We start from the raw sequence: 55,027 nt of genomic DNA on the forward strand, positions 1-55,027 counted from the left end.
ATTCTGCGCTCGGCTACAAATCGCCGCGCATGTTTAGGAAAGAGCGACGCCGTCAGGCTCTGGAAACTGACGCTAAATAGGCATCGGGCTGTGTCTGGGAAAAGCGGGGCAAGATCACCTGGTCTCTGGCACGGCATAGTTTGCTGGATCGACCGCCATCGATTTGATCGGCCGGAACACATCACCACGTGACTGTTGGGCCTTGCGCTTTTCCTCCGAGGGCGGGCTGATGAAGATGAAAGTGGCCTCATGCGGGTCGCGCAGGTTGACCGCCAGGCTTGGGCCCCCCGCGCGATAACTCCCCATGACGCCGATCGCCATCTCCATGAACAAGGTAGCGGCGCCGGTGTTGCCGAGGCGCCGGTCGATGTTGATGAATTTGTCGAGCTTGCCGCTATCGATCTCGGGGCCGCCCTGAACAGCGTACTGGTGCAGCATGCTCTCGAGCGCGACCAGTTGTTCGGTCTGGTTGTTGGTGGCGGCGATTACGCGCGCTGGCGCCTTGGACCGTTCAGCCTCGGGCAAGGTACGCAGGGCTTCCTGCAAACCTTCGAGGAGCGCTTTCTGGCGCGCGTCGCGCCGGGCTAGCGGCTTGCCGTGTTCGTCGGTGGTCTTTACGAAGACCGGGCGGTGGATGTAGCCGAGCGTGGCCATTTTGTCGAATTGCTCGAGTTGTGTTTTGCTCCAGGGGACGGGGAACCATGGGGTTGGCTTCCAGTCCTGAGGTGGCCGGTGCTTGGCGTTCAATTCACGGTCGAGGAAGCTGATCGCGCCGATGCCGCGGATGTCGGGACGAACGCTGAATTTGGCGGCGAAGTCCAGCCATTCGGCGATGGTTGGGGGGCGAGAGTAAGCGTCCTTATCTGCGCGCGGCAACGACTGCGACAATTCAAGATGGCCGAGGTAGAGGCGCCGCGCGACTCCGTCGCGGTTGAGTACATCCATTGGAACTTCGTAGCCGTCGATGTCGTCGTACACAAACGGTCGGATCGGGTCTACCCGTTCGCGGCGGGCCAGGATGAACAACGCTGCCGAGTCCGGCATTTCTGGGACGTAGTAACCATCCTTGACCAGCGGTGGCGCTCCACGAGGTTGCGAGAGTTCCCGGGTGTATATCCCATCGTCCGAGTTCAACACGATATATGGCAGGTCCGGGTTGGCATCGAAGAAGTCGAACACTTCCTCGAGAATTCGATCAGGCCGCTCTGCGAAGCGGCGCGGGCCGGCGACGAACAGACTGTCCGACATACCCTCTCCTTCGGCGCCGGCAGCCAATCCCATGATTGGCGATAATGGGCTATCCGGAATTTCGCTGAAGTCAGGTGGATTCGCATTGAAGACCGGAGTACCCCAATAGCTCACCGAATAGCCGGCGCCATTGAGCAAAGCATCGTTGACCCGGCCGCCAGTCAAGCCGTGCTTGTCTGTGCTTGTCCAGGGATATTTCTTTGGATCGTGTTCGCGCAGTGAGGTGTACGGATTACCGGACTGGAGCGCCTCCCACAGCTTGCCCTGCCGGTACTTGTCGAGAGTAACCCCCAAACCGATTACCTCGAGGACGTACTCGCGCCGTCCTTGCTCGGTGTTCGCCGCTGCCAGCTGCTCGCGCGCTTTCGACGCCGCCGCCGTGGCCTGCACCTGGCGTGCATCGGCTTCGCGTGCCGCCAGCACCCAGCGCCCTCCGAGGAGCAGTCCGATTCCGAGCAGGACTGCCAAGGGCCACCATAGTTTGCTCATCGTTACCTCCGTTTGGTTGGTTGCCGCGATGACGTTTCCGGACATCATGAAGAGCAATGCCAGCATCAATCGACATGGCATGCCGCGAAATTCCTGTTTTGCTCCCGGATTCCTCGTGTCATTGCAAGTGCTCATGAAGTCACCCGTTCAGCCTTCCCCACTTGTCTGGACATCGATTCCACGACGAGGGCGGGCGGAAGTCCCTCAGGTGGAAGTGGCAGGTCGGCAGGCAGTTTTCCGGTGGAGTAGTATTCTTTAGTTCCTTCGATCAGTGCCCTGCGCCAAGGGCGCTCGTCCGCCCAGTAGGCTGCATACAGCGTCTGGAATGCTTCCCAGGTGAGAATGCCGGGGCGAGGTTTTTCGCCCCAGGTTGGTTTCTTCAACCGCCAGTCCGCCACCGCGCACAGGTATCTGTAGAACAACGGATCGGTCGGCGCCTTCCCGCCGCCGATTGCCACGTCGTAGGCGGTCACATGGCGATGGTTCTTGCGCCCACCGTAAATCGCGCTGTGGAACGAGCGCGATACAGCAGTCTTCTGCCAGCGCAGGCGCGCCTCGTTCGGCGTCTCGGTCCGTTCGATCAACAGCTTTGGCGGATTGAGGAGACGGTCGAACTCCAGGCAGGCATACACATTTTTTACCTGGCACTTGTCCTCGTTTTTCTTCTCGCGGTTGAGCGTTTCCGTCAATGCCGCACGATACTCGCTGCATTTCGCCACCTTGCCCTTGTGCAGGGCGGGACGCGGGCTCGGAACCGGTTGATAGCCGCGCAGGGTCGCCGCGATACCGCCCGGATCCGTGATGCACTCCCAGTGACTTCCGTTAATACCGTAGTCGCTGGTAACGGAAACCGCAGCGTCGATCTGGTCGACGTTCTCGCTGGCGCCGTAGCGCTTCTGGGCATCGGGGAAGGCTCCTTCGCCCATGCTGGCGATAATCGGCTTTGGCAGTGCCTCGCCGGTGATACGGCGCAGCCCGAATCGAGCCCGCTCTTCCGGAGAAGCGTCGCTGGGCGCGTCGTCCTGGGCGGGTAAGCGCTCCCGCAAGAAATGATTGCTTGTAAGCGAGTCGCTGGCGGCTGTGTGCGCGTGATCGTCTTCACCGGGAACCCGTAGCGCGAAGTCGTGAGGTGGTTGCCCGACCATGACAAACTGGCCGCCTCTAGAGTCCGGGCGGCGCTTGAGAGTGAAAACGCGCTGAAAGAAGCCACTGCCCAGCTCCGAAAGCGGTTTGCGTGTTGTCTGCGTCGGCGCTGCTGTCGTTTTGGCGTGCTGTGGTGCGAAATCCTTGAACGATGCACGCGCACTCACCTGGCGAGCTTCCAGCCGGTGGCCGCGCAGGAAGTCGGGCACGCCTTGCCAGCCGATCCCCGCGACACCGGCGAATGCCACCGTCATGTCTTCCGGCGAGAAGTACAGGTAGACCTTGCCTCGATTGTCGCGGTCTTTTGCGGCCGTCCATTTAGGGCCGACTGCGCCGAAATGCTTTTTTGTATCGGTCAGTTCCGCCAGCGCGGGGCTTGGATGCTTTTTGGCCTGGACGCCTTTGACAATGTTCGCCAGCGTGGTCAAACGGGCGTGCAAGGTTTGTCCACCGCTGATGTATTGGTAGCGGTTCTTGTTCCCCGCCGTCATCAAGGCATCTGCGCCCGCATAACCGTCGGCGAGGGCTGCGGTCGTCGGCAGTTCGTCGATCAGGCTGTACGGGGGATTGCACAGGATCAGCGTGTCGGCCGGTCGCGCCCCCGGCTGCTCCTTCTGCATGTTCGGATCGAGAAGGAAAGCCTGGGCAAGCAGGCTGAGAAGGCAACCCTGGCTGTGCGCAACGATCGAGACCGTTTCGTTTTCATCGTAGTCGCGGATCATCGTAATGAGTGCGGCGAGCCGGCGCGCTGCCAGGATCATGTAGAGCCGGCCCGGGTTTTTCAGGAGGGGGTGGGTTGCATCGCGCGCTGCCATGTCGATGGCCCCCATGGCGTTGCCTTTGCCCCGGTTCCACATTTCCGGAAGCGAGGACGTTGCGTTGGCAAACGGGCCGCCTTCCTTGGAAAAATCCCGGTCCAGCCGGTTGCCGTAACGGTCGGTTGCCTGTCCATGCGGTGTCATCTTCCAGTGGCGCACATGCGCCGCTTCTTCCCGGAAGCCCCAGTAGAACGGGATGACCGGGCTGTGGGTTTCATCGGTGACCTGGCGCTTGTAGAAGACGGCGTCCGGATCTTCCTCCAGCTTGTTTCGGTCCGCTGCTTGCGGCATCTGGTAGGTAGCTGGCGTCAAATCACCACACAGGCGTTCGGCCAGGCCTTCGCACAAACCCGATTCGACAGCGTCGTAACTCACTCCTATGTCATTCACGCCATGTACGATGATGATCGAGCCGGGCAGGTTGTGTCTTACCCCGACAATCCTTTTGTTCCCTTTTTTCGGCAGGGTCATGCCTTCCCCAGTGCCTCTGCCGAAGGGCGGTTTTTGTAAAGCCCGGAGCTCTTTTCTTTGCTCATGACTGCCCTTTCTCCTCGAAATGAATACGCGCAGCGTGCATCTGTTCGTGTTCCAAAATTGTGGTTTTGCCCGCAGCGTCCGTTTCACCCTCGCTGCTTCCGGCAGGCGAATCGATCTTGTAAGCCAGTCCGGCCGCGGGTACGCCGCCGTCGAGATGGGGGTAGAGGCGCGGTTCGAAGGCGAGATCGGTTCCGTCCTTCTTGAATGCGGGAAGCTCGGCGTTCATGGTCTCGGGGCCCTCCCAGATAAAATCCGGCGCATGGAACTTGAGCGCTTGTCTGCTCCCCAGGACTGGCGATCCTTCGCCCAGTTTGAGAAATGAGCCGTCTGCCGTCACAAACAGGATGCTTTTGGCTGCGACGGTAATCGCGCCTTCATTGGCAGTTACCTGGATGTCCTTCGCCGAGTTGACAGCGATGTCGTCGTGCTGGCTCTGCAGCAGCAGCGTGCCGGTGTGTGCGATCGCATTGAGCCCGCCACTGCGGGCGAAAAGCGAGACGCCGTTGCCGGCATTGACTGCGAAGCGTTGCCCTGCGGTGAGCTGCAGATGCTGCTGGGCGGCCGTATCGATGTTGGTAGCCGAGTAGCTCACGATGGCTTTGGAACTCGCGAAACCAATCCCGGCGGGTGAGGTCATCGCGATGACCGGTTCCCTTGGTTCAGCAGCTTCGGGCGCGGTGTTGCTGCCATCCTCCCACTGTTTGAACCGTGCAAGCAGAGATTCCTGTTCCTTGGTATCGATCTCCAGGCCTTTGTGTTCGGCGGCGTAGCTGCCGAGGGAAGTGCATAGCTCGCCGCACTCGCGCAGAAGGTTCAGATAATCGTCGCGTGCCAACTGGGGGCCTTTGGTACCGGCGCCGCCGAGCAGCTTCCAGGCGCTGATCAGGATCCCGCGCGCAGCCCGCAACGCGATCGCTTCGTCTGTACGCAACTCGGCGCCTTCGCCGCGGGGGCGGGCGCCATGCTGCCGCCGTGGCTCCGTGAGGTATCCCAGGTTCAGTTCACTCGCGCCGTGGTCGCTTCCCAACTGCGCGCTGATCTGGCCTGAGGTATCATCCAGCCTGAGCTGGTTGCCGCGCTGCCCGCGCACTTCCCGGCTACGCAAACCGGATTGGTAGCGGGTATCGGGCAGTCCGTCCTCCCGTACAAATGCCGGGGGTGGCGCTGCGCCGTTGTACACCTGGGCCACGATGACGGGCTTATCAGGATCTCCCCCGGCGAAGGCGATTAGTACCTCCGTGCCGACGGGCGGCAACAGGCGCGCGCCGCACTGGCCACTGTTGCCTGGTCCGTCGCCAGCCCAGTTCGAGGCTACCCGTACCCAGGCCGAGTCGCGATCCGAATCCGAACTGCCGGCGCCAGCTGCGTGTGCATGGTCCTCTGGCCGTGTAGCGAGAAAACGGACCTTGACTCGGCCGAGATGATCGCACCAGACTACTTCGTTTTCCGGGCCAACAACGATTGCACTCTGCAGTTGGGGAGGTGGCACGACCGGGCGTGGCGGGACGATCCGGACCGTGCGCCGGACGCACTCGAAACGGGTCTTGAAGCGCAGCGGTTCATCGTCGCCGCCAGCGATGGACGTCGTTGCGTCACGGGGCCATCCACTACGCTCGAACAGCCGCTTTACCCGTGCGCCGATCTCCACCGGCAGGTTGTTCTCGGCGACGATATGCTGCGACGTGACGATAAACTCGCGTTCGCTGGCGGGATGTGTGTCGATTTCCGGATGGCCTTTTAAGCTGAACCACTCGCCAGCGGCAAGGTCGCGCACCCCGCCTTCGCCTTTGAAGCATTTGCTTGCGTACTCGTGGTACGCGACCTGCGTATAGGTCAGCTCCGTGAGGTCGCGCGGGCTGTCACCAACATGGGGGGCGCCAACCAGATATTGATCCAGTCCGGCGGCTAACTGGTTGCCGTGTTCTCCCTGGTCCGCTTGCGATGCCACGTGGGTCGTCATGAACATCGTGCTGCGCGGCTGTAGGTAATCCCAGCTGTGCAGCGAGCCAGAGCCCGGCTGGAGCTTGCGTACTGCGCTCCAGCCGGTAATGGCGTCTCGCTGCTCGGTGGCGGCGTCGCGGTGAAAGCGCACCTCACCGGCCTCGTTTCGATCGAGTTTGCTGGAATCGTCGAACAGGACCAGCGTGTGGCCGATACCGGATGTTCGCTCGCGGCTGGAGGAGTTACCTGTATTCGTTAGTCCCGAACGAAAAAACCAGGCGATACCACGTCGCTGCATCAAACGCCGGATGAACTCGGCGTCTGACTCGTTATGCTGCATGATGAACGTACGCCGCGGGTGTTGCCGGCTGGTGAGCAGAGGATCGATGTGCAGGTCGAAAGTACGGGCCAGGACCGGCATACTTCTTTGCCACTCCTTGACAAGTATCTGGATAATGTCCAGTTCGTTCTTGTCCCGGAAAACGCGTGTGTTGAACCTGTCTTCCAGCACCGATAGCGCGTCACGGATGATCAGCTGATAGGTAGCGAGGCCGCCATCGCTCTGGCCGGATGCCGTTTCCGTAACGATGCCGCAAATGCGGCGCAGTTGCCCACGGTCGGTGACGATTTGCAGCTCGCAAGGCGCGCCGATGAAGTTCTTGAGCTGCAGTGTCGCGCTTTCGGCCACGCAGAGAATCTGGAACTCGAAGCCATCGCAGATCGCTTCACTGCCAACAACCCTTTGAGGAAGTAGTGACTCGGCGCCGCCGCCATCATCGCTCTCCAGGATCAGGCGAAGCGGGCGGTTGCAGGTTGCGAGTTTGTACTGAGTAAGGCCGAATGCGGTCGCTATGTCGTTAGCTGTCATGTGTCGTTATTCCCCATCAGGTTGGATGTGCTGCTTCGCGGATTCCCCCCGCTCGTCAGGGGCGTGCGCGACCTGTTGTAAGCTCGTATGCTTTTGGTGGCAGCGCCTGGCCGCCCAGTTGGTCGGCATGGATGAGGATGGGAGCGACGAAGATCAACTTGCGTGAACTGCGGGCGGGGCCGCACGGCTGGGCTCGGAAATGGCCGCGCCGCCAGTGCGGCGCCCTGATGCCGGCCGCGCCAGGCGCCGGCAGGATCGCCGGTGTGCTCGCAGGGCCGACCGTGATGCGGTCATACAGGGAATCGATACGGCGCTGCAGTTTGGCCTGCTTTTTCGGGCCGACGCCTGCCAATCGCTTCAGTGCGGCGCTGTGTTCCGTGTTGACCTCTTTGCGCGCGTCCTTCAGGCCGAGGTACAGGAACACTTTCACCATGTTGTTGATCAGCTTTATCAGCACATCGTCGTCGGTCGCGCGCTGGCCATTTTCAGGCGTCAAGATCTCCTCGGCCCATTCCATGACGGCCTCCTCCGGCGAAAGCAAAGGGCCGCGCAGCAGTCGCGCACTGATGCCCCTGTCGTTCGAGGCGTAGACGATCATTAGTTGGGTATCTGCCATGGTCGACCATCTGCGTTTGAGATAGCTGCTATCTGCTGCAATGAAACCTTTTAATTATTCAAGGTTATGCAACGGTGAAACTTGAGCAAACGCAACAGTCGTCAGTCATGTATTTTTGGACTAAAGCCGATGTGCTCAGAACAAGATGCCGGTTCCCATCAGCTTCGCATCTAGGTGGCGCATTACGCCAATGAAAATCAACATTCCGGCACTCGTAGCGAACGCGAGAATGGACAATTGGACTACCACCGGTCCGGTAGACAAATCCCGACCTCACATCGAGGCGCGTTCAAAGGATGGGCTGCTGCGCGTCACAAGCACGGCACAGTGGGTAGAGAGGGGACTGCCGCAGATACAAAAAAAGACGTCACGATCACTCGTAACGCCTTCATTTGATACTGCAAATTCGTGGTAGGCCGTGCGGGATTCGAACCTGCGACCAACGGATTAAAAGTCCGCTGCTCTACCAGCTGAGCTAACGACCCGAAAGAGGCAGCATTATAGCCGGGCATTGCGGTTTGCGCTAGTGCTACCTGAACAAGCTACTGTCACGCCAGCGCCGCAGTGACCTTCAACACCTCGTCCGCCGTGGTGACCCCCTCGACCACCTTCATCGCCCCCGCAATGCGCAGCGGCTTCATGCCATCGAGCACACTCTGCTGTCGCAGTTTCTGGATGTCGCCCGATTCCCGGATCACGCGCGCAAATCCATCGCTCACCGTCAGCAGTTCGTAGATGCCCGTCCGTCCACGATAACCAGTCTGCCGGCATTCCGGACAGCCGATCGGCCGATACACGGTCGACGGCTTCGGAATATTCCATGTCCCGCCAATTCCCTGCCATACCTCGTCGCTTAACTCGCCCCCAGGCGCCTTGCAGTCGGGGCAGAGCGTGCGCACCAGCCGCTGCGCCATCACGCCGATCAGGGTCGCTTCCAGCAAATAATCCGGCACCCCCAATTCGAGCAAACGCACCACGGCCGCCGGCGCGTCGTTCGTGTGCAGTGTCGAGAACACCAGGTGCCCCGTCAGCGCCGCCTGGATCGCCATCTCGGCCGTCTGCAAATCGCGGATCTCACCCACCATGATGATGTCCGGGTCCTGCCGCATCAGCGCGCGCACGCCGTCGGCGAACGACAGGTCGATCCCCGGCTGCACCTGCATCTGGTTGAACGAGGCCTCGACCATCTCGATCGGATCCTCCACCGTGCACACGTTCACCTCGCTGGTGGCCAGCGCCTTCAGCGTCGTGTACAGCGTGGTGGTCTTGCCCGACCCCGTCGGCCCGGTGACGAGGATGATCCCGTGGGGCCGCGTGGTCAGCGCATCCCAGCGCGCCGCATCGTCCGGCGGGAAGCCCAGTTCCGGCAGGGTCTTGACCACCACCTCGGGGTCGAAGATGCGCATGACGAGCTTTTCGCCAAAGGCCGTCGGCAGCGTCGACAGGCGCAGTTCCACTTCCTGCCCGCCGTTCGTGCGCGTCTTGATGCGGCCGTCCTGCGGGCGCCGCTTCTCGATCACGTCCATGCGGCCCAGCAGCTTGATGCGCGCGGTCATCGCGATCATGACGACCGCGGGCACCTGGTACACCTGGTGCAGCACGCCGTCGATGCGAAAGCGGATCATGGCGAAGTCGCGCTTCGGTTCCAGGTGGATGTCCGAGGCGCGCTGCTCGAAGGCATAGCTCCACAGCCAGTCGACGATGTTGACGATGTGCTGGTCGTTCGCGTCGAACTGCTTGTTCGATTTGCCCAGCTCGACCAGTTGCTCGAAATTGCTGCGCATCGCCACGTCCTGCCCGGTGTGGCGGTTGGCGTCGCGGATGGTCTTGGCCAGGCTGAAGAACTGCGAGATGTACTGGGCGATGTCGAGCGGATTGGCCAGCACCAGCTCGATCTTGCGGCGCGACACCTTGGCGATCTCTGCTTCCCATTCGATATTGGCCGGGTCGGCCGTCGCCACCACCAGGGTCGAGCCGGTCATGTCCACCGGCAGGATGTTGAAGCGCGCCGCGTAGCTGGCCGACATCACATCGGCCACCCTGGTGAAATCGATTCTCAAAGGGTCGATGCGGATGAAGGGCAGGCCGACCTTGGTGGCGCACCATTCGGTCAGCACGTCGAGGGTCAAGAGCCGGTGCGGCGGCAGCGTCGATACCAGCTTGCACTGGGCCACCGCGGTCAGCGGATGCATCGAGCCGGCCGCGTTCTTCAGGATGGCCTGCGCATGCGCGAACTGCGTCTTGACGTGTTCCTTGGTGACGATGCCGTCCGCGAGCAGCCACGAAAAAATCGACTGCAGGTCCAGTGCCCGCAGGCGCGGCGCCTTGTTGGCGGTTGAGGTGGCTTGCGTATTCAGGTCCGGCTCCCGCGAGGTCGTCATGCTGGGCTTCAATCGGCGGCGAGGATGCCCTTGACCCAGGATTTCGCCGGCAACCTGGTGGCCGCCACGATCTGCGCCGCGCGGGCCGCCAGCGCTTCCTCGTCCATCTGGGGACGGTCGCGGAAGCACAGGGCCACCACATTGCCGTCGTGGACTTCGGGCAGGCAGATCACCTGCGCGAAAGCGAATTTCATGGCCTTGATGTTCTTGGCGAAGCTCGGATGGTCGCCGAACAGGTTCACCGTCATGATCCCGCCATCGCGCAGGCAATCGTTGCAGGCCTGGTAGAACTCCGGCGTGTCGAGCACCGGGCCGCGCGCGGTGGCGTCGTACAGGTCGCATTGCAGCACGTCGAAGGCGCCGTGCCTGGCCGGGTCGGTCACGAAATCCATCGCATCCATCTCCAGCACGTTCAGGCGCTCGTCGCCGGGGGGCAGCTTGAACATCGAGGCGCAGATCGTGATCACCGATTCATTGAGTTCGACGGCGGTGACGCTCGCATCAGGGAACTGGCGGTAGCAGAACTTGGTCAAGGTGGCTGCGCCGAGCCCCAGTTGGGCAATCGCACGGGGCGCCTCGATGAACAGCATCCAGGCCATCATCTGCTGGGCGTATTCCAGCTCCGGCCAGTCCGGCTTGCGGATGCGCATGGCGCCCTGCACCCACTCGGTGCCGAAATGGAGATAGCGGACACCATCCTGTTCGGACAGGGTGACGGGGGCGAACCTGGGCTTGCGCGTGGGGCGGCGCGAGGATTCGGCCTGTTCGATGGATTTGCGTTTGATGAGCATAGGGCGACCTGGTTGAATCGCCCTATTATCGGGGGAGGGGTTCTCGCAGCGCAAGCGCGAGAACCCGCGGATGGATCAGTAAGCGTCGAGCGGCTGCACCGACACGCGCAGGCGCACGCGGTTGCCGGGATCGCGGTTCATCAGGGCGGTATGGGTCTGGCCGCGGTATTCGTAGGTGACGTCATAGCCATTGGTGCGGGTCTCGATGGCGTCGACGGTGCGGCACTGGCGCACCGCCTGTTCCTGCACGCCGCCTTGCGGACGGTTGTTGTTTTCCGTACGGTCGCCCACCATGGCGCCGGCGATGGCGCCGGCCGCCGTCGCGGCGACACGGCCGCTGCCGCTGCCGACCTGGTTGCCGAGCAGGCCGCCGACGATGCCGCCGACAATGCCGCCGCCCACGCCACGCTGCTGCTCGACCGGCACCTGCACGTATTCGGTACGGCATTCCTGGCGCGGCATGCGGATCTGTTCCACCCGCGGCTGCACCCGCACCACGCGGCCGAAATCTTCGAAATCCTGGGCCTGGGCCTGGGCCAGCGGCAGGGCGGCGAGGCCCATGGCAGCGATGATCAGTTTGACTTGAATGTTCATGTTCTACCTCGTGTTGGACATGTTTCGGACATATTCGACGGGTCTGGTGGGGCGGGAACCGACCGGACTTCCATGGCTCCTATGGTAATCCGATCCGCGCGGGCCATCGGATCCCCGTGGCAACAAAATGTAACAGCAACGCAATACGCGACACGCTGCCGCCCGAATGGAAGAGGCATTGATGCAAGCGTAAGTCGTGCATATGTCGACATACCAATTTTTACAAATGCAATTCCGTGGATCACATTTGGGTTGCTTCCAATACCACAAAACGTTACCCTTACACAAATCAGGGTTTTATTGGCGCGTGGAAACGACAGCGGGAGAGAACAGGCGGCGGATGCCAACCGTCGCGCAGGGTAGCGCCCAGGGCGCTACGTCACACCGACATGGTCACTGAGGAAAAAATGAGTTTGTTGATGAGAGTGCCGCCTAATCTTGTGCAGTCGATCCGCGCCTTCCGCGTCGTCGAGCTGCAGCAGGAGGCCGCGCGCCTGGGTCATCATTTCCTGTATGCGCATTGCGCCAATACGCTGACCAAGCAGCAGGTGTGCACCCGCATCGGCGAAAACTTTTATTTCCCTAAACCCTGCAGCAAGAATTTCGATGCCTTGCGCAAGTGCCTTACCGAAACCGTGAACGAGGCCGGCCCGCAGCCCGGTTTCCTCGTCGTGCTCGAACAATTGCCGAGTGCGCAGAAATTCGACAAGGAAGCACGCGAGAACCTGCTCGACGTATTCCGCGATGCGGCCGAATTCTGGGCCGAAAAGCGGGTGCCGTTCCGGGTATTCTACTCCTTCGCGATCCCCGCATAAGCGGCCGGCAAGCGCCCGGCGCGGCTCTGCCGCCGGCGCTCATCGGCGACGGTTGGCTGCCTGCGATACGGTACAATGCGGGGTATGAAAAATATCGTGATCCTCATTTCCGGCCGTGGTAGCAACATGGAAGCGCTCGTGCGCGCCCTGGAAAACGAAGGCTGGCCGGCCAGAGTCGCGGCCGTCATCAGCAACAAGCCGGAAGCGAAAGGCCTGGAGTTCGCCCAGGCCCGCGGCATCCCGACGGCCGTCGTGGCCAACAAGGAGTTTGCCACCCGCGCCGAGTTCGACGCGGCGCTGCAGGAAACGATCGACCGCTTCGCGCCCGACCTGGTCGTGCTTGCCGGCTTCATGCGCATCCTGACGGCGCCCTTCGTCGAGCACTACGCAGGCCGCATGCTGAACATCCATCCGTCGCTGCTGCCGCTGTTCCCGGGCCTGGGCACGCACCAGCAGGCGATCGACGCGGGCGAGAAGGAACATGGCGCCACCGTCCATTTCGTGACGGCCGAGCTCGATCACGGCCCGGTCGTGGCGCAGGCGCGCGTGCCGGTGCTTCCTGGCGACACCGAAGCGACGCTGTCGGCCCGCGTGCTGGTCGAGGAACACAAGCTCTACCCCTATGCGGTGCGCCTGTTCGTCGAAGACAGGCTGCGTATCGACAACGGCGATGTGCGCATTCTCGCGCCTGCCGAACCCACAAGTATCTGATTAAGGAACACCATGAGATTGCCTCCAGCGATCATCGGCAATACTGAGGAAGTATTGCGCGATATCCTGCGCTTCACGTCGCCTGCCGACGTCACCCTGTCGCGCTACTTCAAGGACCACCCGCGTTTCGGTGGCCGCGAGCGCGGCGTCATCGCCGAAGCGGTGTATGCCGTCCTGCGCAACAAGTCCTTCTACACCGATTTCGCAGGCTCGGGCAACACGCCGTCGATGCGCAAGCTGGCCCTGCTGGGCCTGGCCGAAACGGCCGGCATCGACGCCCTCGGCGGCCTGAGCGAAGACGAAACCCATCTTCTCACCCGCGCCAGGGAAGTCGACCGCAAGCTGCTGCCCCCGCAGATGCAGGCCAACCTGCCGGCCTGGCTGTACGAGAAGCTGGTGGCGCAGTTCGGCGAAGCCGAGGCGCTCGAGCTGGCCGCCGTGCTGAATACCCCGGCGCCGCTCGACCTGCGCGTCAATTCCATCAAGGCCAACCGCGAGGACGTGATCGCCGAGCTGGCCAAGGCGCCGATCGCCGCCGAGCCGATGCGGTACGCGCCGCTGGGCCTGCGCGTGCTCAAGAAGCCTGCGCTGCAGAACCTGCCGCTGTTCAAGGAGGGCGCGATCGAAGTGCAGGACGAGGGTAGCCAGGTGCTGGCCCAGATCCTGGGCGCGCGCCGCGGCGAGATGGTGGTCGACTTCTGCGCCGGCGCCGGCGGCAAGACGCTGGCGCTGGGCGCCACCATGCGCAATACCGGGCGCCTGTACGCCTTCGACGTGTCGGAAAAGCGCCTGGCAAAGCTGAAGCCGCGCATGGCGCGCAGCGGTCTGTCGAACGTGCATCCGGTGCTCATCGCGCATGAGCGCGACGCCAAGATCAAGCGCCTGGCCGGCAAGATCGACCGCGTGCTGGTCGACGCCCCGTGCAGTGGGCTCGGCACCCTGCGCCGCAACCCGGACGTCAAGTGGCGCCAGCGCCCGGAGGCCATCGGCGAGATGCAGGAAAAGCAGGCCGCGATCCTGGACGGCGCCGCGCGCCTGGTCAAGACCGGCGGCCGCCTCGTGTATGCCACCTGCAGCCTGCTGAACGAAGAGAACGACTTCATCGTCGAGCAATTCCTGTCCAGCCATCCGGACTTCGAACTGGTGCCCATGAAGGACGTGCTGGCCGAGCAGAAGATTCCGCTCGAGATGGACCAGTATCTCAAGATGCTGCCGCACAAGCACCAGACCGACGGCTTTTTCGCCGCCGTCATGCAGCGCAAGGCGAAGGCCAAGGCGGCCGAGTCGGCAGAAGTCGCTGATGAGGCCGACGAGGCCGGCGACGAAGAAGCCTAACGCCGCAACATGCCGCTCCAGCAATTGCTGGCCGACCTGCTCGGCGACTTCCGCAAGCCTGTCATCCTGTGGCAGATGCTGGCCATCGTCCTGTGCGTCGCGGTGGGATGGGGGCTGGCGCGGCTGATGCATCGTTCCTGGCTGGACAGCCATCGCGACCAGCACCGGGGCCTGATCGGGCTGGGCATGGCCAGCTTCAGCCGCGTGCTGCCGCCGCTGCTGATCCTGGGCCTGCTGGTGGTCACGCGCGCCGTCATGGCAAGTTACCAGAGCGTGCACCTGCTCGACGTCGCGGTGCCCCTGGCGTCCTCGTTCGCGGTGATTCGCACCTTCTTCTACCTGCTGCGCCGGGTGTTCGCACGCCGCGGCCAGCTGGGCGAGGCACTGCGGACCTTTGAAAAGATCTTTGCCCTGGTGGTGTGGATGGGCGTGGCCCTGCACATCACGGGTGTGCTGCCCGATGTGATCCGTTTCTTCGAGAAAACTTATCTGCCGGTCGGGAAGCACAAGCTGACCTTGGCTGACCTGGTCGAAGGTATCGTCTCGATTGTCGTGCTGATGATGCTGGCCCTGTGGGCCGGCACAGCGCTGGAAGAGCGCCTGATGAACGTCGAGCGCATGCATACCTCGATCCGGGTGGTGCTGGCGCGCATGAGCCGCGCGGTGCTGATCCTCGTCGCCGTCCTGTTCAGCCTGTCGCTTGCCGGCCTGGACCTGACCGTACTGTCCGTGTTCGGGGGCGCGCTGGGCGTTGGCCTGGGTCTTGGCATGCAGCGTATCGCGAGTAATTACGTGTCCGGCTTCATCATCCTGCTGGAGCGCAGCCTGACGATCGGCGATCCCATCACGCTGGACAAGTATTCCGGCAAGGTGGCGCGCATCAACACCCGCTACACCGTGCTGCGCGGCGCCGACGGCACCCAGACCCTGCTGCCCAACGAAATGCTGATCACCGGCGTCGTGCTGAACCAGTCCTTGACCAACCGCAACGTGCGGGCCGTGACGAAGCTGACCGTTTCCTACGACAGCGACCTGTCCGTCGTCATGCCCCTGCTGGAAGCCCAGCCGCGCGGCGTGCCCCGGGTGCTGGAACAGCCGGCGCCGAACGTGCTGCTCAATGCGTTCACCCATGACGGCTACGAGCTGGAGCTGGGATTCTGGCTGGGCGACCCGGAAAACGGGCAGGGCGGGCCGATTTCCGATGTCAACCGGAAGATCTATGCACTTGTACAGACAGGGGAGATCAAACTGGGCCATCCGTCCATGGATACGCGCCTGCTCGATGCCCATATCACATCGGTCATGGCGCGTACTCCGAGTCCAACCTGAAACAAGACGTAAAACAGGCGTGAAACCGCGCGTTCGCGTGCCGTGAATCAGTGGAACCGCGTAAAATGACGAATGAGAGCCACCGCGCCTGTTTGGTGTGCCGACGCGATATCCATGGAGACTGAATGAATTTCATTAGTAGCGAACCCGTGCAAGCAGTGCTGACCTTCCTGTCGACCGGCCTGCTCGACTTCACCGGCTGGCAGGTTTTCTTCGCTACGCTGGTGCTGACGCACATCACGATCGCCGCAGTGACGATCTACCTGCACCGCCACCAGGCGCACCGCGCACTGGAGCTGCACGCGATCCCGAGCCACTTCTTCCGCTTCTGGCTGTGGCTGACCACCGGCCAGGTGACCAAGGAATGGGCATCGATCCACCGCAAGCACCACGCCAAGTGCGATACCGAAGAAGATCCGCACAGCCCGCAGACGCGCGGCATCCGCAAGGTGCTGTTCGAGGGCGCAGAGCTGTACCGTGCCGAGAGCAAGGTCAAGGAAACGATGGAGAAGTACGGCCACGGCACCCCGGACGACTGGATCGAACGTAACCTGTACACCAGGCACAGCGCCATGGGCGTGGTGCTGATGTTCTTCATCGACGTGGCGCTGTTCGGCATCGTCGGCATCTCGGTGTGGGCGGTGCAGATGATGTGGATCCCGATCACCGCGGCCGGCATCATCAACGGCATCGGCCATTACTGGGGCTACCGTAACTACGACTGCAGTGATGCCGCCACCAACATCGTGCCGTGGGGCATCCTGATCGGCGGCGAGGAACTGCACAACAACCACCACACTTTCGCCACCTCGGCCAAGCTGTCGAGCAAATGGTACGAGTTCGACCTGGGCTGGGGCTACATCCGCATCCTCGAAACCCTGCGCCTGGCCAAGGTCAAGAAGGTGGCGCCGAAGCCGGAATTCGCCAAGGGCAAGCAAGTGGCCGACCTCGACACCCTGCAGTCGGTGATCGCGAACCGCTACGACGTGATGGCCAAGTATGCCAAGTCGGTGCGCTACGCTTTCCGCGAGGAATTCGAGCACCTGAAAAACAAGGCCGAGCTGGAAACCCGTTTCCTGAAGAGCTCGCGCAAGCTGATGCAGCGCGAGCCGGCCAAGCTGGAGTCGTCGCAAAAGCAGCAACTGGTCGAGCTGTTCCAGCACAGCAAGGCCCTGGAGACCATGCACCAGATGCGCGTGGAACTGGGCGCGATCTGGGAACGCTCGCACGCAACCCGCGACCAGCTGCTGCAACAGCTGCAGGACTGGTGCGCGCGTGCCGAGGCCTCGGGCATCAAGTCCTTGCAGGACTTCTCGCTGCGCCTGCGCAGCTACGCATAAGCGACCTGGTGTTGCAATGACGAGCGGCTCCTTCGGGAGCCGCTTTTTTTTCGTAGGGTGGTCGGGTTTTCCGACCGCGCGTTCAGGTTCCGCATGAATGGATGTGCGGCGTCGCAACGGCTGGCTGAACTCTGCCCGGGTACTAGATCAGCAGGACCTGCGCATCGTCCGGCAGCACCAGGCGCGCACGCGGATCGAAGTCTTCGTTGCCGGTGAAACGGTGGCAAAAGACCGGGGAGTTCGCATGGTTGCGTGCCGGTTCGCTGGTGGGGTAGCGCGCCAGCGGCCGGCCGCCGTCGACGACCTCGACGTGGGCGCGCGGCGACAGGCTGCACACGGACAGGCCCAGCCTGCGCGTGAAGGCCCAGGCCAGCAAGCGATGGTGCCAGGGCACCAGCGGATCCAGGGTGGCGTGGACATCGTGCAGCAGGCGCCGCAGTTCGCCCATCGTCCAGGCGTCCGGCGCCAGGGTCGGCACCAGCACCAGGTTGGCGCGCAGGTCGGACGGGTTCATGTTGATCGACAGGCCGCCGTTCTGTTCAGCGATGCGCTCGGCCACCGGCACGATGTACACGCCGTGCTCGCCTGCCGGCACGGGCAGCGATTCGCCGCCGCCTTCCAGCCAGACGGCCAGGTCGTCGGTACGCACGCCGGGCCGGGCCGGGCGCAATTGCACGGCCAGGACGGCCCGTCCCGCGAGGCGCTGCCGGACCGCCTTGGCCATGGGGTAGAACAGGTCTTTATAGGGCAGCATGCGCGTGTGCGAGGCCTTGACTTCCACGGTCGGCATGCCTGCAGGAGCAGGCGCCTGGGCATGCGCAGGCAATGCCAGGATCGCCCAGGCGGCAAGGCCGGACAGCGCAGGGAAGGTCAGCGCAAGCAGCTTCGGTAGCGGGGACATGCCGTTCGTGATGGAGTCGACAACACGCCTATGCTTTCACGCCCTGGCGAAAATTGCAATGGATGCAGTCGCCTGGCTGCGGATGCGCAAATCACTGTTGTATTCCGGGATGCGCTCGCATGGCATGGACGCAAAAAAGCCGCCAGTCGAAACGGGCGGCTTTTTTCCGGGTAAAACAAGATCGATTACTTGATCTTGGTTTCCTTGTAGATCACGTGCTTGCGTGCCTTCGGGTCGAATTTGGTGATTTCCATCTTCGCCGGCATGGTGCGCTTGTTCTTGGTGGTGGTGTAGAAGTGACCGGTACCTGCGGTCGATTCCAGCTTGATTTTGTCGCGGCCAGTTTTTGCCATGATAGCTCCCTAATTAAACTTTTTCGCCACGGGCACGCATGTCGGCCAGCACGGCGTCGATGCCGAGCTTGTCGATCACGCGCAGACCGGCGTTGGACAGACGCAGGGAGACCCAGCGGTTTTCCGATTCCACGAAGATGCGGCGGTTCTGCAGGTTTGGCAGGAAACGACGCTTGGTTTTGTTGTTAGCGTGGGAGACGTTGTTGCCAACCATCACTCCCTTGCCGGTAACTTGGCAGACACGTGCCATAGTGCACTCCTTAAGAATATCCAGATTTGGAAAAACGAGAGTATAGCGTGAAAAGCGAAAGCAAATCAATCACTTGCGAAAAACAATTGTGTCTTTTGTTATTCGTGATATTTAACATTTCCTGATGAGCTGGCCAAGGCCTCGTTTTGGCGCTGGTTGAGGGACAAGTACTGTGCCCTGGAATGCACGCAGGGCTTCAGAGCTGGCCGTGCTCGGCAAACGAATGCACCTGCGTACCGGCCACGACGAAATGGTCGAGCACGCGAATGTCGACCAGCGCCAATGCCTGCACCAGGCCGGATGTCAGGCGCAGGTCGGCTTCGCTCGGTTCGGCCACGCCGGACGGATGGTTGTGTGCCAGGATAACGGCTGCGGCATTGCGGCGCAGCGCCGCCTTCACCACTTCGCGCGGGTAGACGCTGGTGTGGGTCAATGTGCCGCGAAACATCTCTTCATAATTGATCAGGCGGTTCTTGACGTCGAGGAAGAGCACGACGAAGGATTCGTGCGCCTGCAGCGCGAACTGGTGGCGCAGGTAAGCGCGCACGGCGTCCGGCGAGCACAAGGCCTTGCGTTCGAATTCCTCGGCCACGGCGCGCCGCGTCAGCTCCACCGCCGCCTGCAGCTGGGCATACTTGGCCGGGCCGAGTCCGTGCAACTGGCCGAATTCGCTCGATGTGGCGTGCAGCAGCCGGTGCAGCGAGCCGAAATGGTCGAGCATGTCGCGCGCCAATGCCACTGCGCTCTTGCCTGCCACGCCGACGCGCAGGAAAATCGCCAGCAGTTCGGTGTCCGACAGCGCGCCGGGACCGCCGCGCAGCAGCCGCTCGCGCGGGCGTTGTTCTTCCGGCCATTCAGTGATTCTCATTGTCTGATCCTTGCCTGGTTGCGTCGATGTTCGCGTCGAAATTCAGGGCTGCCGGAAGCGCAAGGGACGGGCGTGGCTTACAATAGCGGTTTGCCTGCAACAGGCCCGCCTGTCACCACAAAGAACATGTCCAACGCTCCAGTCGTCAACGAATCGTCCTACCTGACCCTGCATTATCGGCTTGCCACTGCAGACGGTACTGATCTCATCACTACCTTCAGCGGCACCCCGGCCACCTTGCTGCTGGGCCAGGGACAGCTGGCGCCTTTCCTCGAGTCGCGCCTGATCGGGCTGCCGGAAGGCACGCACCAGACCTTCCAGCTCAGCGCGCTGGAGGCCTTCGGCGAGCGCAACCCCGACCTGATCCAGCCGGTGTCGAAGGCGACGCTGCAAGAGAACTCGGTGCCGGACGCCGACTACAAGGTGGGCGAGCTGATCGAATTCAATGCACCGAAGGGCGGACGCTTTGCCGGCGTGCTGCTGGAATTGCGCGAGACCACCGCGCTGTTCGATTTCAACCATCCGCTGGCCGGCCAGGCCCTGCAATTCGAAGTGAAATTGATTTCGGTTCTGTAAAACAGAGACAGGAAAGCTCCATGGAAAACGAAATTCTGCTTGCCCAGCCGCGCGGCTTCTGTGCCGGCGTGGACCGCGCCATCGAGATCGTCGAACGCGCCCTGCGCCAGTTCGGCGCCCCGATCTACGTGCGCCACGAGATCGTCCACAACGCCTACGTCGTCGAAGACCTGCGCAACAAGGGCGCGATCTTCATCGAGGAGCTCGAGGACGTCCCGCCGGGCAATACCCTGGTGTTCTCGGCCCACGGCGTGTCGAAAGCAGTGCGCGCCGACGCCGAAGCGCGCGGCCTGACCATCTTCGACGCCACCTGCCCGCTGGTGACCAAGGTCCACGTCGAAGTGGCCAAGATGCGCAGGCAGGGCTGCGAGATCGTCATGATCGGCCACGACGGCCACCCGGAAGTCGAAGGGACCATGGGCCAGGCCGAGGAGGGCATGCACCTGGTCGAGACGGTGGAAGACGTCGCTACACTGCAGGTCAACAACCCGGACCACCTGGCCTACGTGTCGCAGACCACGCTGTCGGTGGACGACACCGCCGAGATCATCGCCGCGCTCAAGCAACGCTTCCCGAACATCATCGAGCCGAAGAAGGGCGACATCTGCTACGCCACCACCAACCGCCAGGAAGCCGTCAAGTTCCTGGCGCCGCAGGTGGAGGTCGTGATCGTGGTCGGCAGCCCGAACAGCTCGAACTCGAACCGCCTGCGCGAGGTGGCGGACAAGATGGGCACCCCGGCCTACATGGTCGACAATGCCGCTGCCATTGATCCGCAATGGATCGCAGGCAAGAAGCGCATCGGCGTGACCGCCGGCGCATCGGCTCCGGAAGTGCTGGTGCAGGCCGTGATCGACCGCCTCAAGGAACTGGGCGCGGCCAGCGTGCGTGCGCTCGAGGGGGTCGAAGAGAATGTGGTGTTTCCGCTGCCGAAGGGGCTGGACGGCGCCAAGGCCGCTTGACGTAGGCGTGATCCAGTCCAGTGGACTGGATCACGCTCTGCCGACCGCGCGTTCGACTTCAGGATGCCCTGTGGCGAACCACTTTTTCGCTGAACGCGCGGTCGGGCAAGCCGACCACCCTACAATTTCGGCGCGCAGCATGTTTTCCACTGCAAGTTTTCCATTTGCCATTTATGATGACGGCCATCGGAACATGAACGCCAGGCCAGCAACGGCACTGCGGGGATACCCGGAGTGCCGTTTTTCTTGGCCTGGATGAAAAAGCGGAAAGAGCGAACGCGCACGATGGAAACATTCATCCAACAAATCTTCAACGGGCTGGTGCTGGGAAGCATGTACGCCCTGGTGGCGCTCGGCTACACCATGGTGTACGGGGTGCTCAACCTGATCAACTTCGCGCACGGCGACGTCCTGATGATCGGCGCGATGATCGGCCTCACCATCCTCCAGCTGCTGGAGGCCTATGTTCCCGGCCTGCCGGGCTACGCGCAGCTGGCAATCGCCATCATCGGCGCCATTCCGGTGGCGGTGCTGGTCAACATCGTGGTCGAGCGCGTCGCCTATCGCCGCCTGCGCAATGCGCCGCGCCTGGCGCCCTTGATCACCGCGATCGGCGTGTCGATCCTGCTGCAGACCTTCGCCATGATGATCTGGGGCCGCAGCCCGCTGCCGTTCCCGCAGCTGCTGTCGCCGGAACCGGTCGAGATCGGCGGGGCCCTGGTCTCCCACACCCAGCTGCTGCTGCTCGTGCTGGCCGCAAGCGCGATGGTCGCCCTGGTGCTGCTGGTCGAACGCACGAAAATGGGCCGCGCGATGCGCGCCGTGGCCGAGAACCCGCGCGTGGCCGGCCTGATGGGCGTGGACTCGAACCGCGTGATCGTCGCCACCTTCGCCATCGGCGCCGCGCTGGCCGCGGTGGCCGGGGTGATGTGGGGCGCCAACTACGCCTCGGTCACCTTCACCATGGGCATGCTGCCGGGCCTGAAGGCCTTCTGCGCCGCCGTGCTCGGCGGTATCGGCAACATCTACGGCGCCATGATCGGCGGCATCCTGCTGGGCATCATCGAGGCACTCGGCGCCGGCTACATCGGCGATCTCACGGGCGGCTTCCTGGGCAGCCACTACCAGGACATCTTCGCCTTCGTCGTGCTGATCCTCGTGCTGACCCTGCGCCCGTCCGGCATCATGGGCGAGCGCGTGGCGGACCGCGCCTGATTCGAAAGGAAGCACGCCATGGCACTCCTGACTTTCGACGTCCAGCACAAGCCGCGCCAGGCTTATGCCAGCATGGGAATCGTGCTGGTCCTGATGCTGGTCTTCCCCTTCGTGGCCTCCCAGTTCGGCAACTCCTGGGTGCGCATCATGGACATCGCGCTGCTGTACATCATGCTGGCGCTGGGCCTGAACATCGTGGTCGGCTTCGCCGGCCTGCTCGACCTGGGCTACATCGCCTTCTTCGCCGTGGGGGCCTACCTGGTCGGCCTGTTCTCCTCGCCGCAGTTCGCAAGCCTGCTCGAATCGGTCATCTATTATTCGCCGGCGCTGGGCGAGGCCCTGGTCGCCTTCTTCGGGCCCGAGATCCAGCAGAACGGCATCCACCTGTCGGTGTGGGCGATCGTGCCGCTTGCGGCGCTGGTGGCGGCCCTGTTCGGCGCGCTGCTGGGCGCGCCGACCCTGAAGCTGCGCGGCGACTACCTGGCCATCGTCACGCTCGGCTTCGGCGAGATCATCCGCATCTTCATGAACAACCTGAACGACCCGATCAACTTCACCAATGGGCCGCAGGGGATCAACATGATCGACCCGATCCGCGTGTTCGGGGTGTCGCTGGCAGGGGAGGCGGGTTCGCAGGCGACGGTGCACGTCGGCGGCTTCTCGATGCCTTCGGTGAACGCCTACTACTTCCTTTTCCTGTTCCTCACCATCGCGACGATCTTCGTGACCTCGCGCCTGCAGCATTCGCGCCTGGGCCGGGCCTGGGTGGCGATCCGCGAGGACGAGATCGCGGCCAAGGCCATGGGCATCAACACCCGCAACGTCAAGCTGCTCGCCTTTGCGATGGGCGCTTCCTTCGGCGGCGTGGCCGGCGCGATGTTCGGCGCCTTCCAGGGCTTCGTGTCGCCGGAATCGTTCTCGCTGACCGAATCGATCGCCGTGCTGGCGATGGTGGTGCTGGGCGGGATCGGCCACATCCCCGGCGTGGTGCTGGGCGGCGTGCTGCTGGCGGCGCTGCCGGAAGTGCTGCGCCACGTGGTGGAGCCGGCCCAGCAGGCGCTGTTCGGCACCGTCGTCATCGAAGCGGAAGTGCTGCGCCAGCTGCTGTACGGCCTGGCCCTGGTCTTGATCATGCTGCTCAATCCGGCCGGCCTGTGGCCCTCGCCGAACCGGGAAGAGCGTCCGAACGCCGCCCTGGCGCGCGAGGACGAGGAAGGGGCGAAAGCATGAGCGAGGTCCTTCTGAACATCTCCGGCGTCAACAAGCGCTTCGGCGGCCTGCAGGCCCTGACCGAGGTCGGCATCCGCATCGAGCGCGGCCAGATCGTCGGCCTGATCGGCCCCAACGGCGCCGGCAAGACCACCTTCTTCAACGTGATCACGGGCCTGTACCAGCCCGACAGCGGCAGCTTCGAGTTGGCCGGCAAGCCGTATTCGCCGTCGGCCCCGCACGAGGTGGCCAAGGCCGGCATTGCGCGCACCTTCCAGAACATCCGCCTGTTCGGCGAGATGAGCGCACTCGAGAACGTGATGGTGGGCCGCCACGTGCGCACCCGCCAGGGCGTGTTCGGCGCGATCTTCCGCCACAAGGCCGCACGCGAAGAAGAAGCGGCGATCCGCCGGCGCGCCAGGGAGCTGCTGGAGTTCGTGGGCATCGGCCGGTACGCCGAGCGCACTGCGAAATACCTGTCCTACGGCGACCAGCGCCGCCTGGAGATCGCGCGTGCACTCGCCACCGACCCGCAGCTGCTGGCCCTGGACGAACCGGCGGCCGGCATGAACGCCACCGAAAAGCTGGCCTTGCGCGAGCTGCTCGTGAAGATCAAAGGCGAAGGCACGACCGTGCTGCTGATCGAGCATGACGTCAAGCTCATGATGGGCCTGTGCGACCGCATCACGGTGCTTGAGTACGGCAAGCAGATCGCGGAAGGGATCCCGAGCGAGATCCAGAAGAACGAGGCCGTGATCAAGGCCTATCTCGGCGGAGCACCCCAGTGACCAAGGACATGAGCGACAACATCCTCAAGATTGCAGGCCTGCAGGTCGCCTACGGCGGCATCAAGGCGGTGAAGGGCCTGGACCTGGAAGTGAACAAGGGCGAGCTGGTGACCCTGATCGGCGCCAACGGGGCCGGCAAGACCACCACGCTGAAGGCCATCACCGGCACGCTTCCGCCCTGCAAGGTCGAAGGCGAGATCAGCTACCTCGGCCGGCCCCTGCGCGGTACGCCTGCGTTCCGCATGGTGCAGCAGAAGCTCGCCATGGTGCCGGAAGGGCGGGGCGTGTTCACCCGCATGACGATCCACGAGAACCTCCTGATGGGCGCCTACACGCGCGTTGACGCGGCGGCGATCGCGGCGGATGTCGAGAAGTGGTACGCCGTGTTCCCGCGCCTGAAGGAGCGATCGAACCAGCTGGCCGGCACGCTGTCGGGCGGCGAGCAGCAGATGCTGGCGATGGCGCGCGCGCTGATGTGCCACCCGACCCTGCTGCTGCTAGACGAGCCGTCGATGGGGCTGGCGCCGATCATGGTGGAGAAGATCTTCGAGGTGATCCGCGACGTCTCCAGGCAGGGCATCACCATCCTGCTGGTGGAGCAGAACGCCCGGCTGGCGCTGCAGGCGGCGCACCGGGCTTATGTGATGGAGTCGGGCACGATGACCATGACGGGGAATGCGGCGGACATGCTGAACGATCCGCGGGTACAGGCGGCGTATCTGGGCGAGTAGGGTGGGCGGATTCTCCGCCCACGCGGTGATGAGCATCGGCTCCGAAGACGGGCACGATGATCTTGCTGCTAGCTATCACCGCGTGGGCGTTCGTCATTCCGGGCATTGCCCCGAATAACCCCGCCCACGCCACAAAAGCAAAAAGCCGGAACGTTGCCGTCCCGGCTTTTTCATTTGACGCGTCGCAGCTTAGGCGGCAGCGCTCTGGGTCGCGGCAGCCGCGGTAGCGGTAGCCTTGCGAGCAGTCGCCGAAAACTGGCTCACTGCTGCGTTGACGTTGTTTTCGATGGCTTCGGCAGCCTGCTTGCTGGTCTTGCTGAACTGCTCGTAGCCGGCGTTGGCATTGCTGATCACGTTCTTGACAGCGGCAACAAAGGTTTCCGAACCGGCAGGGGCGTTCTTGCTCACTTCGTCGACCAGGGCGATGACCTTGCGGTTGGTTTCGACGATCTGGGTTTCAGCGGCCTTCGAGAATTCGGCGCCGGTGCCGGTAGCGATGGCGGCCAGCTCGCGGTTGTACGACATGGCCTTTTCAGCGCTCGGCTGGGCCAGCGAGGCGGTCACCGAGAAGAATTCCTGCGGGTCCTTGGCGCCCAGCAGCTGGCGGGCCACGTTCGACGAATTTTCCAGGGTGCTGCGCGCGGTGCTGATGTTCAGGTCGACCAGCTTTTCCATGCCTTCGAAGGTCTTGGCGGTCAGCGACGACATCAGGGCAAACTGCGCTTCCAGGTTGGCTTTGGTGGCGTTCGAGAACTGCTCAGGAATTGCAAACATGTGACTCTCCAAATATTGAATATATACAGTGGATGAAATGCTGCTTGGACTGGTGAGGCAGGTTTTTCTCCGCCGGAGTCCGGCGGAACTCTTTTTTGTGCACCGCAACAGATCGGATTTTCGACCAAGTTCTCGAGCTAGTCAAGCGAATTTGACGCGCTGCACCATAATGTGTGCATAAATTTCTTGAATGCATTGATTGCAAGAAATTTCAAGGACTTGCGTTTGGTCGAACGCAAAAATCGGCACGATCATGGGGTGGCAAGGCAGGGCGCCGCGCCGTGCTAGACTAGGCGCTTGTGTTTTCACCAAGTCTCCTGAAAAGCTGCTGTGCAGCATCCAGTCATGTCGTCCGGATCCCGAACAAGCCCGCATTCTGTCACACCTCCATCCTGGCTGTCGCCCGTTCCGTTGCTGTTCGTGTTTCTGTGGAGCACCGGCTTCATCGTCGCCAAGCTGGGGATGCCCTACGCGCCACCCTTGACCTTCTTGATCCTGCGTTGCCTGGGCGCGCTGGCCGTGCTGCTGCCGATGGTGCTGCTCTGGCGTGCGCCCTGGCCGCGCGGGAAAGTAGCGCATGTCGCGGTAGCCGGACTGCTGCTCCAGGCCGGCTACCTGGGCGGCGTGTGGGCCGCCATCAAGCTCGGCATGCCGGCCGGGCTCACAGCCCTGATCGTCGGGATGCAGCCCATCCTCACCGCAGCCGCCGCACCGCTGATCGGCGAGCGGGTCCGGCCGCGCCAGTGGCTCGGTTTCGCACTGGGCCTGCTTGGGGTGGCGCTGGTGGTCCATGCCAAGCTGCAGCTGGCCGGGCTCACCACGGCCGGCATCGTCCTGTGCGTCTTCGCGCTGCTGTGCATCACGGCCGGCACCATGTACCAGAAGCGCTACTGTCCGGGCTTTGACCTGCGCACCGGTACCGTGATCCAGTTCGGCGCCAGCGTCATTGTGCTGCTGCCGCTGGCCATCGTGCTGGAGGGCCTGGACCTGCGCTTCTCGCGCGTCACCTGGAGCATGGAGTTCGTCGTTGCCTGGTTATGGTCGATCTTCGCGCTGTCGATCGGCGCGATCTTTTTACTGTTCACCCTGATCCGGCGCAGCCGCGCCACGGAAGTCACCAGCCTGCTGTACCTGACACCGCCCACCACCGCCGTCATGGCCTGGCTGCTGTTCGGCGAGTCGTTCAGCCCCCTCGCACTGGCCGGCATGGCGCTTGCCGTGCTCGGCGTCGCATTCGTCGTCAAGCAATCGAACAACAAGGAGACCACATGATGTCCAGCCCCCAGCAGGAAGCCGTCGACGCGGCCATCACCTCGCGCCGCTCGATCCGGGCCTTCCTCGACAAGCCGGTGGAGCGCGCCGACGTCGAGCGCATCCTGGAAGTGGCCGCACGTGCGCCATCCGGCACCAATACGCAGCCGTGGAAGGTCTACGTGCTGGCAGGACAGGCGCGCGAGGCCTTGTGCGACGCCATCCAGGCGGTGAACGCCGACCCGGAACAGGCGCGCCAGCACACCGAGGAATATGCCTACTATCCGCGTGAATGGGTGTCGCCCTACGTGGACCGGCGTCGCAAGGTGGGCTGGGACCTGTACGCGCTGCTGGGGCTCACGCGTGACAACAAGGCCGGCATGGCCGCCCAGCACGCGCGCAATTACCGCTTCTTCGACGCACCCGTGGGCCTGATCTTCACCATCGACCGCATCATGGAGCAGGGCTCCTGGCTCGACTATGGCATGTTCCTGCAGAACATCATGGTCGCCGCGCGCGGTCGTGGCCTCGACACCTGCCCGCAGGCGGCGTTCACACAATATCACCGCGTGATTGCGCAGCAGCTCGGGTTGCCGGAAAATGAAATGGTGGTGTGCGGCATGGCGCTCGGCTGGGCCGACCCGGCGCGGGTCGAAAACTCGCTCGTCACCGAGCGCGAGCCGGTCGCGCAATTCGCACGTTTCATGGAATAAAACCGGCGCCGCCGCGGCGATCGTAAATACTTGATTGGAAAGGATTTGATGGAATTGATGTTGCCGCACGGAACGTAATTTTCGCTTGCGGTAGGGCGTCGTTCCGCTACACTGCATTCCGTACCTCATCAGTTTGCGCCGAAGGGTGTCGAGATGTTCAAACTTGCATTGGCTGCCATCGTTTCGCTGCTGCTTGCGTTCCAGCCTGTCCCGGCGGCAGGTGCGGGGGCGGGAGCGGGGGCGGGCGCCGAGGCCAAGGCCGGCAAGAAGAAGGTCGTCAAAAAAAAGGTGCAGCGCCGCCCTGCGCAGGGCAAGGGACGCAAGGCCGTGCGCGCCAAGCGCAAGGACCTGGCCCAGGTCATCGCTGACGACAACCGCCAGCGCATGGTGCGCCGCGTGGAAATGGTGCGCGGCAAGCGCAAGGTCACTTACCGGCTGGTGCGCCGTGCCGCGCCGAGCGCCGTAGCAAGCATTGACCCGCGCAGCCTGGGCGACGCCGCCGGCCTGCGCCGCACGGCCGACCCGCTGGCGCTGCGCTCGAACGTCGCCTTCGTGCTCGACCAGAACAGTTCGGAAGTCCTGTTCGAAAAAAATGCCAACGTTGCCCTGCCGATCGCCTCGATCACCAAGCTCATGACCGGCCTGGTCGTGGTGCAGGCCAGGCAAGATCTCGACGACGTGCTGCGCATCACCGACGCCGACGTCGACCGCCACAAATATTCCAGTTCGCGCCTGCCGGTAGGCACGCGCATGACGCGCCGCGAACTGCTCCACATTGCCCTGATGAGTTCGGAGAACCGGGCCGCCTCGGCGCTCGGGCGTCACTACCCGGGCGGCATCGACGCCTTCGTGGCCGCCATGAACGCCAAGGCACGTGAACTGGGCATGAAAGACACCCGTTTCGTGGATTCCAGCGGCCTGTCGAGCCGCAACGTGTCGAGCGCCCGCGACCTGGCGCGGCTGGTCGCCACCTCCTACCAGGAACCGCTCTTGCGCGAATTTTCCACCACGCCGAATTCGGTGGTGAAGGCGAGCGGCCGCCCGATGCGCTATGCGAACACGAATTACCTGGTGGCGCTTCCGGACTGGAACATCGGCCTGCAGAAGACCGGCTTCATCAACGAAGCGGGGCGCTGCCTCGTGATGCAGGCGGCCATCCATGGCCGCAACGTGATCATGGTGTTCCTGGATTCGAAAGGGAAGATGTCGCGCACCGCCGATGCCGGCCGCGTGCGCCGCTTCCTGGAAGCGCTGGCGCCCGGCAAGATCGACGTGCTGGCGCCTGGCACCCTGGGGAACACCGATACGCCCATTATCAGTACCGCTACCGCAGCGGCGCCGGCGTTGCACTGATATCGATCCGGAGGGTGGGCGGCTCCACCCGGGAGCAGCACGGCACGCAGCTGGTACGCCGCCCGCGCGTTCGACTCCCCTTTGAGCAGGCAGAACGACTTTTCAAACGCTGGTTGAACGCGTGGGCGGCGGCCTGCTGCCCGTCTGATCGCCCGGGCAGGTAGAGCTGCCCACCCTACAGTGGGAATGGCAGTTTACAGTGCCGGGGCAGCACGGTAGCCCAGGGTCGCCGAAATGCTGGACGCGGTCTGCACCAGGTCTTCCAGCCATTCTTCCTGCAGGCGGTCGGCCGGGGCCGAGATCGAGAGGCCGGCCACCAGCTTGCCGCTGTCGTCATGGATGCCGGCGGCCATGCAGCGCACGCCCAGTTCCAGCTCCTCGTTGTCGCGCGCATAGCCGCGCGCCCGCACCAGGCTCAGTTCGCGCTCGAAGCGGGCCAGGTCGGTGATCGAATTCTTGTTGTGGCCGGCGAGGCCGGTGCGCGTCGCATAGGCGCGAATGGCCTTGGCGTCGTCGATCGACAGGAACAGCTTGCCGGTCGAGGTCAGGTGCAGGGGCGCCCGGCCGCCGATGGCGCGCACCACCTGCATGCCGGAACGTTCCGAATAAGCGCGGTCGATGTAGACGATCTCGTCGCCCTGGCGCACCGACAGGTTCACGGTCTGCTGGGTTTTCTTGTGCAGGGCGCGCATGAAGTCGAGCGCCGCCTCGCGCACCGACAGCCGGCTTTTCACCACGTTGCCCAGTTCCAGCAGGCGCATGCCGAGGCGGTAGGTGCCGGGCTCGACGCGGTCGACGAAACGCGTGACCACCATGTCGTTCAGGATGCGGTGTGCGGTCGAGGGATGCAGGCCGGAGACCTTCGACAGCTCCTTCAGGCTCACCGGATCGGAGTAGGTCGCCAGGGCGTCGAGCAGCGCCATCATGCGCTCGATGACCTGGATCGAGGTCTTGGCAGCTGCGCCCGTGGAGGCCGGTTCGGGTGTTTCCATTTTCATGATGTGGTTGGTGCAGTGCAGTATCACCTACCTTATACCATGATGTGAAACGCAGATGCAAACCGGCGGGCGATGGTGTGCAAGCGGGTAGGGTGGCGTCATAATGACAGTCCTGCATTTAATTCTATTGAGCGATGGAACAACCGATCAGCGAGTTCAAGACCAAGCGCGGCATCGACCGCATCCTGGCGGCCTGCCGTAACACCTGGGACGGCCTGGCCTGGGCCTGGCGCAGCGAAGCGGCCTTCCGGCAGGAAGTCGTGGTGATCGCCCTCGCTTCCGTGGTGGCGCTGCTGCTGCCGATTTCGGGTTTCCAGAAACTGGCGCTGATCGGCGTGCTGATCCTGGTGCTGATCGTCGAGATCGTCAACTCGGCCATCGAAGCGATCGTCGATCGCATCTCGCTCGAACGCCATCCGCTGTCGAAAGTGGCGAAGGATATGGGCAGCGCTGCCGTCGCCCTGAGCCTGCTGCTGGCAGCGGCGACCTGGGCCGTCGTGCTGTACAGCCGCTTTTTCTAGGCGTCGTTGCGGAACAAGCAAATAACAAAGCTGTCGTTTGATAAACTGCGCTGAGCTCGTAGACTAGGCTTTGCTTCGTAGTCCAATCACCATGGAGAATTGACATGACCTTACGCCTCGGCGATACCGCCCCCGATTTCGAGCAGGATTCGAGCATCGGCAAGATCCGCTTCCACGAATGGGCGGGCGATTCCTGGGTGGTGCTGTTCTCGCACCCGGCCGACTTCACCCCCGTCTGCACGACCGAACTCGGGCTGACCGCCAAGCTGAAGCCGGAATTCGACAAGCGCAATGTCAAGGCGATCGCGCTGTCGGTCGATCCGGCTGACCAGCATCGCGCCTGGATCAAGGACATCGAAGAAACCCAGCAGACCGTGGTCGGCTTCCCGATCATCGCCGACGCCGACCGGTCGGTCTCCGAGCTGTACGACATGATCCACCCGGAAGCGTCGGCCACCGCCACCGTGCGCTCGCTGTTCGTGATTGATCCAGCCAAGAAAGTGCGCCTGATCATCACCTATCCGATGAGCACCGGCCGCAACTTCGACGAAGTGCTGCGCGTGATCGACGCCCTGCAACTGACCGACGGCTACACCGTGGCCACCCCGGGCAACTGGAAGGACGGCGACGACGTCATCATCCCGCTGACCGTGCAGGATCCGGCTGTCATCGAGCAGAAGTATCCGAAAGGTTATACCTCGCCGCGTCCTTACCTGCGCCTGACGCCGCAGCCGAACAAGTAAGCGCAGCCGCTTTCCGTAGGATGGACGGCTTCACCGTCCGCGCGTTCAAATACAGTGTGCTCAACACGCGGCGCGTTTTTCACGAACTGTTTGAACGCGCGGTCGGCACAGCCGACCACCCTACAACACCCCTAAGCACATAAGCAAATAAGAAACCTGTTGTTTGCCCGACAGCCGAGTCCCCTTACCCTGAGCACTAACGTAAGGATAAAGGCATGTCGACGACGTACATCTTCGCGGGGTTTGCAGTAGGGCTACTGGTCGGCATGACCGGTGTGGGCGGAGGTTCGCTCATGACGCCGCTGCTCACGCTGCTGTTCGGGGTCTCGCCCTCGGTTGCCGTCGGCACCGATCTTGCCTTCGCCTCGATCACCAAGGGTGTCGGCACCATTACCCACCGCTTCAATCGCACCGTCCACTGGCCCATCGTCGGCCGCCTGTGCCTGGGCGCCTTGCCGGCAGCACTTGCGACAACGCTGGCGCTCAAGTATGTCGGCGGTATCAGCGAGCAAATTGGCCAGCTCATCCGTTATTCGATCGCATTTTCCGTCATGCTGACCGTCGTCGCGCTGCTGTTCCGCGCGCGCATGCTGGCCTGGGTCAATGCCCGGCCCGGGCGCCAGCTGCAGGGCAGGGCGCTTGCGACCGCCACCGTTATCTCGGGCGCCGTGCTGGGCGTGCTCGTCACCGTCTCTTCGATCGGCGCCGGCGCAATCGGCGCCACGCTGCTGGTCATGCTGTATCCGCGCCTGAGCTCGGCCGAGGTCGCCGGCACCGACATCGCCTACGCCGTGCCGCTGACCGCGATTGCCGCCGTCGGCCACTGGTGGCTGGGCTCGATCGACTGGATGCTGCTGCTGACCCTGCTGGTAGGCTCGGTGCCCGGCATTACGCTAGGCTCGATGGCGGCGCGCAAGGTGCCGGAACGCTTCCTGCGCGCCCTGTTGGCGACGACCCTGACCGGCGTCGCGGCCAAGCTGGTTTTCTGAGTTCTTTGCTGGCGCCTAATAGTCGAAAGCGTCTATGCAAATGAGGAAAGCTTCGTTTGTAATATAAGAATCACGTGAGATTATGGTGTCCCGTTAGAAGAATTTGTAATAAGGGATTCCATGACCACGCTCGCACTGCCAGCGCGACGATCTCCCGGCCGCGTCATTCCCGGCTTCGGCATTTCGCTCGGCTTCACGATTTTCTACCTCGCGCTGATCGTCCTCATTCCGCTGTCGGCGGTCTTCCTGAACACCTTCACGATGAGCTGGGAAGCGTTCTGGGCGGCCGTGACCTCGGAGCGCGTGATGGCCTCGTATCGCCTCACGTTCGGCGCATCGCTGCTGGCCGCCTTCATCAACGTCATCTTCGGCGGCATCGTGGCCTGGGTGCTGGTGCGCTACAGTTTCCCCGGCAAGCGCATCATCGACGCCCTGGTCGACCTGCCGTTCGCGCTGCCCACCGCGGTGGCCGGCATCACGCTCACCGCCCTGTACTCGCACAATGGCCTCATCGGCGAGCAATTGGCCAGGTTCGGCATCAAGGTCGCCTTCACCCCGCTGGGCGTGCTGGTGGCGCTGACCTTCATCGGCCTGCCCTTCGTGGTGCGCACGGTGCAGCCGGTGCTGGAAGAAGCCGAGCGCGAACTCGAAGAAGCCGCCGCCAGCCTGGGCGCCTCGCCCCTGCAGACCTTCCGGCGCGTGGTGCTGCCCTCGATCGTGCCGGCGCTGCTGACCGGATTCGCGCTGGCGTTTGCACGCGCCACCGGCGAATACGGCTCGGTGATCTTCATCGCGGGCAACCTGCCGATGGTCTCCGAGATCACGCCGCTGTTCATCATCACCAAACTCGAGCAGTACGACTACGCAGGCGCCACGGCGATCGCGGTGGTCATGCTGGTCATCTCGTTCATCCTGCTGCTGACGATTAATCTGCTGCAGGCATGGACCCGCAAACGGGCAGGGAAAGGGGTACGCAACTGATGAGCGCAGTCCTCGACAACGCCAAGGTGGCGCCGCAGGCCGCCGCGCCGGCGCGCCGCTCGAAGAACAACGTACTCGAGCCGGACTGGGTGCGCTACCTGCTGATCGCAGTTGCGCTGGCTTTCCTGACCCTGTTCCTGTTCGTGCCGCTGGCCGCCGTCTTCTTCGAGGCGCTCAAGAAAGGCTGGGGCGTCTACCTCGAATCGATCACGGATCCGGACGCGGTCTCGGCCATCAAGCTCACGCTCATCGCGGCCGGCATCTCGGTGCCGCTGAACCTGGTGTTCGGCGTGGCCGCCGCCTGGGCCATCGCCAAGTTCGAATTCAGGGGCAAGAGCATCCTGCTGACGCTGATCGACCTGCCGTTCTCGGTGTCGCCCGTGATCGCCGGCCTGATCTACGTGCTGCTGTTCGGCGCCCAGGGCTGGTTCGGCGAATGGCTGGCAGCGCACGACATCAAGATCCTGTTCGCGGTGCCGGGCATCGTGCTGGCGACCATCTTCATCACCTTCCCCTTCGTTGCGCGCGAGCTGATCCCGCTGATGCAGCAGCAGGGCACCGAAGAGGAAGAGGCGGCGCTGGTGCTGGGCGCCTCGGGCTGGTCGACCTTCCGGCGCGTGACCCTGCCAAACATCAAATGGGGCCTGCTGTACGGCGTGATCCTGTGTAACGCCCGCGCCATGGGCGAGTTCGGCGCGGTGTCGGTGGTCTCGGGCCACATCCGCGGCGAGACCAACACCATGCCGCTGCAGGTCGAGATCCTCTACAACGAATACAACTTCACGGCCGCATTCGCGATCGCATCGCTGCTGGCGCTGCTCGCGCTGGTGACGCTGGCGGTGAAGAGCTTTATCGAATGGCGTTTGCATCAAGTCCGCAAGGCCGCCGCCGACGAACGCAACATGGAGCAAGCAGCATGACGATCGAAGTCCAGCACATCCGCAAACAGTTCGGCCAGTTCACCGCGCTCGACGACGTGTCGCTGCAGTTCCCGGACGGCCAGCTGACCGCCTTGCTGGGCCCTTCCGGCTGCGGCAAGACGACCCTGCTGCGCGTGATCGCCGGGCTGGAACATCCCGATTCGGGCGCCGTGCTGCTCGACGGCCAGGACGCATCGAGCCGCCACGTGCGCGAGCGCCAGGTCGGTTTCGTGTTCCAGCACTACGCGCTGTTCAAGCACATGACCGTGTTCGAGAACGTCGCCTTCGGCCTGCGTGTCAAGCCGCGCAAGGAGCGCCCGTCGGAACAGCAGATCCGCGACAAGGTGCGCCAGCTGCTCGAACTCGTGCAGCTCGACTGGATCGCCGACCGCTATCCGCCGCAGCTGTCGGGCGGACAGCGCCAGCGCATCGCCCTGGCGCGCGCGCTGGCAGTGGAGCCGCGCGTGCTGCTGCTCGACGAACCTTTCGGCGCGCTGGACGCCAAGGTGCGCAAGGAACTGCGCCGCTGGCTGCGCCGCCTGCACGACGACCTGCACGTGACCTCGATCTTCGTCACCCACGACCAGGAAGAAGCGCTGGAAGTGGCCGACCAGGTGGTCCTGATGAACAAGGGCCGCGTCGAGCAGCTCGGCGCGCCGGATGAGGTCTACAACAAGCCGGCTTCGCCTTTCGTGTATGGCTTCCTCGGCAACGTCAACCTGTTCCACGGCCGCGTGCACGAAGGCGTGCTGGCCAGCGGCGACGTGCAGTTCCAGGCGCCCGAGCATGCCGGCGTGCGCAATGGCGAAGGCATCGGCTATGTCCGTCCGCACGAGCTCGACGTCGCGCGCTACACGCCCGGCGAGGGTGACCAGGGGGGCGTGGTTGCCAGGCTGCGCCGCGCGCATGCGATCGGCCCGCTGGCCCAGCTCGACCTCGAACGCGCCGACAACCAGCAGCTGATCGAGGCCGTGATCCCGAACGAGCTGTTCGCGCGCCAGGGCTTCAAGGAAGGCGACACCCTGGTGGTCAAGCCGCGCCGCATCGAAGTCTTCGTGGATGCAGGCGAAGGTATATGAACTTCCAGCAGCTGCGTTCCGTACGCGAGGCCGCGCGCCGCGACTTCAACCTGACCGACGTCGCCAATGCGCTGTTCACCTCGCAGCCCGGCGTCTCGCGCCAGATCCGCGAGCTCGAGGAAGAGCTCGGGGTCGTGATCTTCGAGCGCAACGGCAAGCGCCTGACCGGCCTGACGCCGCCGGGCAAGGGCATCCTCAAGATCGTCGAGAAGCTGCTGGTGGAAGCCGAGAACCTGCAGCAGGCCAGCCGCGAGTTCGCGGCCCAGGACAGCGGCACGCTCACGGTCGCCGTGACCCACACCCAGGCGCGCTATGCGCTGCCGCAGGTGGTGCAGTCCTTCCGCAACGCCTTCCCCGGCGTGCGCATCGCCCTCCAGCAGAGCGCGCCGGAACACATCGCGGAATGGGTCCTGTCGGGCAAGGCCGACATCGGCATTGCGACCGAAGGCCTGTCGGCCTTCCCCGACCTGGTGTCCTTCCCGTGCTACCGCTGGAGCCACCTGGTCGTGGCGCCGGAAGGGCACCCGATCTTCGCTTCAAGCCAGCCGCTGCGCCTGGAAGACCTGGCCGAGTACCCGCTCATCACCTACGACGTCGGCTTCACGGGCCGCAGCCACATCGACGCGGCCTTTGCCGAAGCCGGGCTGGCGCCGGACATCGTGCTTACGGCGATGGACTCGGACGTGATCAAGCAGTACGTGTCGCTGGGGATGGGCGTGGGGATCGTGGCCTCGATGGCCTTCGACCATGGCCGCGACAAGGGGATGCGCGCCATCGAAGCCTCGCACCTGTTCGCGCCCAACGTGACGCGTCTCGCGGTACGCAAGGGCGCCTACCTGCGGGCGTATGCGTATCACTTCATCGAGCGCTTTGCGCAGGGCTATACGCGGGCGGATATCGAGAAGGCGCTGCGGGCGGTGGAGTGATTGCCTGCCTTTGATGGACGAGCTGGCCGCGGCGAAGCAAAGCCGCCCTTTGCAAGGGCGATCGTACGGGCGAGCGCACTGGACACCATGCGTTGCAGGCCGAAGCCTACCCTTCACGGGTAAATACACTGGTCGCCGTAGCCGGGAGTAAAGCGCTCTGCCATACTTCGAGACATTGCCTGAATGCATTTCTTTACCTGATTTGCTCGACGGCCCCACCGATGACTTGAGGAAGCATGATGAGCAAAACAGGTTTCATGGCAGCCGTCCTGGTGGCCATTACCCTGCTGACCGGTTGCGGTACGCCGCTCCCCGTGATCGACAAAGCCCGCTTCGTACGTCCCGCATCGGTCGCCATCGTGGAACCACCGCCGATGCGTAACTTGGCCTTGGTCGGGATGCATCCGCTGGATAACTATACCGCGGTTACCTTGCATTTCTCACCGAAGTGGGACCACTACTTCATGGCGCAGCCACGTTCCGGCCTGTCAGATCCGACCATGAAGACAGGCGCGACCGAAGCCGCATTGCAGCAGGTTCTTTATAATCCAGCTGCTCAAAACCTGGCGGCCGGAGGGGCCGGTCTGGCCATGGGGCGTTATTGGATGTCGCCGCAGCCAGCAGTGCGAAACACGCAATGCAGTACGACGAAGACCTGCGCAAGCGGATGCCTCAATATGACCTGCGCCGCGACATCGTTCAGTCACTCGGCTCCGAATTGCGTGGTCGCGGGGTGAAGGTCACTTTCATTCCCAACACCGGCACCACCGGTCCGCGCCTTCGCTGGCCAGCGACAGGACTGGAAGGATTCGCAGAGGTCGGCATTCCAGACGCGCCGCCAGTTGATGCCGACCTGGTGCTTCAGTTGAGCCCGGTAGCTCATTGGGTCGCGTCAAGTGTACTGAACAGTTTTGAGCGAAACGGCAACCTGGGCGTCGTCCTGCATGACGGCCGCACGAAGGCTTTCCTCGGCTCCCAGTCGTTCTATTACCATGCGCCCATCATCCACGACGTGCATGGCTACGGCCGCTACGATGCGCTGGTCGAGGACTCGGCGGGCGCGACCGCTGCGATGCGAACGGCCATGCTGAGCCTGGTGCCAAAGATTGCCGATGCGATCCTGGGGCCGGCCGGCGGTGCACCGGCGCGCTAGCGTATCCGAGACAGGCGCCGCAACTGCCGCGCTGTGCTCTTCACTGTCCGGGATTCGTAAATTTTGCGTGAATCGCATCGATGCCGGCTGTGACCTCGGCTGACAGCACCAGCTCCGCCGCATCGATGTTCTCCTTCAGTTGCGTGAGACTGGTCGCGCCGATAATGGTCGAGCCCACGAACCAGCGCGAATAGCACCACGCCAACGCCATCTGCGAAGGCGGCATGCCATGGGCGCGCGCCAGCGCCGCATACTCCGCCGTGGCTGCCAGCACGGCAGGGCGTACATAGCGCGGACTCCAGTTCTTCGGAAAGACCGTCAAGCGACCGCGCGCGTTCGGATCATCCAGGTATTTCGCCGTGAGCTGCCCGAAGGCAAGCGGGCTGTAGGCCAGCAGGCTGACGCCTTCGCGATAGCAGGCCTCGTCCATCAGGCTGGTCTCGAAAGCGCGCGCCGTCAGGTTGTACAGGTTCTGCACGGTAGCGATGCGCGGCAGCCCGCGCATCTCCGCCTGCTTGACGTACTCGCACACGCCCCAGGCGCTCTCGTTCGACACGCCGATGTGGCGGATGGTCCCGGCCCGCACCAGTTCGGCCAGCGCCCCGAGGGTTTCCTCGATCGGCACCGCCGCCCGCTCGGCCTCGGGCCTGAAACTGTTGGCGCCGAAGATCGGCAAATTGCGGCTCGGCCAGTGGATCTGGTACAGGTCGATGTAGTCTGTCTGCAGGCGGCGCAGGCTGTCCTCGACGGCAGTGCGAATATTGGCGGCGTCGAGGTTGTGACCCGCACCGCGGATCCACGGCATGGTCTTGTTCGGACCGGCGATCTTGGTTGCCAGCACGATGTCGGCGCGCCGGCCGGATTTCTTCAGCCAGCTGCCGATGTAGCGCTCGGTCGCGCCCTGGGTAGCGGGGCGCGCCATCACCGGGTACATCTCGGCGGTATCGATGAAGTTGATGCCGCGCTCGAGCGCATAGTCGAGCTGGCTGTGCGCCTCAAGCTCGGTGTTCTGCTCGCCGAATGTCATGCTGCCGAGGCAGGCCTTCGACACCATCAGGTCGGTTTGCCCGAGCTGCCTGCGTTCCATGTCGCTCAGCGGCGCAGCGCGGCGGCAGCGTCGCGCACCAGCGCCGGGCCGGCATAGATGAATCCCGTGTAGAGCTGCACCAGCTGCGCGCCGGCCTCGATCTTGGCGCGCGCATCCTCGCCGCGCATGATGCCGCCCACGCCGATGATCGGCAGCGCGTCGCCCAGCTCGGCCTTGAGCAGGCGGATCACCGTGTTCGACAGCGCGAACACCGGCGCGCCCGACAGGCCGCCGGCTTCCTCGCCGTGCTGCATGCCCTGCACGGCTGTGCGGCTGAGCGTCGTGTTGGTGGCGATCACGCCGTCGATCTTGTGGCGCAGCAGGGCGCCAGCGATGTTGCGCACCTGGTCGCCGTCGATGTCCGGCGCGATCTTCAGCGTCACCGGCACGTAGCGCTTGTGCTGGTCGGCCAGGCGCAGCTGTTCCGCCTTGAGCTGCCCCAACAAACCGTCGAGCTCGGATTCGCCCTGCAGCTGGCGCAGGTTCTTGGTGTTCGGCGACGAGATGTTCACCGTCACATAGCTCGCATACTGGTAGACCTTGCGCAGGCAGTGCAGGTAGTCGTCGGCCGCGCGTTCGATCGGGGTGTCGGCGTTCTTGCCGATGTTCAGGCCGAGCACGCCTTTTTCCTGGTAGAAGCGGGAGGCCTGGACATTGGCCACGAAGGCATCCACGCCGCCGTTGTTGAAGCCCATGCGGTTGATGATGCCTTGCGCCTGGGGCAGCCGGAAGATGCGCGGCTTGGGGTTGCCGCCCTGGGGACGCGGCGTCACGGTGCCGATCTCGATCGAGCCGAAGCCGAGCGCGGCCAGGCCGTCGATGTAGGCACCATCCTTGTCGAGGCCGGCGGCCAGGCCGACCGGGTTCGGGAAGCGGATGCCCATGACCGTGCGCGGATCCGGGGCCGGCCGGCTGGCCAGCCCGGTCAAGCCGAGCGCGGCGGCGCGGCGCAGCAGCGGCAGGGCAAGGTTGTGGGCGCGCTCGGCGTCGAGCGAGAACAGCAGGGGGCGGGCGAGGGAGTACAGGAGCTTGTCGGACATGGGGGACTCGTTAGGGTGACTCCCGCCATTTTACCGTGCTTGACAGCAGCGATCCGGTCAAGCCTCCAGCACGCTCCAGACTCCCTTGATGCGCGCTTCCAGCGGGCGGAAGTTGATCTTGTAGGCCATCTTCGGACTTTGCGCGATCCAGTAGCCCAGATAGACATACTGCAGGCCCAGCTCGCGCGCCTGGTTCACCTGCCACATCACGTTGTAGGTGCCGAACGAGGCGCCCTCCACATCCGGGTCGAAGAAGGTGTAGACCGAGGACAGACCGTCGGACAGCACGTCGATGATCGACACCATGCGCAAGGTGCCGTCCGGCTCGCGGAACTCGACGAGGCGGGTGTTGACGCGGCTTTGCAGCAGGAACTGGGCGTACTGGTCGCGGCTGTCCTGGTCCATGCCGCCGCCGACGTGGCGGGTGGTCTGGTAGCGCAGGTAGAGCGCGTAATGCTCGTCCGAGAAAGCGAGGTTGGCGACCATCGCGACCAGCTTGCCGTGGCGCTTCCAGGCGCGGCGCTGGGTGCGGCCGGGCGTAAAATCCGCGCACTTCACCCGCACCGGGATGCAGGCCTGGCAGCCGTCGCAATAGGGCCGGTACGTGAAGATGCCGCTGCGGCGGAAGCCATTGCGCACCAGCTCGGAGTACACGTCGGCATTGATCAGGTGCGAAGGCGTCGCCACCTGGGAACGCGCCTGGCGCGCATCGAGGTAGCTGCAGGGATAGGGCGCCGTCGTGTAGAACTGCAGGGTTGCGAAGGGCAGGTCATTTAAGTGCGTCATGCAAAACTCTCGAGACGACGTGATGCACCTATTTTAGCGAAAACAGGACCGCGCCACTGTTAGCCAATCAACGGAGTCAAGTAACGGGAGCGACCGGTTCCCACCTGCCGATGGCCGGCTCGCGGATGGCGCCGCGCAGGTGCGCCAGGAAGGCGCTGCGCGACATCGGCGCCGCCCCCAGCGAGGCCAGGTGGCCGGTCTCCTGCTGGCAGTCGATCAGCCCCACGCCCTGGCTGCGCAGGAAGGCGACCAGGTAGGCCAGCGCGACCTTGGACGCGTCCGACACGCGCGCGAACATCGATTCGCCGTAGAACATGCGGCCGATGCAGACGCCATAGGCGCCACCCACCAGTTCGCCGTCGAGCCAGACCTCGGACGAGTGGGCATGGCCCATCGCGTGCAGGCCGGTGTAGCCGCCGATGATGTCGTCGGAAATCCAGGTGCCCGGCCCGTCCTTGCGCGGCGCGGCGCAGGCCCGCATCACGTCTTCGAAGGCGCTGTCGAAGCGGACCTGCCAGGGACCGCCTTCGATCCTGCTGCGTTCGACACGGCGCAGGGTTTTCTTGAGGCTGTCGCTGATCCTGAAATGCTCGGGGCGCAGCACCATGCGCGGATCGGTGCTCCACCACAGGATGGGCTGGCCTTCGGAGAACCAGGGAAAGATGCCGTTCTGGTAGGCCAGCAGCAGGCGCTGGGGCGACAGGTCGGCGCCGGCCGCCAGCAGGCCGGGCGCATCCACCGTCAATGCCTCGGACACGTCGGGAAACGGCGAGGTCGGCTCGAGCCAGGGGATCATGGCGGCTGAGGATCAGTCGGGTTCGTGGGGAGCCAGCATCGGGCGGTCGATGTCCCGGCTGTGGAAACCGAAGCTGCCGCCCTCGCGCACTTTGACGCGGTCGGCAAAGAAGAGTTCCAGCGTGGTGCGCACGGTCGGGAAGGCCAGATCGTCCCAGGGAATCTCGTCCTGCGTGTACAGCGCCACCTCGAGGCTTTCCTCGCCCGGCGCGAAGTCCAGGCTGCGCAGGCGCGCCAGGTAGAACAGGTGGACCTGGTGGACGTGGGCCACGTTGAGCAGGGTGAACAGTTTGCCGAGCTCGACATCGGCGCCGGCTTCTTCCTCGGTTTCGCGCACGGCAGCCTGTTCCGTGGTCTCCGCGTTTTCCATGAAGCCGGCCGGCAGCGTCCAGTAGCCGTAGCGCGGCTCGATCGCACGCTTGCACAGCAGCACTTGCAGCTTGCCATCCTGTTCCCATACGGGAATCGAACCGATGACCAGCTTGGGATTCTGGTAGTGGATGGTATGGCAGTGCGGGCAGACGTAGCGCGGCCGGTTGTCGCCTTCGGGAATCGCCAGGGCGACCGGATGGGCGCACTCGGAACAGAATTTCATAGGTCAGCAGCAGGTTGAGATTGTGCTTACTTTACACTGATTTGCCTGCCTTATGCCGTGGCCGGCGCGGGCTGGACGAGGCAAGGCCAAGGCATGAGCTTCCGCAATCGCTCATCCGGCGCGGATTGGATTTGCCTAACAGACCGTTTCGGCGTATAATTCATTTCATCAGACGCGGGGTGGAGCAGTCTGGCAGCTCGTCGGGCTCATAACCCGAAGGTCACAGGTTCAAATCCTGTCCCCGCAACCAGAATTCGGAGCCGTTGATTCGCAAGGATCAACGGCTTTTTCGTTTTCTATTCCCCGCTGGGCTTTACACGACACAGCTCAAACCGGATGCATCCGCCTGGAATGATGCCGAGCCAGCCTTGTCCAACAAGCGAAACGGCCGGCCGCCGCAGCTTGCGCCGGCCTGCGAACCGACGGGGCAGACATGATCAACGTAGACGACATCAACGACGCCTGGGGCTGGGTCGGATTGACCGCTGTCGAGGTCCTTGGCGCCAACGCATTCGGCAACCTCATCATCCGCGACGACGAAGGACGCTACTGGCGGCTGCGCCCGCAAGACCTGTGCTGCGAGCCCGTCGCCGACAGCCGGGCCGCGCTCGACGCGCTCGCCTACAACCAGGATTTCCTGAACGACTGGTACATGCCGGAAGTCGTGCGCCTGGCGGAATCCACGCTCGGCCCGCTGCCCGAGGGACGCAAGTATTGCCTCAAGATCCCGAGCGCGCTCGGCGGCCACTACGGGCGCGACAACCTCGCCACGGTGCCCCTGCCGGAACTGATCCGTTTCTCGGGCGAGGGCGCGCAGCAGTTCGACGACCTGCCGCGCTGGAACTGAGCCGGCGCCATGCGGCGGCTCATGGCTTGTCCTCGCTGAGGCTTGCCCACAGGTAGGCCGCCGCCATCGTGCGGTGCGGCGCATAGCGCTCCAGCAAGCGCTGCGCCGCCGGGATGCCTGGCCGCGCCTCGCCGCCGAGCAGGCGATGCAGGGCGGTGCGTATCGCCACGTCGCCCTCCAGCGAACAGTCCGGGTAGCCATAGCCGCGCAGCAAGGCATAGTTGACGGTCCAGGGGCCGATGCCCTTGATCGCCAGCAGTTCTTCCACGGCCTCGGCAACCGGACGCTCGCGGTCCAGCGCGAGCTTGCCCTCGCTCACCAAGCTGGCCAGGCGCAGCAGGGTCTCGGCTTTTGCACGCGAAAACTTGCGGGAAGTCAGGTCCTCCAGCGCGAGCCGCGCGACATCCCGCGCTTCCGGATAACACCACAGGTCGCTTGAATGCGCGCATCCGGCGAGCTGGATGAAGCTTCGGCGCAGCGAGATGGCGAAGGGCAGGTTGATCTGCTGGCCGATGATGGCCCAGGTCAGCGCTTCGAACACCGTCGCCGACTGGACGATGCGCAGGCCGGGCCGGCGTGCCACGACCGGGCCCAGTATCGGATCGTCGCGCACGAAGGCGGCAAAGGCGGCGGGGTCGATGCGCAGGCCGAGGATGTTGAGCAGGGCCTCGCGCGCCTGGGCCAGGCGCGCCGGCGTGACTTCGCCGTCCACATCGACCAGGCAGCAGGCGGAGCCGGGTTCGAAGGCGACTTCCAGCAGCACCGGAGCGCCGCCCAGCAGCACGCCCTTGCGCAGGCGCTGCGCCGTCGCCTGTTCGGCCAGGCCTTCGGTATCGCGGCCGTGGAAGGCGAGGATGTCGTCCAGGCGGTAGCCGGGCGGCAGGTCAAGGCTGAAATGGACTGCCATCGCAGATGGAATCCGTTATTTGGCCTGCGCGGCCCGGCCGCGCAGGAAGGACGGCACGAAGCCCGTGACCAGCGCGGTGCCGACCAGCACGATGGCTGATCCAAGCAGCGTATGCCAGCCGATCACTTCATGCAGGAACAGCGCGCCCCACAGGATGCCGAACATCGGGTTGAGAAAAGTCACCGTGAGCGCCGAGGTCGGGCCCACTTCCTCGATCAGCTTGAAATAGAGGATATAGGCGATGCCACTGCAGACCACGCCCAGCGCCAGCACCGCGGCCATGATGCCCGGCGTGGCTTCGCCGGGCGAGGGGAAGAAGGGCAGGGCCGGGATCACGCACAGGGTGGCGGCCCACATCGAGCCGTGCGCGTTGGCGAAGGGTGCCACCGCCCTGGCCGACTTGGCGTACTGGCTGGCGATGCTGTAGCAGAAGGCCGCCGCCAGCGCCGCGGCGATGGCAAGCCTGGCGCCGGGACGCTCCGACACGTGGTCGAAGCCGACCAGCAGGCCTACGCCGACCGTGCCCAGCACCAGCCCAAGCGCGGCGCGGCCCGATACGGCCTGGCGCGCCCAGACCGCACCCACCAGGGCGCCGAACATGGGTGCGGTGGCGTTCAGCACAGACAGCATCGAGGCCGACAGCGTGCGGGCAGCGAAGGCGAACAGCAGGAAGGGCAGGGCCGAGTTGAAAAAGCCCAGCATCAGGAAGTGCTTCCAGTTGCGGCGCAGGTCGAGCGGCGCCGCCTTGCCGCGCCTTGCCATTACCCAGGCGACGGCAAGCAGGAACAGGGCGGCGAACAGCACCCGGTATTCGATCAGGACGGCCGGTCCGAGCACCGGCGCGGCGATGCGCATGAAGAGAAAGGAGCCGCCCCAGATGGCGGCCAGCGCCACGAGGCGCAGCATGTTCACGGTATTCATCGGGAGAGCGCGAGAAAAAGAAAAGCCATGGTGGCGGCAGGGGCGGCTTGGCGCCAGCCGGTTCTTGCGCCCGAATTCACGCGCCGGCCCCGCCCGCGGCGGCGCAGGCCGCCGTGCCGGCAGGCTGCAGCGCGGCAGCGGCTGTCGCGTGGGGCACCAGCAGCGCCGGCGGCACGCCGTTCTTCACGGCCGTCATCTCGGCCATGATCGAGATCGCGATCTCGCTCGGAGTCTTGCTGCCGATGTAGATGCCGACCGGGCCGTGCAGGCGCGCCAGCTGGGCGTCGTCGAGGTCGAACAGCTTGAGGCGCTCGCGCCGCCGCTCGTTGTTCAGGCGCGAGCCGATCGCGCCCACGTAGAATGCGTCGGACTTCAGGGCTTCCATCAGCGCCAGGTCGTCCAGCTTCGGATCGTGGGTGAGGGCGACCACCGCGCAGCGGGCATCCAGGCGCGCTTCGATCACCAGGTCGTCCGGCATCACATGGACCAGCTCCACACCCGCCAGGTTCCAGCCGCTGCGGTATTCCTCGCGCGGGTCGCACACCGTGACGCGGTAGTCCATGCCGCTCGCCACCTGGGCCAGGAAGCGAGACAGCGGGCCGGCGCCGATGATGAACAGGCGCCAGCGGGGGCCGTGGATGGTGGCGAGCACGCCCTCCTCGAGGCGCTGGACGGCGCCGGCCGCGGCGCGCGCCAGGGTGACGGCGCCGGAGGCCAGGTCCACGCGGCGCTCCACCAGTTCACCCTCCTGCAGGCGCGCCAGCAGTTCGCCGACGCGGCTGTCCTGCGACAGCGGTTCGATGGCCAGCTCGATGGTGCCGCCGCAGGGCAGGCCGAAGCGGTGCGCCTCGTCGGCGCTGATGCCGTAGCTGAGGATCTCGGGGCGCGCCAGTTCGATGCCGTTCGCGCGCACCCGGTCGATCAGGTCGTCCTCGATGCAGCCGCCGGACACCGAGCCGACCACGCGGCCGTCCTCGCAGATGCCGAGGGTGGCGCCGACCGGGCGCGGGCTCGAGCCCCAGGTCTTGATGACGGTCACCAGCTGGCAGCGGTGGCCTGCGGCGAGCCAGGCCTCGCAGGTCTTCAGTACGTCGAGGTCGATGCTGTCCATGGTGCCGGCGGCGTGGTGGTCGGAATAGGCAATGATACAAGCAACGCGGCAGGCTTGCCGGACGGTGGTTGGTAGGGTGGTCGGCTATGCCGACCGCGCGTCCAACTATCGGATGCGCAGCCACCATGCATGCAGGAGTTGAACGCGCGGTCGGCAAGCCGACCACCCTACAGAGAATACGCAGGCCGCGATATAAACGCGGACGCACCAGGGCGTCCGCATCTGACGGGCCAGCAGTCTTGCGTCAGGGCTTGAGCGCCTGGTTCGCCGACTTCTTCGCCTTGACCTCGGCCACCGCCCTGTCGATGGCGGCCGTGCGCTGCGCCAGCGCCGGATGGTTGGCGGTGTGCCCGTTCAGCACCGTCGCCGGATAGGTCTCGGCAAAACGCTTCCAGAACCCGGCAACCCCGTCGACACGGTAGTCGGCCCGCGCCAGCAGGTAGACCGCGAGGCGGTCGGCCGCGCTGTCCTGCGCAGCTGGTATCGCCTTGATGCCGCCGCTGCCGATCAGCATCGAGGTGTCCGGCACGATGCTGGCCAGGTTGTCGATGATGCTGCCGATGGTGGCGGCGTTGCGCTGGCTGGCCGCATGGTTCAGCATGTTGTGCGCCATCGTGTGGGCCAGCACATAAGCCAGCTCGGTATCGTTCTCGGTAAAGCCCATCATGCCGCGTGTGACCAGGATGCGCTGGCCATCGGCGTAGGCGTTGACGTTGTCGGCGTTGCCCAGTTCGATGGCGTAGGCGCAGGCGCGGGTGACCGGGATGCTCAGGCTGCGCTCCTGGCCCTGGCGCTCGACGGTCAGCGGCAGCGTCGCCTGTTTCGCCACGATCGGGAAGAAAATGGCGCCGGCCTGCTTCAAGGCATCCGGCCCGGGTGGCAGGGACTTGCCGCCCGCGGCCACCAGCAGGTCGCCCTGGCGCAGCCCGGCCTTGGCGGCGCCGCTGCCGGCCAGCACATTGGTCACTTGCAGCCGTTCGCCCATGCCGAGCACCAGGTGCGCGGCCTCGTTGTACTGGCCCGTATAGGAATACCGGTTCTTGGCGGTGAAACCGAGCAGGTTGCGCGCGTGGCGCGTGCACAGTTCCGCGTTGTCGATGAGAAGGGGCGCGGCGACCTTGTACAGCCGGTCCTGCAGCGTGGCCATCCGGGTAAGCGTATCGGCTGCGGCCGCCATTTCCGGTGTGATCGGCGGCGCGGCTTGCACGGCCGGTCCGCGGGGGCCTGGCTGGCCCGGCTGAATTGGTCCCTGCGTGGCACAGGCCGAGAGCAGTGCTGCGGTGGCGAATCCCAGCGCAGTCCGGCTGAAGCGCCGGCTCAGGCGATGGATGCGGATCATGGTCCTCCTTTTGACGCGCCTGCCGATTCCTCCGATGGCTTGCCCTCGGCGTTTTGCCAGGCGCTTGGTGTTGTTATTGTTTGCCGGTGCTGCCGAACCCGCCGGCGCCCCGTTCGCTCGATGCGAACTCCTCTACCACGTTGAAGCCGACCTGCAGCACGGGCACGATCACGAGCTGGGCCAGCCGGTCCATCGGCTGCAGCGTGAAGGCGGCATGGCCGCGGTTCCAGGTCGAGACCATCAACTGTCCCTGGTAATCGGAGTCGATCAAGCCTACCAGATTGCCGAGAACGATGCCGTTCTTATGGCCGAGTCCACTGCGCGGCAGGATCATCGCGGCATAGCCGGGATCGCCGATGTGGATGGCCAGGCCGGTCGGCACCAGCACCGTCTGGCCGGCTTCGATGACGAGCGGCGCGTCGACGCAGGCGCGCAGGTCGAGGCCGGCGCTGCCGGGCGTGCCGTAGGCCGGCAGCAGGTCCTTCATGCGCGGGTCGAGGATTTTTAGATCGATGTTCTTCATGCTGTTCTTATGTTGTTCTGTCAATTCAGGTGAGCAGCGAGCGCCGTTCCAGGCGCTTCGCGATTTCGGAGACCAGCTGGCGCGCCAGGCTCAGCTTGTCGGCGCGGGGCAGTACGGTATGGCCGGTTTCGTCGAACAGCACGATGGTGTTCTCATCCTGCCCGAAGGTTTGCGGTCCGATATTGCCCACCAACAGGGGAATACCTTTTTTCTCGCGCTTGGCCGCGCCGAATTCCACCAGGTTGTCGGATTCGGCGGCAAAGCCCACGCAATAGGGCCAGCCGGAGAGCGAGGTGGTGGCGGCGACCAGGGCCAGGATGTCGGGGTTCTGGACGAATTCCAACTGGGGCGCGGCGCCATCCGCCCCTTTCTTGATCTTCTGCTCGCTGGCATTGGCCACGCGCCAGTCGGCTACCGCAGCCACGCCGATGAAGACGTGCTGGCCCGTCACGCCCGCCATCACGGCGTCGTGCATCTCCCGGGCGGTGAGCACGTCGATGCGGCGCACCCCGTGCGGGGTCGGCAGCGCGGTCGGCCCGGTCACCAGTGTGACCTCGGCGCCGGCTTCGCGCGCGGCGCGCGCCACTGCATAACCCATCTTGCCCGAGGAGAGGTTGGTGATGCCGCGCACCGGATCGATCGGCTCGAAGGTAGGGCCGGCCGTGATCAGGACGCGGCGCCCGGCCAGCAGCTTGTGCTGGAACGAGGCGATCAGTTCCTCGACCAGTTCTTCCGGCTCGAGCATGCGGCCGAGGCCGGTCTCGCCGCAGGCCTGGGAACCGGCCGCGGGGCCGAACAGCCGGACGCCGTCCTCACGGATCTGGGCGACGTTGCGCACCGTCGCCGGGTTCTCCCACATCTCGACGTTCATGGCCGGCGCCACCAGCAGCGGCGCGCGGCGCGGGCGCGCCACGCACAGCGTCGACAGCAGGTCGTCGCAGGCGCCGTGCGCCAGCTTGCGGATGAAGTCCGCCGAGCAGGGCGCGACCAGCACGGCGTCGGCATCGCGCGTGAGATCGATGTGGGCCATGTTGTTGGCCATGCGCGCGTCCCACTGGTCGAGATAGACCGGCTGGCCGGACAGGGCCTGCATGGTAACCGCGCCGATGAAATGGGTGGCCGCTTCGGTCATCACCACCTGCACGCTGGCGCCCTGCTTGACGAGCGAGCGGCACAGTTCGGCCGCCTTGTAGCAGGCCACGCCCCCGGTCAGGCCGAGGACGATCTTCTTGCCCTTCAGGTCCATGCTCATGTTGCCTCCAGTATCCAGGTCACGACTCGCTCATGACGACTTGCTCATGATGACTTATTTACGCGCCGCAGCTCGTCCACGATGAACAGGAAGGCGCCGACCGAGATGCCGATGTCGGCGATGTTAAAGGCCGGGAAGTGGCCGATGCCGGTCCAGTAGAAATCGAGGAAGTCGATCACGTGGCCGTGCACCACGCGGTCGATGCCATTGCCGATCGCGCCCGCCATGATCAGGGCCAGCGCGAAGCAGAACAGGCGCTGGCTGGCGTTCTTCTTCATCATGACCAGGCAGAAGCCCACTGCGCCGATGGCGATCGCGAGGAAGAACCAGCGCTGCCAGCCGCTGGCGTCGCCCAGGAAGCTGAAGGCCGCCCCCGGGTTGTACACCTTGATCAGGTTGAAGAAGCCGGTGACCGGCAGCGTCTCGGCATAGGCGAAAGTGCGTTCGACGGTGAGCTTGGTGACCTGGTCGAACAGGACGATGATCGCGGACAGGCCGAGCCACGGGAACAGGCTGGCGCTAGGCTTGTAGACGGGCTTGGCGCCCGGCGATGCGGTTTTCTTTTTGGTGGCCATGGTAGAGGAAGTAGTGTCCGCCACGCCGCGCCCCCAGCGAAGGAGCGCGGCGCGGCGCTGGGACCCCGCGAGGGGCTTCGGTCAGGCGCCCGCTTCAGGCAAAGCGGCGCGCTTCGCCGCTGCCGAACAGGTTGCTCGTGCAGCGGCCGCACAGCCCGGCGTGTGCATGGTCGTGGCCGACGTCGCGGCGGTAGTGCCAGCAGCGCTCGCACTTTTCCGCTTCCGCCGGCACGACGCTCACTGCCTCGTTGGCGGCGTCCGCCACCTGCTCGACGCTGGCCTGCGAGGTGATGAACACGAACTTCAGGTCATCCTCGAGGCTGGCCAGCAGCGCGTACTTGTCGCCCGCCGCCTTGATCGCCAGCTCCGCCTGCAGCGAGGAACCGATGGCGCCCGAGGCGCGTACTTCTTCCAGCTGCTTGGTGACGTCGGCGCGCACCTCGCGCAAGGCCGCGTACTTGGCCAGCAGCGCCGGCGCGTCAGGCAGCTCCGGGAAGGTCCACAGGGTCTGGGTGAAGATGGTCTCGTCCGACTCCGCATAGTCTTGCTGGCCCGCGAACACGGCCCAGGCTTCCTCGGCCGTGAAGGACAGGATCGGCGCCATCACGCGCAGCAGCGCATGGGCGATGTGCCACAGCGCGGTCTGGGCCGAACGCCGTGCGATCGAGTCCACGCCGGTGGTGTACAGGCGGTCCTTCAGAATGTCGAGGTAGAAGCCGCCCAGGTCTTCCGAGCAGTAGTTCTGCAGGCGCGAGACGACCGGATGGAACTCGTAGCGCTCGAAGTGGCCGGCGATGTCGTCCTGCAGCGCGGCCATCGCGGCGATCGCGTAGCGGTCGATCTCGAGCAGCTCGGCCACCGGGACGGCGTGCCGGGCCGGGTCGAAGTCCGAGGTGTTAGCCAGCAGGAAGCGCAGGGTGTTGCGGATGCGGCGGTAGGACTCGGTGACGCGCTTGAGGATCTCTTCGCCGATCGACAGCTCGCCCGTGTAGTCGGTCGAGGCCACCCACAGGCGCAGGATGTCGGCGCCGAGCGTATCCGAGATCTTTTGCGGGGCCAGCGTGTTGCCCAGCGACTTGGACATCTTCTTGCCGTTCTCGTCAACCGTGAAGCCGTGGGTCAGCAGCGCCTTGTAGGGCGGGCGGCCGTTGAGCATCGAGGAGGTCAGGAGCGAGGAGTGGAACCAGCCGCGGTGCTGGTCCGAACCTTCCAGGTAGAGGTCGGCGGGGAAGGCGGATTGCTCGGCGTGGGAGCCGCGCAGCACGGTCTGGTGGGTCGAGCCGGAGTCGAACCACACGTCCAGCGTGTCCTTGTTCTTCTCAAAGTCGGCTGCATCCTCGCCCAGCAAGGTGCTTGGGTCGAGCTGCTGCCAGGCTTCGATGCCTTGTTCTTCGATCAGCCTGGCGACCTGCTCCAGCAGTTCCGGGGTGCGCGGGTGCAGCGCGCCGGTTTCCTTGTGGATGAAGAAGGCCATCGGCACGCCCCACTGGCGCTGGCGCGACAGGGTCCAGTCCGGACGGTTGGCGATCATGCCCTGCAGGCGGGCCTGGCCCCAGTCGGGGAAGAACCGGGTCTCGGCGATGCCGGCAAGTGCGGTCTCGCGCAGGGTCTTGCCGCCGTCTTTCGGGGTGAGGTCCATGCCGGCGAACCACTGGCTCGTTGCGCGGTAGACGATCGGGGTCTTGTGGCGCCAGCAGTGCATGTAGCTGTGGTCGAACATCTTCAGTTCGAACAGCGCGCCCGCGCCGCGCAGGGCTTCGCAGATCGGCTTGCTGGCTTCCCAGATAGTCAATCCGCCGAACAGCGGCAGGGTCGAGGCGAAGCGGCCGTCGCCCATCACGGGTTTCAGGATCTCGTCGTCCTTCATGCCGTGCGCCTTGCAGGACTGGAAGTCTTCCTGGCCGTAGGCCGGGGCCGAGTGCACCACGCCGGTGCCGCTGTCGGTCGTCACATAGTCGGCCAGGTAGACCGGCGAGGTGCGATCGTAGAACGGGTCGGCCGCGTGCAGCGGGTGCCTGAAGCGGATACCGCCGAGCTTTTCGCCCAGGGTGGTGGCGATGACGGTGCCTTCCAGCTTGTAGCGCTGGAGTACGGATTCGGCCAGGTCCTGGGCCAGGATCAGCAGCAGGGGCTCGCCCTCGCGTTCGGCCTGCACCAGCACGTAGGTGACTTCCGGGTTGGCGTTCAGGGCCTGGTTCGACGGGATGGTCCACGGCGTGGTGGTCCAGATCACGATGAAGCCGTTGGTGGTCGGCAGTTGCGGCAGGCCGAAAGCGGCCGCGACCTTTTCCAGTTCCGCGAACGGGAAGCCGACGTCGATGGCCGGGTCGCGCTTGTCCTGGTATTCCACCTCGGCCTCGGCCAGTGCCGAGCCGCAGTCGAAGCACCAGTTGACGGGCTTGAGGCCCCGATAGACATAACCCTTCTCCAACAGCTTGCCGAGCGCGCGCAGTTCGTCGGCCTCGTTACCGTAGGCCATGGTCATGTAGGGGTTTTCCCATTCGCCGAGCACGCCCAGGCGGATGAAGCCGGCGCGTTGGCGGTCGATCTGCTCGAGCGCGTAGGCGCGCGCTTTCTGCAGCACTTCGGCGGTGGGGAGGTTCTTGCCGAACTGCTTTTCGATCTGGATCTCGATCGGCATGCCGTGGCAGTCCCAGCCCGGCACGTAGGGGGCATCGAAGCCGGCCATGGTGCGCGATTTCACGACCATGTCCTTCAGAATCTTGTTGACGGCGTGGCCCAGGTGGATGTCGCCGTTCGCGTACGGAGGGCCGTCGTGCAGGATGAACTTCGGACGGCCGGCCGCCGCCTTGCGGATGCGCTGGTAGATCTTCTTGTCCTGCCATTGCTTGACCCAGCCCGGCTCGCGCTTGGCGAGGTCGCCGCGCATCGGGAAAGGGGTGTCGGTCATGTTGACCGGGTATTTGCTCTCTGGCTTCTTGGCGCCTTTCTGGGCAGCCTGGTTCTGGACGGCGCTACTATTGACGGGTTTTGTATCGGACATAAGCTTCTTCTCTAAGGGATTCGTCTGGCGTCGCGGCAAGCGCGTGCGCCGGTGTTCGGTGGCGCGCCTCGGTGAGGCGGGCGATGGAGGTACGTCAAATTCGGTCGGTCGCGGTCAGGGCGCCGTTGCGGTTCGCGAAGAAGGCGCGCGCCTGGACGGCGTCGCGCTCGATGGCGGCGGCGAGGGTGGGCAGGTCGACGTATTTTTCCTCGTCGCGCAGCTTGGCGAGGAATTCCACCCGCACCAGCTTGCCGTAGGCGCTCTGGTCGTAGTCGAACACATGGACCTCGAGCAGCATGCGGCCGCTGTCCTCGACGGTGGGACGTACGCCGAGGCTGGCGACCGCCGGCAGCGGCCGGTCCGCCAAACCGTGCACCTGCACCACGAAGATGCCGCACAGGGCGGGGCGGTGCGCGACGCGCAGGTTCAGGGTCGGGAAGCCCAGCGTGCGGCCCAGCTTCTGGCCGTGGACTACGTGGCCGGACATGGCATACGGATGGCCCAGCAAGCCCTGGGTGGCGGCGAAGTCGCCGGCGGCCAGCGCTTCGCGCACGGCCGAGGACGAGATGCGGCGCTGGCCCAGCATCACCGCTTCCAGGGTCTCGACCTGGAAGCCGAACCGCCGGCCGGCCTCCTGCAGCATGGCGATGTCGCCCGCACGGCGTGCGCCGAAGCGGAAGTCGTCGCCCACCATCAGCCACTTGACGTGGAGGCCGTCGACCAGCACGCGCTCGATGAAGTCCTGTGGCGACTGAGCGGCGAAGTGTTCGTTGAAGTGCTCGACGATGACGCGGTCGATGCCGGCATTGGACAGGTCGCCCAGCTTGTCGCGCAGGTTGGCGATGCGTGCGGGGGCTTTGGACAGGTCGCCCATCTTGCGGGCGAAGTATTCGCGCGGGTGCGGCTCGAAGGTCATCACGGCCGCTTCGATCCCCAGGTCAGCGGCGGCGCCGCGCACGTGCGCCAACAATGCCTGGTGGCCGCGGTGGACACCGTCAAAGTTGCCGATCGTGAGGGCGCAGGGTGCGCGCGCCCTGTCGTTGGGAAGTCCGCGAAATACCTTCATCAATGATTCCAGTTGCGCAGCCGGCCGGTCCGGCGCGAAATACCTGATTATACGGTAACTGGGATGTTGCACAGCAACGTCGGTGTAGGGTGGTCGGCTTTGCCGACCGCGCGTTCAGCTGAAGCCAGCACTGCGGCAGCGGGGCAAGATATTGGACGCCTGACTGGCTTGCGCCGGCGCCTTGGCAGTGCAGCGTGACGTTGAACGCGCGGTCGGCAAGCCGACCAGCCTACGCGAAGCGGACTGCGAGGGCTGCGTCGAAAAAAAACGCCGCCTGCGAGCAGGCGGCGCTTCCTGATCGTGCGATCAGCCTTGAAATCAGGCGATCGGACGGTTGATTGCCATGATCCAGTAGCGGGCCAGGTCGGCGCTGCCGTCCTTGCCGCCGACGGTCCTGAGCGTCGAGATGGCTTGCTGCTTCTTGCCGGCCGCGGCGTAGGCTTCACCCAGGCGCAGCTTGGCTTCGTCCGGGTAGCGCAGGCCACCGGCCTTGATCGCGGATTCCATCATCTTCAGGCCCTTGTCAGCCTGGCCAGCCTGGACCAGCGCGTAGCCGAGACCCACGAGTGCATCATTGTCCTTGGCGGCCGTGTATTCGGCTTCCAGGGCAGCAACACCCTTGTTCTGGTCGGCCATGCTCTTCTCGGCCAGGTCTTTCAGGCGCTTGTGGCGTTCGGCATCGGCGCCGGTGCCCAGCGCGCCCGCCTTGTAGCCCTTGTCGATGACCTTCAGGGCTTCGGCCGGGGCCTTCGCCTGCAGCACGAGCTGGGCCATTTCCATGAACTCGCTCGGCTTCTTCAACAGGTTGTTCGCGAGCTTCAGGCGGTACACGTCCACGGACAGGCGGCCCGAGAAGCCAGGCTTGCCCTGCACGCGGTTCAGCAGGTCGTTCCAGTACTGGGCCTTCGGATAGCCAGCGGCCAGCTTCTCGATGGTGTTGACATAGCCGGCCCTGTCGTTCTTCTTGAGCTGGATGTTGGCCAGCATGCCGAGCTCGTCTTCGCTCAGGCGGCCGCTCTTTTCGGCGACGCGCAGTTCCTGTTCGAGCGCGGCGACGTTACCCTGCTTGTAGTAGTTCTGGAGCAGGTAAGCGCGCAGCTTGGGATCGTTGCCCTTCTGCAGCAGTTTCTTGATGGTGGCGTTTGCCTTGTTCAGGTCGCCGGCACGCATATAGATGCCGACCAGGCCTTCCGAATATTGCGAGCGCTGGCTGGCGCTCAGCTTGCCCGAATCAAGCAGCTTCTCGAAGGAGTTGGCCGCGGTGTTCCAGTCGCCGGCCGACGAGGCAGCGGAGGCGCGCACCTGCTCGACCAGGAAGCGTTCGTCATCGGTTTTCGCTGCCTTGTCCGCATCGCGCAGGGTAGCCAGGGCGCCCTTTGGATTGCCTTGCTTGATCTGCGCCTGTGCCTGTTGCAGCGGCTTGCCGAGTTCCGGACGCAGGGTAACCGCGGCGTGCACGGGAGCCAGGCCGACAACCGGCAGGCTTGCGGTGAAACCAAGAGCGGCCAGCGCGAGGCCAAGGTGTGCGAGACGGAATTTAATCATCTGAAAACATCCTTCTTCAAAATGGACACGGCAGGGAAACCCTGCCGTGTTGGTCATACATGGATCGGTTACTGGAACTGCTCGTTACCGACCATGCCGATCTTGGTGACGCCGAGACGCTGTGCAGTTGCCATGACGCCGGCCACCACCTTGTACTCGACCAGCTTGTTCGGACGCAAATGCACTTCCGGCTGGTCCGGCATCGCAGCGATGCCGTTCATCTTGGCTTCCAGGGTCGCACGATCCGGGATCACCTGGCCATCCCAGAGGATGGTGCCGTCGAAGTCCACGTCAATCGTCACGACCACCGGCTGGGTGGTTTGCGGCGGCGGGGTGCCGACCGGCATGTTCAGATTGACCGAGTGGTCTTGTTTCGGAATCGTGATAATCATCATAATGATGAGAACGAGCAGGACGTCGATCA

The 55,027-nt window shown here is 64.4% G+C and carries 54 protein-coding genes and 2 tRNA genes (1 of these 56 cut by a window edge); 25 read left to right on the top strand and 31 right to left on the bottom strand.

Annotated elements, in window-relative coordinates; translation table 11 throughout:
* Positions 1 to 114 precede the first annotated feature (114 nt).
* From AC56KL_RS15270 to AC56KL_RS15305, 8 genes are all read right to left on the bottom strand, one after another.
* Complete coding sequence (locus AC56KL_RS15270; protein ID WP_497181014.1) at positions 115 to 1,872, bottom strand: type VI lipase adapter Tla3 domain-containing protein; 1,758 nt, start codon at positions 1,870 to 1,872, stop codon at positions 115 to 117.
* Positions 1,869 to 4,169 (bottom strand): T6SS effector phospholipase Tle3 domain-containing protein, encoded by a 2,301-nt coding sequence (locus AC56KL_RS15275; RefSeq protein ID WP_497181015.1) that lies wholly within the window; start codon positions 4,167 to 4,169, stop codon positions 1,869 to 1,871. Before AC56KL_RS15275 ends, AC56KL_RS15270 begins: the two co-directional genes overlap by 4 nt.
* Positions 4,170 to 4,230: 61 nt before the next feature.
* Entirely contained in the window at positions 4,231 to 7,044 is a 2,814-nt protein-coding gene (locus AC56KL_RS15280) for a type VI secretion system Vgr family protein (protein ID WP_497181016.1), read from the bottom strand.
* A 55-nt stretch (positions 7,045 to 7,099) separates the two neighbouring features.
* Complete coding sequence (locus AC56KL_RS15285; protein WP_497181017.1) at positions 7,100 to 7,642, bottom strand: AcrVA2 family anti-CRISPR protein; 543 nt, start codon at positions 7,640 to 7,642, stop codon at positions 7,100 to 7,102.
* Positions 7,643 to 8,069: 427 nt separating this feature from the next.
* A tRNA-Lys gene (locus tag AC56KL_RS15290) sits at positions 8,070 to 8,145 on the bottom strand.
* A 63-nt stretch (positions 8,146 to 8,208) separates the two neighbouring features.
* Positions 8,209 to 10,041 carry a type IV pilus assembly ATPase TfpB gene (gene tfpB / locus AC56KL_RS15295; RefSeq protein ID WP_497181018.1) on the bottom strand — a complete coding sequence of 611 codons (1,833 nt, stop codon included), beginning with the start codon at positions 10,039 to 10,041 and terminating at the stop codon, positions 8,209 to 8,211.
* Positions 10,042 to 10,049: 8 nt separating this feature from the next.
* Complete coding sequence (locus AC56KL_RS15300) at positions 10,050 to 10,832, bottom strand: spermine/spermidine synthase domain-containing protein (protein ID WP_497181019.1); 783 nt, start codon at positions 10,830 to 10,832, stop codon at positions 10,050 to 10,052.
* Between the two features lie 75 nt (positions 10,833 to 10,907).
* Positions 10,908 to 11,426: a glycine zipper 2TM domain-containing protein gene (locus tag AC56KL_RS15305; protein ID WP_497181020.1), complete on the bottom strand. Its 519-nt coding sequence runs from the start codon at positions 11,424 to 11,426 to the stop codon at positions 10,908 to 10,910.
* 407 nt (positions 11,427 to 11,833) lie between these two features.
* Here AC56KL_RS15305 and AC56KL_RS15310 point away from each other — a divergent pair, with 407 nt between their 5' ends.
* The 5 genes from AC56KL_RS15310 to AC56KL_RS15330 all read left to right on the top strand — a co-directional run bounded on the left by AC56KL_RS15310 (position 11,834) and on the right by AC56KL_RS15330 (position 16,956).
* A complete protein-coding gene (locus AC56KL_RS15310) occupies positions 11,834 to 12,241 on the top strand; it encodes a barstar family protein (protein ID WP_497181187.1) in 408 nt (135 codons plus the stop codon).
* 84 nt (positions 12,242 to 12,325) lie between these two features.
* Positions 12,326 to 12,952 carry a phosphoribosylglycinamide formyltransferase gene (gene purN, locus AC56KL_RS15315; protein WP_497181021.1) on the top strand — a complete coding sequence of 209 codons (627 nt, stop codon included), beginning with the start codon at positions 12,326 to 12,328 and terminating at the stop codon, positions 12,950 to 12,952.
* Positions 12,953 to 12,964: 12 nt separating this feature from the next.
* Positions 12,965 to 14,287 carry an RsmB/NOP family class I SAM-dependent RNA methyltransferase gene (locus AC56KL_RS15320; protein ID WP_497181022.1) on the top strand — a complete coding sequence of 441 codons (1,323 nt, stop codon included), beginning with the start codon at positions 12,965 to 12,967 and terminating at the stop codon, positions 14,285 to 14,287.
* Between the two features lie 9 nt (positions 14,288 to 14,296).
* Positions 14,297 to 15,616, top strand: a complete 1,320-nt coding sequence (locus AC56KL_RS15325) for a mechanosensitive ion channel family protein (RefSeq protein ID WP_497181023.1) — start codon at positions 14,297 to 14,299, stop codon at positions 15,614 to 15,616.
* Positions 15,617 to 15,741: 125 nt separating this feature from the next.
* Complete coding sequence (locus AC56KL_RS15330; RefSeq protein ID WP_497181024.1) at positions 15,742 to 16,956, top strand: DesA family fatty acid desaturase; 1,215 nt, start codon at positions 15,742 to 15,744, stop codon at positions 16,954 to 16,956.
* A 142-nt stretch (positions 16,957 to 17,098) separates the two neighbouring features.
* Here AC56KL_RS15330 and AC56KL_RS15335 read toward each other — a convergent pair whose 3' ends face one another.
* The 4 genes from AC56KL_RS15335 to radC form a co-directional block, all read right to left on the bottom strand.
* The gene (locus AC56KL_RS15335; protein WP_497181025.1) at positions 17,099 to 17,857 is read right to left on the bottom strand and encodes a hypothetical protein; all 759 of its coding nucleotides are present in this window, start codon (positions 17,855 to 17,857) and stop codon (positions 17,099 to 17,101) included.
* Positions 17,858 to 18,042: 185 nt separating this feature from the next.
* A complete protein-coding gene (rpmG, locus tag AC56KL_RS15340) occupies positions 18,043 to 18,210 on the bottom strand; it encodes a 50S ribosomal protein L33 (protein WP_005665735.1) in 168 nt (55 codons plus the stop codon).
* A gap of 13 nt (positions 18,211 to 18,223) precedes the next feature.
* Positions 18,224 to 18,460 (bottom strand): 50S ribosomal protein L28, encoded by a 237-nt coding sequence (rpmB, locus tag AC56KL_RS15345; protein WP_026354825.1) that lies wholly within the window; start codon positions 18,458 to 18,460, stop codon positions 18,224 to 18,226.
* A gap of 196 nt (positions 18,461 to 18,656) precedes the next feature.
* Positions 18,657 to 19,328, bottom strand: a complete 672-nt coding sequence (gene radC, locus AC56KL_RS15350; protein ID WP_497181026.1) for a RadC family protein — start codon at positions 19,326 to 19,328, stop codon at positions 18,657 to 18,659.
* Between the two features lie 126 nt (positions 19,329 to 19,454).
* On the opposite strand from radC, the gene AC56KL_RS15355 reads away from it, so the two are divergent.
* From AC56KL_RS15355 to AC56KL_RS15380, 6 genes are all read left to right on the top strand, one after another.
* Positions 19,455 to 19,904: an FKBP-type peptidyl-prolyl cis-trans isomerase gene (locus AC56KL_RS15355; RefSeq protein WP_497181027.1), complete on the top strand. Its 450-nt coding sequence runs from the start codon at positions 19,455 to 19,457 to the stop codon at positions 19,902 to 19,904.
* 20 nt (positions 19,905 to 19,924) lie between these two features.
* Positions 19,925 to 20,866, top strand: a complete 942-nt coding sequence (gene ispH / locus AC56KL_RS15360; protein ID WP_497181028.1) for a 4-hydroxy-3-methylbut-2-enyl diphosphate reductase — start codon at positions 19,925 to 19,927, stop codon at positions 20,864 to 20,866.
* Between the two features lie 285 nt (positions 20,867 to 21,151).
* Positions 21,152 to 22,081, top strand: coding sequence for a branched-chain amino acid ABC transporter permease (locus AC56KL_RS15365; RefSeq protein ID WP_497181029.1), 930 nt, complete (start codon positions 21,152 to 21,154; stop codon positions 22,079 to 22,081).
* An 18-nt stretch (positions 22,082 to 22,099) separates the two neighbouring features.
* Positions 22,100 to 23,311, top strand: coding sequence for an ABC transporter permease subunit (locus AC56KL_RS15370; RefSeq protein ID WP_497181030.1), 1,212 nt, complete (start codon positions 22,100 to 22,102; stop codon positions 23,309 to 23,311).
* Positions 23,308 to 24,078, top strand: a complete 771-nt coding sequence (locus tag AC56KL_RS15375) for an ABC transporter ATP-binding protein (RefSeq protein WP_497181031.1) — start codon at positions 23,308 to 23,310, stop codon at positions 24,076 to 24,078. The genes AC56KL_RS15370 and AC56KL_RS15375 overlap by 4 nt, the downstream gene beginning before the upstream one ends.
* Before the next feature lie 8 nt (positions 24,079 to 24,086).
* Positions 24,087 to 24,809 (top strand): ABC transporter ATP-binding protein, encoded by a 723-nt coding sequence (locus tag AC56KL_RS15380; RefSeq protein ID WP_497181032.1) that lies wholly within the window; start codon positions 24,087 to 24,089, stop codon positions 24,807 to 24,809.
* A 189-nt stretch (positions 24,810 to 24,998) separates the two neighbouring features.
* Here AC56KL_RS15380 and AC56KL_RS15385 read toward each other — a convergent pair whose 3' ends face one another.
* Both AC56KL_RS15385 and AC56KL_RS15390 read right to left on the bottom strand, forming a co-directional pair.
* Positions 24,999 to 25,583: a phasin family protein gene (locus tag AC56KL_RS15385; RefSeq protein WP_497181033.1), complete on the bottom strand. Its 585-nt coding sequence runs from the start codon at positions 25,581 to 25,583 to the stop codon at positions 24,999 to 25,001.
* A gap of 141 nt (positions 25,584 to 25,724) precedes the next feature.
* Entirely contained in the window at positions 25,725 to 25,892 is a 168-nt protein-coding gene (locus AC56KL_RS15390) for a hypothetical protein (protein ID WP_497181034.1), read from the bottom strand.
* 36 nt (positions 25,893 to 25,928) lie between these two features.
* On the opposite strand from AC56KL_RS15390, the gene AC56KL_RS15395 reads away from it, so the two are divergent.
* The 3 genes from AC56KL_RS15395 (at position 25,929) to AC56KL_RS15405 (ending at position 28,900) form a co-directional block, all read left to right on the top strand.
* Positions 25,929 to 26,855, top strand: a complete 927-nt coding sequence (locus AC56KL_RS15395; RefSeq protein WP_497181035.1) for a DMT family transporter — start codon at positions 25,929 to 25,931, stop codon at positions 26,853 to 26,855.
* Positions 26,852 to 27,547, top strand: a complete 696-nt coding sequence (locus AC56KL_RS15400) for a nitroreductase (protein WP_497181036.1) — start codon at positions 26,852 to 26,854, stop codon at positions 27,545 to 27,547. The genes AC56KL_RS15395 and AC56KL_RS15400 overlap by 4 nt, the downstream gene beginning before the upstream one ends.
* A gap of 153 nt (positions 27,548 to 27,700) precedes the next feature.
* The gene (locus AC56KL_RS15405; protein ID WP_497181037.1) at positions 27,701 to 28,900 is read left to right on the top strand and encodes a serine hydrolase; all 1,200 of its coding nucleotides are present in this window, start codon (positions 27,701 to 27,703) and stop codon (positions 28,898 to 28,900) included.
* A gap of 194 nt (positions 28,901 to 29,094) precedes the next feature.
* On the opposite strand, the gene AC56KL_RS15410 is transcribed toward AC56KL_RS15405, so the two are convergent.
* A complete protein-coding gene (locus tag AC56KL_RS15410) occupies positions 29,095 to 29,898 on the bottom strand; it encodes an IclR family transcriptional regulator (RefSeq protein ID WP_497181038.1) in 804 nt (267 codons plus the stop codon).
* A gap of 134 nt (positions 29,899 to 30,032) precedes the next feature.
* On the opposite strand from AC56KL_RS15410, the gene AC56KL_RS15415 reads away from it, so the two are divergent.
* The 9 genes from AC56KL_RS15415 to AC56KL_RS15455 all read left to right on the top strand — a co-directional run bounded on the left by AC56KL_RS15415 (position 30,033) and on the right by AC56KL_RS15455 (position 37,210).
* Positions 30,033 to 30,419 (top strand): diacylglycerol kinase, encoded by a 387-nt coding sequence (locus AC56KL_RS15415; protein ID WP_497181039.1) that lies wholly within the window; start codon positions 30,033 to 30,035, stop codon positions 30,417 to 30,419.
* 104 nt (positions 30,420 to 30,523) lie between these two features.
* A complete protein-coding gene (locus tag AC56KL_RS15420) occupies positions 30,524 to 31,162 on the top strand; it encodes a peroxiredoxin (protein WP_497181040.1) in 639 nt (212 codons plus the stop codon).
* Between the two features lie 215 nt (positions 31,163 to 31,377).
* Positions 31,378 to 32,151, top strand: a complete 774-nt coding sequence (locus AC56KL_RS15425; RefSeq protein ID WP_497181041.1) for a sulfite exporter TauE/SafE family protein — start codon at positions 31,378 to 31,380, stop codon at positions 32,149 to 32,151.
* A 120-nt stretch (positions 32,152 to 32,271) separates the two neighbouring features.
* A complete protein-coding gene (gene cysT / locus AC56KL_RS15430; protein ID WP_497181042.1) occupies positions 32,272 to 33,132 on the top strand; it encodes a sulfate ABC transporter permease subunit CysT in 861 nt (286 codons plus the stop codon).
* Complete coding sequence (cysW, locus tag AC56KL_RS15435; RefSeq protein WP_497181043.1) at positions 33,132 to 34,052, top strand: sulfate ABC transporter permease subunit CysW; 921 nt, start codon at positions 33,132 to 33,134, stop codon at positions 34,050 to 34,052. The genes cysT and cysW overlap by 1 nt, the downstream gene beginning before the upstream one ends.
* Positions 34,049 to 35,131, top strand: a complete 1,083-nt coding sequence (locus AC56KL_RS15440; RefSeq protein ID WP_497181044.1) for a sulfate/molybdate ABC transporter ATP-binding protein — start codon at positions 34,049 to 34,051, stop codon at positions 35,129 to 35,131. Before cysW ends, AC56KL_RS15440 begins: the two co-directional genes overlap by 4 nt.
* On the top strand, positions 35,128 to 36,057 hold the full coding sequence (locus AC56KL_RS15445; RefSeq protein ID WP_497181045.1) for a CysB family HTH-type transcriptional regulator: 930 nt from the start codon (positions 35,128 to 35,130) through the stop codon (positions 36,055 to 36,057). Before AC56KL_RS15440 ends, AC56KL_RS15445 begins: the two co-directional genes overlap by 4 nt.
* Before the next feature lie 236 nt (positions 36,058 to 36,293).
* Positions 36,294 to 36,794 carry a hypothetical protein gene (locus AC56KL_RS15450; protein ID WP_497181046.1) on the top strand — a complete coding sequence of 167 codons (501 nt, stop codon included), beginning with the start codon at positions 36,294 to 36,296 and terminating at the stop codon, positions 36,792 to 36,794.
* On the top strand, positions 36,695 to 37,210 hold the full coding sequence (locus tag AC56KL_RS15455; protein WP_497181047.1) for a hypothetical protein: 516 nt from the start codon (positions 36,695 to 36,697) through the stop codon (positions 37,208 to 37,210). The genes AC56KL_RS15450 and AC56KL_RS15455 overlap by 100 nt, the downstream gene beginning before the upstream one ends.
* A 40-nt stretch (positions 37,211 to 37,250) precedes the next feature.
* Here the strand turns inward: AC56KL_RS15455 and AC56KL_RS15460 are convergent, their stop codons facing one another.
* The 5 genes from AC56KL_RS15460 to AC56KL_RS15480 all read right to left on the bottom strand — a co-directional run bounded on the left by AC56KL_RS15460 (position 37,251) and on the right by AC56KL_RS15480 (position 41,513).
* Positions 37,251 to 38,297 carry an aldo/keto reductase gene (locus tag AC56KL_RS15460; RefSeq protein ID WP_497181048.1) on the bottom strand — a complete coding sequence of 349 codons (1,047 nt, stop codon included), beginning with the start codon at positions 38,295 to 38,297 and terminating at the stop codon, positions 37,251 to 37,253.
* A gap of 5 nt (positions 38,298 to 38,302) precedes the next feature.
* Positions 38,303 to 39,337, bottom strand: coding sequence for a quinone-dependent dihydroorotate dehydrogenase (locus tag AC56KL_RS15465; protein ID WP_497181049.1), 1,035 nt, complete (start codon positions 39,335 to 39,337; stop codon positions 38,303 to 38,305).
* A gap of 57 nt (positions 39,338 to 39,394) precedes the next feature.
* Positions 39,395 to 40,123, bottom strand: a complete 729-nt coding sequence (locus AC56KL_RS15470; RefSeq protein ID WP_497181050.1) for an arginyltransferase — start codon at positions 40,121 to 40,123, stop codon at positions 39,395 to 39,397.
* A gap of 76 nt (positions 40,124 to 40,199) precedes the next feature.
* Positions 40,200 to 40,919 carry a leucyl/phenylalanyl-tRNA--protein transferase gene (gene aat, locus AC56KL_RS15475; RefSeq protein ID WP_497181051.1) on the bottom strand — a complete coding sequence of 240 codons (720 nt, stop codon included), beginning with the start codon at positions 40,917 to 40,919 and terminating at the stop codon, positions 40,200 to 40,202.
* A gap of 12 nt (positions 40,920 to 40,931) precedes the next feature.
* Positions 40,932 to 41,513, bottom strand: a complete 582-nt coding sequence (locus tag AC56KL_RS15480; protein WP_497181052.1) for an NUDIX hydrolase — start codon at positions 41,511 to 41,513, stop codon at positions 40,932 to 40,934.
* Positions 41,514 to 41,686: 173 nt separating this feature from the next.
* On the opposite strand from AC56KL_RS15480, the gene AC56KL_RS15485 reads away from it, so the two are divergent.
* Together AC56KL_RS15485 and AC56KL_RS15490 are read left to right on the top strand one after the other, a co-directional pair.
* A tRNA-Met gene (locus AC56KL_RS15485) sits at positions 41,687 to 41,763 on the top strand.
* 183 nt (positions 41,764 to 41,946) lie between these two features.
* Positions 41,947 to 42,360 carry a T6SS immunity protein Tdi1 domain-containing protein gene (locus AC56KL_RS15490; protein WP_497181053.1) on the top strand — a complete coding sequence of 138 codons (414 nt, stop codon included), beginning with the start codon at positions 41,947 to 41,949 and terminating at the stop codon, positions 42,358 to 42,360.
* Between the two features lie 19 nt (positions 42,361 to 42,379).
* Here the strand turns inward: AC56KL_RS15490 and AC56KL_RS15495 are convergent, their stop codons facing one another.
* The 11 genes from AC56KL_RS15495 to AC56KL_RS15545 all read right to left on the bottom strand — a co-directional run.
* Positions 42,380 to 43,267, bottom strand: a complete 888-nt coding sequence (locus tag AC56KL_RS15495; RefSeq protein WP_497181054.1) for a DNA-3-methyladenine glycosylase family protein — start codon at positions 43,265 to 43,267, stop codon at positions 42,380 to 42,382.
* Positions 43,268 to 43,282: 15 nt separating this feature from the next.
* Entirely contained in the window at positions 43,283 to 44,188 is a 906-nt protein-coding gene (locus AC56KL_RS15500) for a DMT family transporter (protein WP_497181055.1), read from the bottom strand.
* Positions 44,189 to 44,264: 76 nt separating this feature from the next.
* Positions 44,265 to 45,299 carry an XdhC family protein gene (locus AC56KL_RS15505; RefSeq protein WP_497181056.1) on the bottom strand — a complete coding sequence of 345 codons (1,035 nt, stop codon included), beginning with the start codon at positions 45,297 to 45,299 and terminating at the stop codon, positions 44,265 to 44,267.
* A gap of 244 nt (positions 45,300 to 45,543) precedes the next feature.
* Positions 45,544 to 46,638 carry a M48 family metallopeptidase gene (locus tag AC56KL_RS15510; protein ID WP_497181057.1) on the bottom strand — a complete coding sequence of 365 codons (1,095 nt, stop codon included), beginning with the start codon at positions 46,636 to 46,638 and terminating at the stop codon, positions 45,544 to 45,546.
* Between the two features lie 73 nt (positions 46,639 to 46,711).
* Positions 46,712 to 47,161 carry a dUTP diphosphatase gene (gene dut / locus AC56KL_RS15515; RefSeq protein WP_497181058.1) on the bottom strand — a complete coding sequence of 150 codons (450 nt, stop codon included), beginning with the start codon at positions 47,159 to 47,161 and terminating at the stop codon, positions 46,712 to 46,714.
* 25 nt (positions 47,162 to 47,186) lie between these two features.
* A complete protein-coding gene (coaBC, locus tag AC56KL_RS15520; RefSeq protein WP_497181188.1) occupies positions 47,187 to 48,407 on the bottom strand; it encodes a bifunctional phosphopantothenoylcysteine decarboxylase/phosphopantothenate--cysteine ligase CoaBC in 1,221 nt (406 codons plus the stop codon).
* A gap of 50 nt (positions 48,408 to 48,457) precedes the next feature.
* Positions 48,458 to 48,988 (bottom strand): signal peptidase II, encoded by a 531-nt coding sequence (lspA, locus tag AC56KL_RS15525; RefSeq protein ID WP_497181059.1) that lies wholly within the window; start codon positions 48,986 to 48,988, stop codon positions 48,458 to 48,460.
* A gap of 94 nt (positions 48,989 to 49,082) precedes the next feature.
* Entirely contained in the window at positions 49,083 to 51,992 is a 2,910-nt protein-coding gene (gene ileS, locus AC56KL_RS15530; RefSeq protein ID WP_497181060.1) for an isoleucine--tRNA ligase, read from the bottom strand.
* A gap of 94 nt (positions 51,993 to 52,086) precedes the next feature.
* A complete protein-coding gene (locus AC56KL_RS15535; RefSeq protein ID WP_497181061.1) occupies positions 52,087 to 53,058 on the bottom strand; it encodes a bifunctional riboflavin kinase/FAD synthetase in 972 nt (323 codons plus the stop codon).
* Between the two features lie 318 nt (positions 53,059 to 53,376).
* Positions 53,377 to 54,603, bottom strand: a complete 1,227-nt coding sequence (locus AC56KL_RS15540) for a tetratricopeptide repeat protein (protein WP_497181062.1) — start codon at positions 54,601 to 54,603, stop codon at positions 53,377 to 53,379.
* A gap of 68 nt (positions 54,604 to 54,671) precedes the next feature.
* Positions 54,672 to 55,027, bottom strand: the 3' portion of a protein-coding gene (locus AC56KL_RS15545; RefSeq protein ID WP_497181063.1) for an ExbD/TolR family protein. It continues 76 nt past the right edge of the window; 356 of the gene's 432 nt are visible here — the last part of the coding sequence; its start codon lies off the right edge, out of view; it ends in the stop codon at positions 54,672 to 54,674.

The organism is Telluria sp. ZB4P34 (assembly GCF_059686055.1).

Excerpts from the sequence above, each read along its gene's own strand:
- AC56KL_RS15270 (WP_497181014.1), bottom strand. The coding sequence starts at position 1,872 with ATGAGCACTTGCAATGACACGAGGAATCCGGGAGCAAAACAGGAATTT.
- AC56KL_RS15275 (WP_497181015.1), bottom strand. The coding sequence starts at position 4,169 with ATGACCCTGCCGAAAAAAGGGAACAAAAGGATTGTCGGGGTAAGACAC.
- AC56KL_RS15280 (WP_497181016.1), bottom strand. The coding sequence starts at position 7,044 with ATGACAGCTAACGACATAGCGACCGCATTCGGCCTTACTCAGTACAAA.
- AC56KL_RS15285 (WP_497181017.1), bottom strand. The coding sequence starts at position 7,642 with ATGATCGTCTACGCCTCGAACGACAGGGGCATCAGTGCGCGACTGCTG.
- tfpB (WP_497181018.1), bottom strand. The coding sequence starts at position 10,041 with ATGACGACCTCGCGGGAGCCGGACCTGAATACGCAAGCCACCTCAACC.
- AC56KL_RS15300 (WP_497181019.1), bottom strand. The coding sequence starts at position 10,832 with ATGCTCATCAAACGCAAATCCATCGAACAGGCCGAATCCTCGCGCCGC.
- AC56KL_RS15305 (WP_497181020.1), bottom strand. The coding sequence starts at position 11,426 with ATGAACATTCAAGTCAAACTGATCATCGCTGCCATGGGCCTCGCCGCC.
- AC56KL_RS15310 (WP_497181187.1), top strand. The coding sequence starts at position 11,834 with ATGAGTTTGTTGATGAGAGTGCCGCCTAATCTTGTGCAGTCGATCCGC.
- purN (WP_497181021.1), top strand. The coding sequence starts at position 12,326 with ATGAAAAATATCGTGATCCTCATTTCCGGCCGTGGTAGCAACATGGAA.
- AC56KL_RS15320 (WP_497181022.1), top strand. The coding sequence starts at position 12,965 with ATGAGATTGCCTCCAGCGATCATCGGCAATACTGAGGAAGTATTGCGC.
- AC56KL_RS15325 (WP_497181023.1), top strand. The coding sequence starts at position 14,297 with ATGCCGCTCCAGCAATTGCTGGCCGACCTGCTCGGCGACTTCCGCAAG.
- AC56KL_RS15330 (WP_497181024.1), top strand. The coding sequence starts at position 15,742 with ATGAATTTCATTAGTAGCGAACCCGTGCAAGCAGTGCTGACCTTCCTG.
- AC56KL_RS15335 (WP_497181025.1), bottom strand. The coding sequence starts at position 17,857 with ATGTCCCCGCTACCGAAGCTGCTTGCGCTGACCTTCCCTGCGCTGTCC.
- rpmG (WP_005665735.1), bottom strand. The coding sequence starts at position 18,210 with ATGGCAAAAACTGGCCGCGACAAAATCAAGCTGGAATCGACCGCAGGT.
- rpmB (WP_026354825.1), bottom strand. The coding sequence starts at position 18,460 with ATGGCACGTGTCTGCCAAGTTACCGGCAAGGGAGTGATGGTTGGCAAC.
- radC (WP_497181026.1), bottom strand. The coding sequence starts at position 19,328 with ATGAGAATCACTGAATGGCCGGAAGAACAACGCCCGCGCGAGCGGCTG.
- AC56KL_RS15355 (WP_497181027.1), top strand. The coding sequence starts at position 19,455 with ATGTCCAACGCTCCAGTCGTCAACGAATCGTCCTACCTGACCCTGCAT.
- ispH (WP_497181028.1), top strand. The coding sequence starts at position 19,925 with ATGGAAAACGAAATTCTGCTTGCCCAGCCGCGCGGCTTCTGTGCCGGC.
- AC56KL_RS15365 (WP_497181029.1), top strand. The coding sequence starts at position 21,152 with ATGGAAACATTCATCCAACAAATCTTCAACGGGCTGGTGCTGGGAAGC.
- AC56KL_RS15370 (WP_497181030.1), top strand. The coding sequence starts at position 22,100 with ATGGCACTCCTGACTTTCGACGTCCAGCACAAGCCGCGCCAGGCTTAT.
- AC56KL_RS15375 (WP_497181031.1), top strand. The coding sequence starts at position 23,308 with ATGAGCGAGGTCCTTCTGAACATCTCCGGCGTCAACAAGCGCTTCGGC.
- AC56KL_RS15380 (WP_497181032.1), top strand. The coding sequence starts at position 24,087 with ATGAGCGACAACATCCTCAAGATTGCAGGCCTGCAGGTCGCCTACGGC.
- AC56KL_RS15385 (WP_497181033.1), bottom strand. The coding sequence starts at position 25,583 with ATGTTTGCAATTCCTGAGCAGTTCTCGAACGCCACCAAAGCCAACCTG.
- AC56KL_RS15395 (WP_497181035.1), top strand. The coding sequence starts at position 25,929 with ATGTCGTCCGGATCCCGAACAAGCCCGCATTCTGTCACACCTCCATCC.
- AC56KL_RS15400 (WP_497181036.1), top strand. The coding sequence starts at position 26,852 with ATGATGTCCAGCCCCCAGCAGGAAGCCGTCGACGCGGCCATCACCTCG.
- AC56KL_RS15405 (WP_497181037.1), top strand. The coding sequence starts at position 27,701 with ATGTTCAAACTTGCATTGGCTGCCATCGTTTCGCTGCTGCTTGCGTTC.
- AC56KL_RS15410 (WP_497181038.1), bottom strand. The coding sequence starts at position 29,898 with ATGAAAATGGAAACACCCGAACCGGCCTCCACGGGCGCAGCTGCCAAG.
- AC56KL_RS15415 (WP_497181039.1), top strand. The coding sequence starts at position 30,033 with ATGGAACAACCGATCAGCGAGTTCAAGACCAAGCGCGGCATCGACCGC.
- AC56KL_RS15420 (WP_497181040.1), top strand. The coding sequence starts at position 30,524 with ATGACCTTACGCCTCGGCGATACCGCCCCCGATTTCGAGCAGGATTCG.
- AC56KL_RS15425 (WP_497181041.1), top strand. The coding sequence starts at position 31,378 with ATGTCGACGACGTACATCTTCGCGGGGTTTGCAGTAGGGCTACTGGTC.
- cysT (WP_497181042.1), top strand. The coding sequence starts at position 32,272 with ATGACCACGCTCGCACTGCCAGCGCGACGATCTCCCGGCCGCGTCATT.
- cysW (WP_497181043.1), top strand. The coding sequence starts at position 33,132 with ATGAGCGCAGTCCTCGACAACGCCAAGGTGGCGCCGCAGGCCGCCGCG.
- AC56KL_RS15440 (WP_497181044.1), top strand. The coding sequence starts at position 34,049 with ATGACGATCGAAGTCCAGCACATCCGCAAACAGTTCGGCCAGTTCACC.
- AC56KL_RS15445 (WP_497181045.1), top strand. The coding sequence starts at position 35,128 with ATGAACTTCCAGCAGCTGCGTTCCGTACGCGAGGCCGCGCGCCGCGAC.
- AC56KL_RS15450 (WP_497181046.1), top strand. The coding sequence starts at position 36,294 with ATGATGAGCAAAACAGGTTTCATGGCAGCCGTCCTGGTGGCCATTACC.
- AC56KL_RS15455 (WP_497181047.1), top strand. The coding sequence starts at position 36,695 with ATGCAGTACGACGAAGACCTGCGCAAGCGGATGCCTCAATATGACCTG.
- AC56KL_RS15460 (WP_497181048.1), bottom strand. The coding sequence starts at position 38,297 with ATGGAACGCAGGCAGCTCGGGCAAACCGACCTGATGGTGTCGAAGGCC.
- AC56KL_RS15465 (WP_497181049.1), bottom strand. The coding sequence starts at position 39,337 with ATGTCCGACAAGCTCCTGTACTCCCTCGCCCGCCCCCTGCTGTTCTCG.
- AC56KL_RS15470 (WP_497181050.1), bottom strand. The coding sequence starts at position 40,123 with ATGACGCACTTAAATGACCTGCCCTTCGCAACCCTGCAGTTCTACACG.
- aat (WP_497181051.1), bottom strand. The coding sequence starts at position 40,919 with ATGATCCCCTGGCTCGAGCCGACCTCGCCGTTTCCCGACGTGTCCGAG.
- AC56KL_RS15480 (WP_497181052.1), bottom strand. The coding sequence starts at position 41,513 with ATGAAATTCTGTTCCGAGTGCGCCCATCCGGTCGCCCTGGCGATTCCC.
- AC56KL_RS15490 (WP_497181053.1), top strand. The coding sequence starts at position 41,947 with ATGATCAACGTAGACGACATCAACGACGCCTGGGGCTGGGTCGGATTG.
- AC56KL_RS15495 (WP_497181054.1), bottom strand. The coding sequence starts at position 43,267 with ATGGCAGTCCATTTCAGCCTTGACCTGCCGCCCGGCTACCGCCTGGAC.
- AC56KL_RS15500 (WP_497181055.1), bottom strand. The coding sequence starts at position 44,188 with ATGAATACCGTGAACATGCTGCGCCTCGTGGCGCTGGCCGCCATCTGG.
- AC56KL_RS15505 (WP_497181056.1), bottom strand. The coding sequence starts at position 45,299 with ATGGACAGCATCGACCTCGACGTACTGAAGACCTGCGAGGCCTGGCTC.
- AC56KL_RS15510 (WP_497181057.1), bottom strand. The coding sequence starts at position 46,638 with ATGATCCGCATCCATCGCCTGAGCCGGCGCTTCAGCCGGACTGCGCTG.
- dut (WP_497181058.1), bottom strand. The coding sequence starts at position 47,161 with ATGAAGAACATCGATCTAAAAATCCTCGACCCGCGCATGAAGGACCTG.
- coaBC (WP_497181188.1), bottom strand. The coding sequence starts at position 48,407 with ATGGACCTGAAGGGCAAGAAGATCGTCCTCGGCCTGACCGGGGGCGTG.
- lspA (WP_497181059.1), bottom strand. The coding sequence starts at position 48,988 with ATGGCCACCAAAAAGAAAACCGCATCGCCGGGCGCCAAGCCCGTCTAC.
- ileS (WP_497181060.1), bottom strand. The coding sequence starts at position 51,992 with ATGTCCGATACAAAACCCGTCAATAGTAGCGCCGTCCAGAACCAGGCT.
- AC56KL_RS15535 (WP_497181061.1), bottom strand. The coding sequence starts at position 53,058 with ATGAAGGTATTTCGCGGACTTCCCAACGACAGGGCGCGCGCACCCTGC.
- AC56KL_RS15540 (WP_497181062.1), bottom strand. The coding sequence starts at position 54,603 with ATGATTAAATTCCGTCTCGCACACCTTGGCCTCGCGCTGGCCGCTCTT.